Source organism: Streptomyces cavernae, assembly GCF_004023625.1.
GTDB lineage: Bacteria > Actinomycetota > Actinomycetes > Streptomycetales > Streptomycetaceae > Streptomyces > Streptomyces cavernae.
In genome coordinates this window covers 1-55,103 of the sequence record NZ_RPDJ01000028.1, presented here as the reverse complement: position 1 = coordinate 55,103, position 55,103 = coordinate 1, and the positions used below count along the sequence as shown (strand labels likewise).

Sequence of the window (55,103 nt, the reverse complement as noted above, 5' to 3'; positions counted from 1 at the left end):
GGTTGCGGATGGTGTGCATGGGTTTCCTCCAGAGGTTCACGGCGCTCACTCGACGGCACCGTGGGGGCGGGTCAGAACGACAAGATGCGGACGAGGGCCGGTGCCAGTAGGAAGACGGCCATCAGGAAGACGATCGCCAGCGACGGCACGTGCATCTTCTCGGTGGCCACGTTCGCCTTCTCCTTGCGGTCCGAGAGCAGGCCCCGCCGTACGACCTCGGCCTGAGCCTCCAACTGGTCGTAGACGGCCGCCTGTTCCTCGCCCGCGAGGCTCAAGCTGGCGGACAGCCGGGCGATGTCCGGCACGCCGAGCTCGGTGCCGAGTCCCCCGAGCGCATCCCAGGGGCTGACCCCGGCCAGACGGGCGTGCTCGACGGTGTCCCGGATCCGCACCGCGGCGCTTCCGTCCCCCGACTCCACGGCCCGGGCGAGGGCCTCGGCCGCGCCGGCGTCGGAGTTGCGGGCCAGGGCGACGCGTTCCAGGACCGAGGCGATGTAGTAGCGGTACTCAAGGCGTGCGTCGGTGGCCTTGTCACGGACATCGTCCAGGCACTTGAAAACCATGAACAGCGCGACGCCCACCCCGGCGGCCGCCGGGACGACGAACGGCAACGCCAGTCCGCCCAACCGCAGCAGGAACATGATCCACTGAGGGATGAGGAACCCGCCCAGCGCGTACAGGGCGCAGCGGCCCAGCAGGGAGGCGGGCGCCATCTCCAGAAGGTTCAGGTCCCGGGCGGGCAGCCGGGTCACGAACGCATCGGTCTCCATCAGCCGGGCACCGACCCGGTCCGCCCACTGCGCGGACCCCTTCGCTGCCGTCCTGGTGGACGCGGTACGCGGGGCCGGGGCGTGGGTGCGGCGCAGGACCTGATCGAGCGGGGTCCGCTTGGGCAGCAGGCTGCGCACCGCGAGCGTGCCGCCGAGCGCGGTCAGCCCGCCCAGCAGCATGCCGGGGACAGACAGGCTCATACCGCCTCACTTTCCTTTTCCTGCTCCTTCGCGCGTTCCTCGGCGGTGAGCAGGGTGCGCGGCTCCTCCTCCATCACAGCCATCTTGCGCAGCCACAGCAGCGACGCGACGAACAGCACACCCAGCACCAGCAGCCCGAGTTGGCCGATCGGGGTCGCGAACGGTTCGGAATAGGAGCCGTTGACGAGGATCACCGTGACCACGGCGATCGCGAACAGGGACACCCTTCGGGCTTCGGAGCGGGCCTTCGCACGCTCGGCGTCGATGTCCCGCAGATCTGCGGCCTGCCGGGCGACCAGAGTGGCCTGCGCGGACAGCGCGCGCGCCAGGCCGGGGCCGCGGCTGGTGACGTGATCCATGAACAGCTGGGAGATGTCGTCGCCGATGCGGCTGGCGAGGTCGTCGGCAAGCCCCCGGTAGGCCCACCGCGCGGGCATCCCGGAGCTCAGCCGGTCGGCCAGCCGGCCCACCGGACGCTCCAACAGGCCCGGAACCGTGTCCAGTTCCACGATCGTGGACTCCAAAGGCTTGCCGCCGGCCCGCACACTGGCGAGCTGCTGCAGCCACTCCGCGATCGCCTCCAGACGGGCCACCTCCGTACGGCCGGAACCGCCCGGGTACAGCACGAACGGCAGCCCGGCCACCGTCGCGAACGCGAGTAGCCCGTGCACCGGCCAACCGGTGATCGCCCACATCAGCGCTCCCGCACCCGCGGCCCCGGCCAGCAGCAGCCGGTAGTTGTCCCGCCAGCCGGGCGGCAGTTCGTCCACCGCCCGCACCAGCCGGCCCTTCACCCGGCCTGGCCGCACACCGCGTACGGCAGGCCGCCAACCGCGCAAGGCGGCGACGACCCCGGCCAGGCTCAGGGCCACGACCGCGCCGGCGAGCATGCCGAGGGCGGACAGGTACGACTGGGTCACGCGGCACCTCCCGTCCGGCGCATCGGCCGCCACTGCCCATTCGGGTACTCGATCAGCCAGCGCCGGTGGAAGCCCTTGCGTTCCAGCTTGCGTAGCCGTCGCTCGTTCATCGGCGTACGGGTGGGCATGGCGCGCACCTCGTCCCCGTCCTCGCGGGGTGCGAAGAGCTGCGACAACGCCACCCCGCCGCCTTCGCTGCGGCCGGCCGTCTCCCACACGTGCGAGACGAACCGGTGCACCTGGCCGCCCTGGTCGGTCTCGTCGATCGCGTCCACGTACACGATGAGGTCGACGGCGGCCGCGATGAGCCGGTAAGAGGCCTGATCACTAAGCCCGGCCCGGGCCAGCGGCACCATCAGCCGGTCGACCACGGCCTCGGGGTCCTTCGCGTGCAGGGTGCACATCGAGCCCGCACCGCCCGCGATCATCGCCTCCAGCATGGCCACGGCCTCATCGCCGCGGACCTCGCCGACCATGACCCGGGTGGCCTTGTAACGCAGGGACACGGGCACCAGGTCGGCGAGCGTGACCCGACCGGTGGCGTCCCGCTCTCCGTTGCCCTCCCGCGTACGGAAGGCCAGCACGTGCGCGTGCCGGTCCGGGTCGTCGTAATTCAGCCGCAGCTCAGGCTCGCTCTCCAGCGTCGCCAGCCGTTCGTGAGCGGGAACTTCGCGGCCCAGGGCCCGCATCAACGTGGTCTTACCCGTCGCCATGTCGCCCGCGATGATGATGGACAGGCCCGCTTTCACCGCGGTCGACAGGAACGAGGCGACGATCGTGTCGACGGAGCCCCACGCCTCCAGGTCGGCGAGCGTGGCCGCTTCCGCCACGTGGCGGCGAATCGCGATCGTCACGTCGTCGGTCAGGAGCGTGGAGGCCACGCGGGAGCCGTCCGGCAGATCGAACTCGACCTTTCCGGTGGCGTACGACAGCAGCCGCTCGCCGTGCCCGGACGTCGCGGCCATCTGGTTGACCCACTCGACGGCCTGCGCCTTGCTGGAGAACGGGGAGCGGACCCGCTCGCGCGGCTTGCCGTGGGAGTCGATGTACATCCACTCGCCGTCGACCAGGACGTCCTCGACGCCCGGCCGGTCAAGGACGCGCTGCAGCGCACCCGCCAGGAAGATCAGGTTGAAGACCTCGGTGCGGACCCGCTCCAACTGCTCGCCCGACAGCGGCGGGTTCCTCAGCGACCACTCCTGCGCCCACTCCGCGACGCGGAAGCGCACCCGTGCGCGGACAGCCTCTTCCAGGTCCTTCTCACCCAGCGGCGCGCCGGCCTGGCGCCGGTCCTTCTTGACCTGGTCGACGTCGTTGGCGACCTGCTGCCGCAGCTTCGTTATCTCCCCCCAGGGCACGGGCAGCGCCCCGGGCAAGCCCGTCGCCGCGGCGATGTCGGCAGGCCCGGCCCCAGGCGGAACCGAGGCCGGGGGACCAGGTTGCGCTGCTACTGGAGTCGGGGCCGGCTGAGGGCCGGGCGGGGCAGCGGGCGGTGCGGACGGGTGAGTCGCGGCGTGCTCGGACAGCAAGCCCCCCAGCCGGGTGGCCACGTTCTGTCCGTTGGTGCCGTTCTGGCCGCGCCAGTCAGCCATTCCGCACCCCCCGCTGTGCGAGCTGCTGGACGATCCGCTCCACCGCAGGGTTGGCCGCCTGGACCGAACGCATCTGCAGGTGCAGACGCCGCCGGTCGGCGTGTTCACGCAGCGGCCCCATGACGTCCCGCGCCGCGCGCATCAGCCGCGAGCGCGTCACCCCACGCGGCATCCGTCCACCGGTGCGCAGATAGGCGGCAGCCGGCTCGTCCCACGGCAGGGTGGCCATCACCGGCGCCTCCAGTCCCCGGGCGACGTCGGCGGGCCGGTAGCCCTCGCCAAGGAGAAGCAGCCCGAGTGCCCGTGCCCCGGCTCCCTGTGCGGCGAGATCGTCCTGCAGAGCGCGCACCATCGGGTAGGCGAGCGCCTGGGATTCCTCGGTCATACGGACCACCAGCAGCACCAGGTCGGCCTCCCGCAGCACGGGCGCGGGGGAGAGCACCGGGTGCAGGCGGCCGCCCTCGAGCACCATCCGCCCGCCGTCGACCAGGACGTCCCAGCCCAGTTGCTGGTCCGTCAGCTGCAGCACGTTCAGCAGCGTCGGCCAGGTCGACGTCAGGGAGGCGGCCTGCCTCGGATCGATCAGCCCGGGCAGCGCGACCCGGTAGTCGCTGTCGTCCAGCGGCCACAGGTGCTGGGCGACCTGCGGGGTGAAGTCCTGCTCGGCGCTGGCGCGTTCCCAGTCGGCCTGCGGCAACCGGTGCAGCCCGATGTTCCCGTCCAGGCGTTCGTGGTGCTCACCGCGCGGCACGTCGCGCAACAGGCCGTGGCGCAACGTTCCGCCGGCCATGTCGAGCTCCGCGAGCAGCACCGGCCTGCGGCTGGCCAGGGCCAGAGCCGCCGCCGAGGTAGTCGTGCCGTCCGACTTCGCGGACACCAAAGCGATCAGAGCCACGGTCGTCAGCTCCCGTTCTGGCGGGGCTGCCGTACGAGCGCGATCTGCTTGGCTGCGGCCTTCGTCGCCAGCAGGGGACCATCCGCAGGCGCCACCACCAGGTTCACGACCAGCGCGCCGGTGGAGTCCGGGGTGCCGACCGATTTCACCGTCGCGTCGATCGTGTCGGGGGTTGCGCTACCCGCGGACCCGGAGCCCGTAGACCCCGTATCCGTTCCCTGGGCGGGAAGGACGACGGCGGCCACCTTGTCACCCGGCCGCAGCTCGTCGCGCGGCACGAAGCCCCGCTTGAGTTCGACCCCGACCACCTGCTCGGTGTCTCCCAGCCCGCCGCGCGCGCTCAGCTGGGAGCGGGTCAGCAGATCGCCGGGGTGCAGGTCAACTGCCGCACGCTGGCCCACGACCGAGGCACGATCGTCGGCGGGAATCGGGGACAGACCGGGATCGTCGGCGAACGACACGACCTTCACGTCCTGCGCGGTGACCTGCTGGCCGACCGGGACATCCCGCGCGACCGCAAGGACGTCGACGCGGTCCCCGGCGCGCGTCACGACGACCGCCCCGCCGAGCGCGCCGATCAGCGTCACCAGCACCAGCAGAACGGGTACCGACCACGTGCGGCCTGATCGTTTCTTCGTCCCGGTACTGACAGGCAGGTCGGGCTGCCGCTGCGCGTCGCGTCGCGGCGCAAAGGAGGTCTGAGAGCTTGTCATCGGCCTACTGGCCCTTCGATCTCGTGCGACGTTTAGGAGTTGACGGCCTGCGACTCGACGATGGTCACGGCCACCGAGGAGTTGCGGACCTCGGTCAGCTGGCCGTTCGCCCCGCCGCCGTTCCAGTTGATGACCCAGGTCGAGGTAGCGGTGACCTTGTACGTGCCGCCCTGCCCGTCGGTCGACGGCTGGCTGTACACGTGACCGCAGTCCGGCGACTTCCTCAGCCCGTACGACTTCTGGTAGACCGTGCCGGGAGTTGTGCAGGTCACCGAGGAGCCGTCGCCCATCGACCACACGACCTTCGCCACCTTCGCCGTCGCGGTCACCGTGACCCCGCCGGCCGAGGCGGTCGCCGTGTTCGGACCCCAGGTCGTCTGGGACTGGTCCACGGCCATCCACACCGGCATGCCCACCAGGCCCTTGCCACCGGGCTTGGGGTTGATGTCGATGTCGGGGCCCAGCAGCGTCATGGAGTCGACGGCTTGCTGCGCCAGCTCCTGTGGATTTGCCTGCTGCTGTGGTTGCTGGCCGTTGGCAACGGTGACGAACCCGTCGGGGTTGTTCTGGCCGCCGTCCGAACACGAGTAGAAGTACAGGTCGCTCTTCTTCGGGTCGGCGCCCTTCCAGAGCTCCTTCGCACTGGCCGGTGGCTCCGGGTCGATCTTGGTGTACTTGCACTTCAGCTTGCTGTCGCCGCCGCTGTCCTGCGAGCCGGTCTGCTGGTTTTCCCCGCCGGTCTTGCCGGGCACCTTGACATCGACACAGAATCTGACGACCTGGCACTTGCCCGCGCCGACATCGGGGTCGTCGCCGGCCTGGGCGGTGCCCGCGGCGGCCAGAACGAGCGCGGCACCGAGCAGGGCGGAGCGCCGTATCAGCAGGTCTGCTTTTGAGCGGTCAACTCGGTGACCATCCACTTCGTCCCCCACTTCTCGAGCTTTGCGGTGCTGACGTACTTGATGAGCCGCGTTGACGGCAACGGGACCGGCTTCTTCGTGGCCTTGTCGATCAGAATCCAGTTCGTGGTGTCGACGCAGTCCGTGAGGGTGGCCTTGGGAATCTCGCCGTCGGTCACCTTGGGATCCCTGGGATGGATCACCGGCTTTCCGGTCGTCACCTGTCCGGCCTTCCGCATGGTCTCCAGGTCCTGCTCGACGAGCCCCAGGGCCCGCAGAGTGGTGGTCTTCCGCAAGTCGGTGCCTGCGGAGGACGCCTTGGCATAGGCCTCCGTCTGGGCTTGCCAGGACTGGGTGTAGGCGGCGAGGACCGCGGCCTGCTCCGGATCAACCGTGGAACTGGGGGAGGCGGACGGTCTCGCGCTGGGGCTCTTGCTGGGGTCGGAGGGCGACGCCTCCGAGCCGTTGTCGCTGCAACCGGCCAGCGCCACCAGGCTTCCCGCGAGGAGCACGGCGGTTGCGTGCTTCCTGATGCGAACAGCGGTGAGCCCCGCCGGGCGGCGTAGTGCTCGTGTCACGTGGTCTCCCCGTACGACGCGGTGTGGCAGACCGCTGCCCCAGATGCCGCGTGCGGCAGTCCACAGCCGCGGCCTGATCCAAGCTGCGGTTATGCGTTTGCGTAGCCGCAAGATTACGCATATGCCAGTCAACTTCCCAGTACGATATTTGAGTTCACACGTACAACTCGGGACGTATCCGGTCACTTCCGAAAGCGGATGTCGATTTATCGCTCTATCCCTTCGCTCGTTACGTGTGCTAATAACCCCACTCCGGCAGGTACGTTGAAAAGGCCGCCATACCCGGCCACCGACACACGCCACAAGGAGTGAATCCGGCAGTGAGCACGGGAGACCCCGAACGGTTCGGGCCGTTCCTCGTCCTGGAACGCCTCGGCGCCGGCGGCATGGGCACCGTCTACCTCGCCCAGTCGCCCGGTGGCCGCCAGGTCGCGGTCAAAACGGTTCATGCCGACCAGGCCGCCGATCCCGGCGTACGGGAACGCTTCCGCCGCGAGATCGACGCTGCCCGCCGCATCAGCGGCTTCTGGACCGCGCCCGTCGTCGACGCCGACCCGGACGCCGCCACCCCGTGGGTCGCCACCGCGTACCTCGACGCCCCCGACCTCGGCGAGCACGTCCGACGCCACGGACCACTGCCTGCCACGGACCTGCTGGTGCTCGCGGCCGGCCTGGCCGAAGCGCTGGCAGCCGTCCACGACGCAGGCCTCACCCACCGCGACCTCAAACCGGCGAACATCCTGATCACCGAAGACGGGCCCCGCATCATCGACTTCGGGATCGCCCGCGCGGACACCGCCGCCACCCTCACCACCGTCGGCGGCATCCTCGGCACCCCCGCCTACATGTCGCCCGAACAGGCCAACGGCGCGAGGACCGGCCCGGCCAGCGACGTCTTCTCCCTCGGCGCCGTGCTCTACTACGCCGCCACCGGCACCGGCCCGTTCGGACACGGCACCGTACCCGCGCTGCTGCACCGGGTGGTGCACCACGAGCCAGACCTCACCGCGATCCCGGACACCCTGCGGCCCGCCCTCACGGCCTGCCTGCACAAGGAGTCCATACGGCGCCCGACCGCCGCGGCCCTGCTGGCTCTGCTGACCAACCCGCCCGCCCCCATCGACGGCGGACGGCCTCGAGGACCCGAGCCCGCACCCGCACCCGCACCCGCGACCCCCGCGTGGTGGGAGCAACCCAACCCGACCATGCGCTACACCATGCCCCTGCCCCCGGAGCAACCCCCGCACGACAACTCGCCTGCGCCCGACGGCGGCTGGTGGTCGGTCAAGGCCACCGTGCCCGAACAGCCCGGCCCCGCCTTCGCGACAGGCACCCAGGCCGTCATGGAGTACCAGGCTGAGCACCAGGCGCAACGCGGCCGCGCGCCCGGGCCGCGCGTCGACGCAGTGGCAGCCGGCGACGTCGTCGACCACGACCGCTTCGGCATCGGCACCGTGATTGAAGTCGAGGGCGAAGGGCTCCACGCCGTCGCCCGGGTGTCCTTCGGCCCCCAGAAGAACATCAAGCGACTCCAGCTCCGCTACGCCCCCATGCGAAGAATGGGCATCTGACCGGGAGCACGACGCGGACCCGTAAACGACTGCGGTCACTGGTATCCCTCCGCATGCTTGCTCAGGCGTACGTCCGCCGTCGCGGCGGGAGCGCGCTGGGCAAGGAAGTCCTTGACCCGTCCCTGCTGGGCGGCAGCAGTGGCGGTGAGCTCATCGAGCGGTGCCGCCTCGGCCGTCATCCGGGCGGCGCGCTCCAGGGCGCCGACCTTGCGGGGACGGGCGTAGTCGGCGAACACCTCGTCCAGGTGCGGACCGGTGATCCGGACGGGTCCGACGCGGCGGCCCTCGACGGTGAACGAGATGTAGTGGTCGAACCGGTCGAGCACGGCCACCTCGTCCGCGCTCGGCTTGTCCCCCCACTCCGCGGTGATCGGAGCGATCGCGGTCTTGGATCCCGCCGTGGACGCCAGCGTGGACGCGTTCTGCGTCAACGACATCCGTACCGGAGCCGGCAGACGGCCCAGCAACTGGGTCATCCCGTGCACCGTGACCCTGAACTTGCGGAAGTCCTCAAACATCGACGCGATGGTCTCCGGGGCCGCACCGGTCAGGGTGATCAGCTCGTCGAAGTACAGCCGGAACAGCCGCCGTTGCTCCTCGGGCGTGTCCCGGCGCGAGCGCACCGCCCGCAACAGGTCCCGTGCGATGAGCGCGGTCAACAGGCGGTCGGTGGGCCCGTTCCCGGCCGGGCACACCCACACGATCATCCCGTTGTCCATGGCGGCCCGACTGTTGTAGACCCCGACGGGCTGGCCGAGAAAGGCACGGGTGACCGGGTTGGCGGCCAGCCGGGCGAGGGGGTTGAGGACCACGCCGAACGCGTCCGGCGGGAACGTCGGAAACACTGTCCGCCACCATGCCCGCGTCTCCTCGTCCAGCAGGTCTGCCACGGCGGCCAGCGCCGCCCCCCTAAAGCCCGGGTCGGAGATCAGCGACCGTATGTGGAAGAGGGTGGCCTGGTCTTCGCGGCGCCCGGCCTGGCAGGCGGCCTGGTTGACGGCGACCAGCACCGCCAGGCACGACGTGAGGATGGTCAGCGCCCGGGGAGCGGCGGCATCGTCCCAGCCGAGGACGGACGCGAAGGCGTCGGTGACGGCCTCGACGACGTCGTGCGGGGCCTGCCCATGGTGCATGGCGATCGGATTCCACGAGCTCAACATCGGCGAGGGCCCCGCCGCGTTGAGGTCGATCAGCGCGATCCTCTGCATCAGGTGGTCGTGGGCGAGGAACGTCGCGGCACGGGGCCAGGAGTCGCGGTGCGGGTCGATGAACATCAGCCCTCCGCCGGCGTGCGCCACTGCGATCGCCTGTGCCAGAGCTCGTTCCGTCTTCCCGCCACCGGCTTTGCCCACCCCGCACTCGAACAGCGTCTCGGCCGTGTACGTGGCGACCAGACGCTTCCGGCCGTCGGGTCCCCGGTGGATGCCCTGCAGCAGCAGGTCAGGATTGCCGAACTCGAAGGACGGGAGATCACCGGCGAGCAGCGGAAGCCGGCAGTGGACGGTCGGCGGCTTGAGCAATCCGGTCAATTCCTCCAAGCGCACCCAGTTCGCGCGGGGCGGCTGGCACTGCCCCAGCTGCCAGCGGCGCTCCCAGCTGCGCCGGGTGGGCCAGTGATCGGCGCCGAGCCGCCAGGGTCCCAGCCGCCAGCCGCGCATCGCCCACCGCGACCGGCCGCCGAACACATCGAAGCCGGCCTGGAGTTGGGCAAGGCGGGCCTCGGCGCGGCCTTCGATGTTGGACGCGCACATCACGAGCAGCTGCACTCGTACGAGGTGGTCGTCGTCGGCGAGCTTGCCGAGTGCCTCGGCCGGGTCCACCCGGCGCGGCACCGGGGGCATCACCAGGCGCCTCCCGGCTGACGCGTCCTTGCCGGTGATCAGCGATTGCAGGTTCCAGGCGAGCGAGTCTTCGATCCCGGTGGCGTCCTGGCGCACCCAGCGTGACGCACGCTGGGTCTCCCGGCGCTCCTGGCGGCGGGCGTCACTCATGAGCTGCAGACGCCGAGCGCGCAGTGCCCACTTGGGGGCACGCTGGATGTCGAGGCGGATCTCGGCGAGGTCGCCCAGTTCGGCGCGCAGGTCGGACACGGCGTCTACGAGGGGCTGCAGCGGGTCGGGCTCCAGGGGCACCTCCCGCAGCGGAGAGGTGAGCTTGCCGCGCAAAATGAACTCCGCCCGCACCACGTGGTCGCGTGGCTTGTCCACGATCGGACGAGCCCGCTCGACGGTGACGTTCGGCCCGAAGGGACTGATCGACAGCAGCCGTTCGCCACCCGCGGGGCCCTCGACGCGGTAGCGCAGCGGCTTGGTGCCGTCCGCGCGCAGCCTGATCTGCACGGTCTTCGACCGGCGCGGCGCCCACCACGGCATGCTCGTCGAGGCCCGCGACAGCTGCACACCGCGGCGGAAGATCTCCTCGAAGCCCGGGTCGAAGTGCCGGGCGGGTGTGAGCTCCAGGGCCATCCGCTCGGCATAGGCCCGCTCCGCGAGGTGACGCACCACCAACTCGCCCACGCCCCAGGGGATAGCGACGGTGAGGGCGAGCAGGTACCAGTGGTCGTAAAGCCAGTCGACGGCTTCGACGAGCCCGGTGATCAGTCCGAGTACCTGACCGTAGGTCCCCTCAGAGGCCTGACCCGTCAGATACGAGGCTGCGGAGTCCACGTCGGCTTTCCCTTCTTGATGGTGCGGGTGAAGAACAGATCGGTGATGCGGCCGTCCGTGTAGGTGCCGCCGCGGTCGGTGCCCGCCCACACCAGGTGCACGACCGCCTTCGTGGGGTTGCCGTCGCGGCGGGCGATCGCGGCCTGGACACGGAAACGGGCGGAGGCGAAGGCCGGAGCGACCGCCTGCCCGGAGTCGCCGAAGACACGGGGCCACTTGGAGCGGCCGATCCCGGTGGCGTCCGCACGCAGCAGGGCCCGGCCGTCGGTGAGCAACTGGCGCTCGTCGTCGGCGGGAAGGTCGGCGGGCCAGGACTTCTCCAGGACCTGCTGGATGGCAGGGTCGCCAGCCGTCCCTTCGCCGTGCGGCGGCAGCGCGGAGGCGCGCGTGGAGGGCGCTGTGGCGGTGGAGCGCGTTCCGTCCGCCGGCTCACGGGGGGCGGCCGACGCGAGGGGCGGGGGAGCGGTCGGTGCGGTCGCGCTGGGCGGCTTTTCCGAGACCTTCGCGCCCTGGCCGTGCGGCACGGCCAGGAGCACGCCCCCGGCGACGACCAGGATGACGGTGGTGATCAGGAGCAGGCGTGGGGATCGCGGGGTGGCGGTCATAGCAGGCGGGCCCCTCCCGCGTACCCAGACATTGCGTCGACCGCGTCCAGCCGGACCACCGTGTTCGGGCGGGCGGCGTTGATCATCTGGCCGCTGCCGACGTAGATGCCGACGTGATAGATGCTGGAATCGCGGCCGGGGACGTACGCGAAGAAGACCAAGTCCCCCGGCTTGAGCGCGAACGTGCCCAGGGCGGCGGGGATCCGCGTTCCGACACTGGCCTGGTCGGCCGCAAGGCGCGGCAGACGGATCCCGGCCCGGGCGAACGCGTACTGCGTCAGCCCGGAGCAGTCGAAGCCTTTGATGGTCTCGCCGCTGAACCCCTTCGGTGAACAGCAGATCCCGGTCGACTTGCCGTTCGCGTTGCCGCCGCCCCACGAGTAGGGCACCCCCCGTTGCGACAGCGCCGCATCAAGCACGGTGCGGACCTTCACGGACACGCTCTTCAGATCCGGGTCCTTGGCGGCCGCCGTGTACTGGTCGATCCAGCCCAGCACGTTCGAGACGTACTCGCCCGACTGGTTGTACTGCAGGATCGCCGCCTTGAGCTGGCCACGCTGGGCAAGGTCACGCCCCTTGCCGCACAGGTAGATCGCGGCGCCGAGCGCGGCATCGTCCGCGTTGTGCGGGTCCGCCCTCTTGTCACCGTTGGCATCCTCACCGACGCCTTCCCAGGTGGAGGGCAGGAACTGGAAGGGGCCCACCGCCCGCTCACCTTGAGAGGTGCCGTCCCACTTGCCGCCGTCGGTGTCCGGGAACGCGGTCGTGTTGCCGCCGGCGCCGGACCCGTTGAGGAGCACCCCGTAGATCCTCGGGCGGATGTCCCCGTTGTCGGCGACGTTGCGCCCAGTGGCGTGGTTGGACTCCACCTTGGCGATCCCGGCGAGGATCGGCCAGCGCATGCCCCGGCACTTGGGCACGTGCTTGCCGACCTGCTGGACCGCCTTCTTGTAGGCGGTGAGCATGCGCGGCGGGATGTCCGCCGCCGAACCGCCTTCGGCGATCCCGCCGTCGTCGCTGCCGGAGACACCCGTCTTCAGCGCGACGTACGCGCTGATCGCGTTTCCCACCGGCGCGGCGCAGCACACGGCGGCGAACAGCAGCATCAGCACCATGAAGGCCCACCTGGCCTTCCGCCCGCGACGCCTGCTCACGAACCGTCACCACCGTCACCGGAGCCGTCGTCGTGCCCCCGGTTGAAGGCGTCCCGCATCCGGCGGCGCACCTCGGAGGGAGCGTCCGTCAGCCGCCGCCGGGGCGGGCGCGGCGTCGGCGCCGAGCCCGGCGAACCGGAACCGCCCGGCCGTGCCGTCGGGCCGCCGGTGGGCAGGCGACGGCTGCGGAAGGGCCCCGTTCCGCCCCCGTCGTCGCCGTGATTGCGGATCCGCTGGGCAGTGCTGCGTCCCGCGTCGCCCCAGGCACGGCGGTCTTCGCGCACGGTGTTGCGCCACACCTGAACCTGCTGGCGGGCGTCCTGGGTGTAGCGCGAGCCGCCCTGCCGGGCCCGGCGCACATTCGCCGGCAGACCCGCGGTCGCCCCGTAGGCGGTCCGGCCGCCGCGGTTGAGGATGCGGTAGCCGCGGAAGCGCACCAGGCGGTTGTGGGCACGCGTGGACAACAGGGAACGGTCGGTGTTCTGGTCGTGCAGCACCTCACCGGTGTCACGGTCGACGACCTGGCCCTCGTCATCGCGGTAACGGTCCCGCGGGCCACCGCGCCGGAGCCGGCCGCCCTGGCCGTCGCCGTCGCCGCTGCTTGTGGTGTCGCCCTCACCTTCGACGCCGGTGGGCTTTTGCCACTTGGCCAGCTGCTCCTTGTCCGGCCGCTTGCCGATCAGCAGCCAGCCCGCGCCCTTCGCGCCGAGCCGCGCGCCGAGCCCGCCCACAGCCGCGGCCGCGGTCAGCGGAGCGAGGCCTCGACCGGCTTCCGCCGTAGCATCGGCGAACATCCGCCCGGTGTCGACGGGCATGCCCGCCCCGTCGACCAGCGAGGTGAGGGCGCCCATCAGCCGCTGGCGGGTGCCGAGCATGCCGAACCGGCCGCCTCCGCCTCCGGTGAAGGCACGCAGGCCGCCGCCGTATCCGCCCATCGCCGCAGGGGAGTTCATGGCAAGCGCGGCGCCGAGCTCCGAGGTGTCGCCGGGCATGTGGGTGCCGCCGACCTTGGCATAGCGCATCCGCATCGCCATGCGCTGGCCGAAGGACGTGATCCCGGTCAGCAGGCGGCGGTGCCCGGCCGCGCCGGCGATGGCCAGCACGTCGATCAGCAGGATGCGTTCCACCATCAGGTCGGGCCCGTTGGTGATGGTGGCGTCGACGGCGATCCCGAAGAACGGGACGAACGCGCACACGCCGACCAGGGTCAAAATCGCGATGCCCCAGATCGACAGCCACTTCCACACCGACTGGCGGGCCGGACCGGGCAGCATGCCCGCAACGAAGGTGACGCCCCCGGCGGCCGCCGCCCCGGCACACACGCCCTGGGTTCCGAGCAGGACGATCGCGCTGGACAGGAGCATGCCGCAGATGAACAGGGCGGCGATCAGCAGCAGGAATGCGCCGCCGACCCGCCACCAGGTGGGTTGCTCGGCGTAGGCAGCGCACGACTTCCCGACGTCCCCGGCCTTCTTCATGTCCGCCATGAACGCGGCGAACTCCTGGTCCTCTTCGGACACAATCGGGCTGGCGGTGTCCAGCAGATCACCGCCCGGCGTCAGCCCAGGTAGCCCGTCGCCTTCGCAGACCTTCTTGGCCTGGCCGTCGAGGAGGTCGCAGCTGTTGCCCGACTCCTCCTTGTCGCGCTCGCAGTACTTCTTGGCCGGGCCGTGGACCAGCGAGCAGGCGTCCTTCGCCTTCTTGTGCTTCGCGTTCTGCTCCTCGCAGTACTTCCGCGCCGGTTCGGCGACCGAAGAACAGTCGGCGTCCCCGTCCCCGTCGTCGCTGTTGTAGGCCTTGTATCCGCCGGCGACCCATTTCAGATGGACGGCGTACGCCTTGCGGTCGGACTTCTTGGCGGGGTCGAGGATGCGCCCGTACTCGAGCAGCATGTAAGGCTTGACGATCAGCGCGTTGGTGATCGAGTCCTGGAGTGGGCGGGCCACGTCCGCTGCGGAGACGGGGGCTTCCTCTTCAATCTCCAGGCACTTGAGCTCAGCGTTGCCGGCCATCTTCGCGCACGGGTCGGTGCTGGCGATTTTGCCGCCCCAGTCGTAGGAGTTGACGCTCTCCTGGGCGACCTCCGCAGCCACCTGCTGGGTCTGCCCCAGCGGCCCGTTCTCGGCGAGCAGGTAGTCAGGGCGGACGAAAGTGGAGGCAGCGAACGCCGCGATCAGCAACGTCAGGAAGATCTCGCCCAGACCGCGGCCGACCCGGCCGCGCACAATCATGAACCCGGCAAAGACGAAACCCCAGGCCAGCAACAACCCCTTGATACCGAGGGTGTCGACGACCACGTTGTTGTAGGCGTCGGCGACCTTCTGCGCCGGGGCGGTGAGAATCTTCAGCAGCGGAAACCGCAGAGCGACCTCGATGGACCAGCCAGCCAGTCCGACCAGGAGCCGGATGAGCGTGAACAGGCCGGCCAGCGCGAAGGCGAGGGACTGCGTCTTGAAGCTGACGATCGAGCCCCCGTCCGCGCCCAACTCGTAGCCGTTGATCGGCAGACCCTCGGAGGAGTCGATGTTCAGCGGCGCGAGGAGGTCACCGGTCTCACTGCTGCTGCTCGCCGCGTACACGACCTGGCTGTTGACCAGAAGGAACACGCCGGAGAGCAGGACGACGACACCGGCCGAGCGGAGCGTGCCGCGGTCTGGGCGCCACATTCAGCGCCGCCCGTGTCCAGCAACGCCCCGGCGCCGCCACACGACGACGGCGGCCAGGCCCGCCATGGGCGGAATCACCATCCATGCCGCCCTGGCGCCCTCGTGGGGGGCCTCGCCGGCAGAGGCGGACGACGTAGTGGCGGAGTGGTGGCCGCGCTCGCAGTACTCCTTGGCCGGGCCCACGATCAGATCGCACGGATCCCGGCGCGCCGATTCGGCGTGAGGCTGGTCGGCGGCGAAGGCCTGTCCGGTCTGCGGCCACCACGCCTCGGGCACTCCCGCCCCCACGACCAGGGCGAGCAGGACGGCCGGGAGGGCGATCACGATCAGGGTGCCCGCCGCGCGGGCGATGCGCCGGGTGCGGGATGAGCTGAAAGACGACGTGGTCATGAGACGTGTTCCTTCGGTCGGGCCGTGTCGGCTCCGCTGGAGGCGTGCGCGGTGCTCGCGCTCGTACGGCGGCCCGGTGTGGTGGTGATGGAGGTGGTGATCCGCTCGATGCGGGGGATGACGGCCTTGATCCGGCCCGTGTTCTGCCGCGGGCAGGCCAGCAGGAACTCCCCTTCACGGCCGCGCTGCCCGACGGGGGACAGGCCGGTGGTCACCAGCCGCAGCAGCTCCGGATCGTTCGGGTCGAGCCCGACGAACTCCAGGCCGCGGCGGGCGCGTCCACGGTCGGCGGTGCGGGCCAGCGCCCGGTACGCCATCAGCCCGCGGTCGGGGCCGAGTTCCTCGGCGTCGTGGGAGGCTGCGAGCAGGCCGGCGCCGTGCTTACGGCCGTCGTGGAGGATCTCGTGGATCAGTGCGGTGCCCTCGGCCGATGAGGTGAGCCAGTACAGTTCGTCCGCGACCACCGCGGTGAACCGCTCCGGGTCCTCGAACGCGGTCTGCCTGGCCAGCGCCGCGATCAGGTAGAGCACAGCGCGCCCGATCAGGGCCTCCAGCGGCTGCTGGTGCAGGACCTCCGGATTGGCGAACGCCGCCTTGGGCGGCAGCTTCAGACCCGCGGTCGTGATCACGATCATGTCGGAGGTGCTGGAGGCGTCCAGCCGTACCGGGGGCAGGGTGGGGTCGAACACCATCCGGGCCAGGGAGTTGGTGGCGACGACGCGGACGAGACCGGCGAGTGTGGACGCCGCGTCCTGCCGCTTGCCCACCTCGCTTGTGGCCATCTCCTCCAGGACCTCCAGCACGCGGCGCATGGAGGGGGCGTCGCTGGCGGCGGCCTTCTCGACGGCGTGGTGCAGGACCTCGCCGTTGGTGCTCATAGGGCCGATGCCGAGTTGCAGGGTGAGATAGGACAGGGCGTAGTGGCGGCCCTCGGGCCCGTCGAACATGCGCAGCGGGTCGATGGACACCTCGGCCTGGGCGGCGTCGATGATCTGAACACGGCCCTTCGCGGCGGTACGGGCGAAGGTCGCCCACTCGCGCACTGGGGTGCGGTCGATGCAGATCGCGCATCCGCCGCGCGCCCACACCGCCTCCGCGATCAGCTTCTGCAGGACCGACTTGCCGGCCCCCAGGTCACCCACGATGCCCAGGGAGGCGCTGGCGTCGTGCTTCGGCGCGTCCGCCACGTTGATCATGACGGGGCGGGTGGTGCCGCAGTCCAGGTCGAGGCCGAGGAACATGCCGTTGGGGTCGCCGACCTCCCCGAGGGTGAAGGCACCGCCCAATGCCCAGTCCTCCGAGACCTGGTGCTGCGTGAACTCCCGCACCACTCCCGGCCGTGTGGTGCCCGGCAGCCCGAGCAGGAACAGCGCCTCCTGCAGGCCGGCCGGGCGCACGGCCCGGTAGTCGGCGCCGCCGAGCAGCGAGGCCAACGCCCGGGCGCGGGCGTCACAGATCGCCGCGGTCGGCCCCCACACGCTCAGCACGGTCACGGACTGCACCTCGACCTCGACCGAGGTGCGCGACAGGCGGGCGTCCAGCTCACCCAGGTCGCGGGCGGCGTCCGTGAGCGAGGCGGGCATGCCGGTCGGCCGGGCGTCGTACTGGTCGGCCTGGTCGACGAGTTCGTTGCGCTTGCGCCGCACCTGATCGCGGGCCTTCTCCGCGGGCACGAGCGTCAGGTCGACGGTGTAGTCGACGGGAAAATCGAGCGTCTCCAGCTGAGCGAACAGATCGGCGGCATCCACGCTGACCGCGGGCGGGCACTCAGCAAGCGCCAACTGCGCCTGGTAGCCGGTGCCGGCGTCGGACTCGATCTGCAGCCACCGTCGGCGCAGCGGAGAGGCCGTCTTCACCCGCCACCACGCCTTGCGGCCCGACCGGGTGAGCTGGTCGGCGCTCTTGAGCTCGTCGACGTCGTCGAGGTCCGGGTCGATGCCGCCCTCCTGGAGGCGGACCTGCCCGAGATCGGCGTAGCTGGGGGAGTGCAGCACTCCCTCGCGCACCTGCCCGCCGTACAGCTCGCTGCTCTCAGCCTCGGCCAGCAGCGGCTCGTCCATACCGCGGTGCAGAGCGTGCTGGACCATCCACACGATCTCCGCCGGGCGAGCGGGGCGGAACGCGGCGCCGCCGGCGAGAGCGGCCTCCACCCGCGCAGCCTGCTCCTGGTACGCAGTCACTTCCCGCCGCGCAACCGGCGTCGGCCGCATGCCCAGCGTCGGGGCGATCTCGGCCCACATCGCGCCGACCTGAGCAGTCATCTGCAGGCCGGCACCTTCGGTCTGGAGCGGGACCGCCAGCCACAGGGTGCGGCGGTGCATCTCCTGTCCGTTCAGCAGATCCAGCGTGGATTCGACGTTCTCCACCCAGGGGTGCGTCTGGCCCGGCGGAGTATCGGAGGGCTCGATGCCCTCGATCATGCGCAGCGCGACTTCCCCCGGATCGACCCGGGCGCACAGGCCGAAAAGCCGTGGCGCCCCGGTCAGGGACCGCACCAGATGAGTGATCTTGGCGAGCTGTTCTTCCCGTACGGCGGCCGGCACATAGGTGCCCTGCACGGTCTCCTCGTGGCGGCCCTGCTCGTCGGGACCCGGGTGAAGCCGGTAGACGGCCCACACGCTGCCGTGCGTCGACCACACCAGGTGCCCGGCGATGTGACGGATCGGCACCCTCATCGCGCACCCCCCTGTTCGGCGAGCGCGAGCAGCTGCTGCACACCCGACACCGGCCGTACCGGCTGAGCGGCGACGGCCGCCGGGCGAGGGCCCGACCGCGACCGTGGCGCCTCCCGGCGCTGCGTACGCTCGGCGGCTCGCGGCCGCGGAGCCGAAGGGATCGGCGCGGCCGGGGCGTTGCCCTCGATGACGAAGCCACCGGTCAAGGGGCGGGCGGCGTGGTCGCGGGCCGCGCGGCCGCCGATCCGGCCCCCGCGCGGCTGCCAGAACAGCAGCAGCCAGCCCAAGGCGGCCGGGAGCGGTGCGCGCCCCCCGATCTTCGGACGGCGCACCGCCCATATGCCCAGCAGCCAGGCGGCGATCGGGACGGGCCCCAGCCACGACCACAGCGGAATCGTCTTGACCAGAACGAAGCCGCCGCCGACGGCGAGGAGGATCTGCGCGGGCGTGAACGGGCCGAGCGGGATACGCCAGTCGGCCACCTTGCCCAGCACCCACGGGTGGCGGCGGGCCGAGGTGTAGAAGCGGCCCATCCGCACGGAGCCGGTGGCGGCGCTCACAACCAACCTCCGACGCCTGCGGAGTGTTCACGGTCGGCCGGAGGTTCGCCCTGCACGATGCCGGGAACGGCGGGCGCCGACTTCGACGGGTTGTTGACCTCGTCCTCGAACATGTCGGCAAGGCTGTTGCGCGAGTTGTACAGGCCGAGCGCGATCACCATCAGGATCAGCGCGCCGATCCCGGCCTTCAACGAGAACTTTTGGATCATGATGACGACTACGAGCACGAGCAGACCGGCCTGCAGGCCCTTGGTCGCCCAGTTCTCGAACATCGTGATCCACGAGTCGCCAAGGTCGTCGAGCTTTCCGGCGAGCAGCACACTGGTCATGACCGGGCACCCCCCGCCTGCGCGGTGCCGGACTCCAGAGAGGCGACTTCCCAGCGGCCCGAGCGAGCCTTGAGCGTCAGTTCGTACGCCAGCGGCCACCGCCCCGCACTGTCGCGAGCCTCGACCTCGGCCATCACCCGCACCCGGGTCCCGTCCGCCGGGACGGACTCGGCAGCCGCCTCCTGGTCGGCGGCAAGCATCTGCTGGACCGTGACCGTCTGGTACGGGGCGGGGGAGACGGGCGACAGACTCACGCCGGGAGCGAGGTAGCGGTCGACCTCACCGGCTCCGGACAGATACGCGGCCAGGAACTCCCCAGCCGTGGACGACGCATCGCTGTCCGCCGGGACGGTCACCGTGTACGGCGACTGAACCCCCTTGGTACGGGCCGGGCCGGCCACCACCCCGGGGGCACCGGACACCGTGAACGAGGCGCCGCCCGAGTCGGCGGCAAGCGGCACCGCGAAGTAGCGCACCGAGCCGTCGGCGTACTGCGCAGCCACCGTCACCGACCACGCCGTGCCGGTCTGCTGCGTACTGCGCACCGCCACGACCGACTCCGGCTCGGGCTGCGCATCCGTCGTCCCGGGAAGATCGACATCCGGGGCCATCGACTGCGCAAGCCGGGCCTGCGCAGTGCTCTCGGCGCCTGCGCGGCTGCGCAGCCACGCGCCGAGGAACACCGTGGCGTACCCGGACGGGTTGGCCGACACGGTCGTCTTCACGGTGGTCGGCTTCGTCGCGGGCGAGGCACGGACCACGGTCGCGGGCGTGGCCACGGCGACGGCCAGCGCGATGGGGCCGGCTGACACCGCAGCCCACACGCCCAGGCGGCCCAGGCGGACCCGGCGCCGCATCTGCTGCAGCCGAGCCCCCGCAGCGGTCGGAGGAGCAGCGTGCTCCTCCGCTGCCTGCATGGCAGGAGACATTCCAAACTCCCAGGTCAGAGCGAGTTGTTGCTTCTGACCCGAGGCAACCCGTCGACCCCGACCCGACCACCGACCACGAAGGCCCGACCACGATCACGAAGAGGACACAAACCCGTGGTCGGGTCTGTGGTCGCCCCGACCACAGACCCGACCACGACATTTCGCACCCCCGCGGAGTCCCGCTCCGATACGCCGGATCACACGGCGATCGGGGCGGTCGGCGCCCAGTGCGCAACGCGGGGTGAAGCCCGCAGGCACGCAGCCCCCGGACTCCCGCGCCGGGGGACTGCGCAGCGGCAGGCGGATGCGCAGCCGGCTCCCGAGCACCCGGGCGGAGGCTGCGCACTCACACGCGCACGTCGATTGCGCACGATCCGCGACCCGGTGCGCAACGTCTGCGCAACGGCCCGCGCGCGGCTGCGCAGTCGGCAGTGCGCACCGATTGCGCAGCCGGATCAGACCGTCGTGCGACGCGGGCCGCGGGACACAGTTGGCAGCCTGACCGCCGAAGCGGGGGGCCTCAATCCGTGCCGGAATCTCCGAGGACGGCGTCGCGGACCGCGGCAGCCACCACACGGAACGTCCCGGAGAACGCACCGCCGATCGCAGCCAGGCCGGCCTTCTTCACGAAGTCCTTCCGATCCGCGGCCTGCTCCCCGGCCTCCCGCGCGGGCTGCGCCGGATGCCCACCGACCGCCACGCCGGACGGATCGGGGCTGGGGGTGCCCTGCTTGTTACTCACTTGCTCCTCCAAGAGCTGGATCGGAAAGGTGCGCGTACCGGACCGGGACGGCGATGAGGACGATGGAGAACCCGGGGGTTAGCGCCGCAACTCGACGTATCGACGCGCACGTTCAGCAGGTCTGCGTCAGGAAGAACGCGACGCTGGGACGCCAGGCCGCAACCCACCACTCGTCCGTGTCGGCTTCCGTTGGTTCCGGAGATGCCGCTCGGTGTCCCGACGGCCGGGAACGCAAAAGCCCCTGCCGGTGGGGCAGGGGCTCGCGTTGAGGCCAAGAGATCAGACCCGAGACCCCCATTCAAGGGGCGGGCCGCATCACCTCCCGTAGGTAGACGATGTGGCGGTGCACCGGCTCGGGGCCGTGCACCATGGCTCGCCCGTAGCGGACCCGCTCGTACAGCAGGCCACTGCCGCCTCGTAGTGGTGAAGCAGGCGGGAGCCGCCCCGCTGTGCCCGCAAGTCCGCTATCCGAGCGCCGTGCGTATGGGACGTGGCCGAGGGCTGGTCGGGCCCGACCACGCCCCCGACCATGGCAGCCCAGCGCGCATGTTGCCGGATCGTGATCGGTGGTCGGGGGTTGTGGCCGCCGTCCTGGTCGGTGTCGACGGGTGAGCTGCCTGTATGGATCTCACGCACGTCCCCCCGACCGCAGGCACCGGCCGTCTCGCTCACGCGAGCGGTGCGGGCTGCCCCGGCTGCCGCGCACACAGCGCACTTGCGGACGCGCGATGACCGGAGCACGGGTTCGTCGCGGTTCGATGGCCGGGGACCAGTTCACGCAGATCGCCAACGGCCTGTTCCGCGACAACCGCCTCAGTTACAAGGCGAAAGGCATCTTCGGATACATCAGCACCCACCAGGACGGCTGGCAGGTGACCGTCGCCGGCCTCGTCCGCTCCGGGCCCGACGGCCGGGACGCGGTCCGCACTGGGCTGAAGGAACTGGAGACCCACGGCTACCTGATCCGCGAACGCCTGCGCCGTACGAACGGCACCCTCGGCGAGATCGTCTACTCCATCACCGACCACCCCACCTTCGTCGACGCCCTCATGGCGGACGCCGCCACAGCGCTCCATGCGCCGTCGGCACCCGCGGACGGCCGGGGCGACTACGGCAGGGGAATCCGCCGCGGCGTGATGGCCGGGGACCAGTTCACGCAGATCGCCAACGGCCTGTTCCGCGACAAGCGCATGTCCTTCAAGTCGAAGGGGCTGTTCGGACTGATCAGCACCCATCGCGAGGGCTGGCACATGACGGTCGCGGACCTGGCCCGGCGGGGTCGCGAAGGCGTGGACGCGGTGACGACCGGGCTGGAGGAGCTCGAGCGCTACGGCTTCCTGCAACGGGACCGCGACCGGAATCCCGACGGCACCCTCGGCTCGGCCACGTACTTCATCACCGACCTGCCTGCCCTGCAAAACACCAGGTCACAACCAGAGTCGGGAAATCCAGGACTGGATAACCCTACGTTGGCTGACCGCCCCACAAAGAACACCATCAGTAAGAAGACCAACAAGCAGAAGACCAGTTCCATCCCTCCGTGCGCCCGCGGCGAGCGCACGAGCGGCCGCCCGGCTGCGCCTCCGCAGCGGACGGCCACGCCGACGCCGCAGGATCTGGATCCGGGCACCCGGCTGCTGCTGTCGATCGGGTCAGCCCATCCCGAACTGCTTCTGCAGGAGAAGGCCTTGTACGACCAGGGCCGGGTCATGACCGCGATGCTGGATGCCGGCTGGAGCTCCGAGCAGCTGCGCCACGTCATCACCAGCCGTCCGCTGCCGAGCCAGATCCGAACCTCTGTCGACGCGATCGTCGCCGCCCGGCTGCGCTCCGCTCAGCTCTACCCGCCTCCTGTTGCCAGCTTCGACGACGTCGACCCGGGCGAGGCCTCGTGGACGACGCAGCCCTCCACGCCGTCGTCCGCCGCCGCCCGCACGGTCGACCAGGCGCTCACCTACCGGGCGCTCGTCGAATGCGCGGGCTGCGGCAGGCCCGGCACCGCCCCCGGTGAAGACCTCTGCCCGGCCTGCCTCGACTGGCCGCTGTGCCGCACCTGCCCCGGGCCGACTCCCCGTCGCGCTCACCCCGACGGCGACGGCCGCTGCGCCACCTGTACCTCGGCCCTCACCGCCATGACCGAACTTCTGGAAGGGAGCACTTCATGACGGACACGCTTCACACACCCCGGACGGCCCCCCAACAGCCTCTCCGTCCCTTCGCCCGCGATCCGCGACGGTGGGAGGAAGAACGATCCCGCGCGCTGCTGACCGGCCACGTCTGCCGCGACACCACGTGCACCGGCGCGTGCGAGCCCGCGCTCGTGCACGAGCGCACCGGGTGGGGCTGGCTGACCTGGACCGTGCCCGGCGACGGCACCCTGCCTGAGCTCCCTCGGCAGATCGGGGTGCTCACTCCCGGCGCGACGTTGACACAGCGGCTGGCCATGCGCTGGCTGACCCGGCGCCCCGCCCACCGCATCGCCCTGACCGCCACCAGCCCCGCATCCCTACGGTTCTCCACGGTCCTCGTGGGCGTCATCAGCCTCTTCGCCGCCCTGTACACCCTGAACCGTGGCATACCCGCCGACCTTGTGCTGCCGGCGATGCTGCTCGCCCCGCTGCTCACCGAGCACCTTCCCGACCGGCTCGACGACCGGGCCGGCGAACACGTCCGCAGCGTCGAAGGGGACGCTGCCTGCCGGTACCTGCAGCGACTCGTCGCCCTGCACGCCTACCTCGTCCAGGCCGCCGCCGACAGCGACCGCTACGAACTGCGCCGCTCGGCCGAGATCGGCCACAACCTCTTGTGGGACGCCGCCGACCTGCTCCAGGCCGAGGACACCAACTCGGCCTCGGCTCGACTCATCGACCGGGAGCGGCTGATGGTCCAGCTCGCCGACCAAGTCACCGAGACCCGCGAGCGCACCCGCGCCGGATCGGCGTCCGGACAAGCGGACCAGTCCCACGGCGGCGAAGGCCCGTTGGGCCCACTCCCGCCCGGCTTCGAGCGAGCGGCTCGGCCAACCCATGCATCCGCGCCCGGCACTTCACTGCTGAAGGGATCCCAGCCCATGACTCAGAGCCAGACCGACGACTCAGCCCGTGCCACGGACACCTATCTGCTCTTCGCGCACGAGGCGTACTACCCCGACTCCGGTACCCAGGAGATCAACACCACCGTGGTCGCCGCCGACTCCCTGCTCCACCCCCAGGTGCGGCAGCCCGACGGCGCCCGGATTCACGACCGCCTCACCCAGGGACGCCAGCCGGGCGAGATCATTCCGCTGTCCACGCTCACCCATGAACTGGACGGCGGTGCAGGCTGGCCGTGGGTCGGCGACTGGGAGACGGTCACCACCGACCTCGTGCAGCTCGTCCGCACGGGAGAGTGTGACGCCCTCAGCCTCGGCCTGCCCGAGATCGGGCGCGCCCTTGTCTGCGTCGGCCCCAACAGCCACGTGCGGGCCTTCGACGCCGCCGCCGACCAGTTCATCACCTACGGGCCGCAGGAGCGCGCCGCCGTCCTGGCCGAGGTCGACATGTTCCTCACCGGCCTCGTCGCCGAGCAGGAGTTCTGGCCGGGCGATGGCCTGCTTCCCCCGCTCTTCCGCCAGGCGTGAGACCACCACCCTCTTGGCGCGGTGACGGTCGGCGGCCGCGAGGTCCGCTTCCAGAGCCGGCTCATACGTTGGTCGCCGCCGTCCCGCGCCATCGGCACCTTCAAGGAGACGCTGTCCATGCTCCCCACCACCGGGCCCGAGGCCTCGTTTACGGTCGTGCTCGTCGCCGTTCCCGCGTACAGCGCCTCACAGTTGCTGATCCCCCTGTGCTTCGGCACGCGCCTCGAACGAGAGCTGCGCAAGCGCCACGTGCTCGGGCTCGCCGTCGCCTGGCCGATCCTGCTGCTCGGCGGGCTGATGATGAACGCCGCGACCCGCAGGGCGCGGGCCGAACTGGGCATGGGCAGCAGTTCTTCCTCCTGGTACCTGTGGATCTGCGCCACCGTCGCGGTCCTCCTCATAACAGCAGCAGCAGTGGAAGCGGTCCGTGCGGCACGCTCGGAGGCGCAACTCCGGCCCGTGGCCGAGGAACTGCTCCAGGACGCACACCCGCTGCGCATGTGGCTCGGCGCATCCACGGCCGATGATGCGCGAAGTGCTCTCAACTGGCTCGACGAGGCTCAGGAGGCCCTCGCCTCAGGACGCGGTCGGACGGCCGTGCGCTACCTTCACCACGCCGTTGGCCGTGCCGAGGACGCTGCCTGCGGCGGTGCTGGGCACGGCGTAGACGCGACGGTCGTCCCATTCGACAGCCTCCGTCAACGCGTGAACACGGTCGACGAATCGGCGGGCCCGTTCAGCGGCCCGCCGCTCAAGGCGTAGCGGATCGGACCAACAGCACGGCGCCCCAGACCCTGGTCTGGGGCGCCGACTTCGTGTTCTCGTCTTCCCGTTCTGCACAGAGCGGCGGTCGAACCATGCGGGGCAACTCCCATTCAGAACTTGCCCATGTGCTCCACGGTGCGGTGCCCCAGCTGATGGCTGAACTCCGTGCAGAAGCTGACGGAGAGAGGCGGCCAGCCCCAGAAGTCGAAGGCGAGGGCGCCGACCGCGAAGCCGGACTCCCACCGCCACTCGGTGACCGAGACCGCGGCACCGCAGGTGGAGCAAGGGGCACGCCCCTGACCTGTTTCCTTCCAGGCGGCGATGCCGTCCTTGAACGGCTTCCAGACCTCCTCGTCCGCCTCGAACTCCTCGGGATAGTTGATGATCACGGTCTTGGTCTCGCACCGTGGGCAGACGGCGTACTCCGCATCGTCCGCACCCTGACCACCTACGTGGTAGTCACGCCCGACGATGACGGCCACCGGGCCCGGCAGCCAGGTCGGGTCCGATGGGTCGGCAACGGCCCGCGCCCAGTTGGGGCCCGGCACGTACCCCTCGTCCACGGTCAGGCTGTACACCCCGTCACTCGAGACCTCACGCGTGATCAGGCCCTCGGTGACCATCCAAGCGACCATCCGCTCCGCGAGCGCCCCGGCCTCCTCGCCGGTCACCTCGACGTCGACGATCCGCTCGTAGAAGTCACCCACGGTCTCCGCCTCCGATCGAAAGCTGGGGGCGGTCGGCCTCCTGGCGGGCTTGGGTGCGAGCGACGACGTCCAGGAGGGCTTCGTGCCGCAGCGCGGCCTCCCGATCGGTCTCCGTCTGGGCGATCGCACGACGTCCGTCCGCCCGGAGCTCCTCGTCCTGCCGGAGATCCTCCGCCAGTTGGCCGGCCTCGGCTTCGATCGCCTCGACGCGAGCCGTGACCGCAGCCACGGCCTGCTGTACGAGGTCCTCGTCCGGATCGGCGTCTGTCGGGCCGGAGGGTGAACCAAGGTCGCTGATCTTCTGAAGGTCCTGTCCGATCTCCCACAGCGCATAGGGGAGGCGGGCTTCGGCCTCGGCACCGCCGGCTGCGGACCGCTCCGCCGACATCTTCAGCACCGCATCGACGGAGCGCAGGGCACGCTCACCCAGACTCCGGCACACAGCGTCCAACTCGCCGACCACGACTACCTGGTCGCGGTGCCGAGTGGCCAGGCGCTTGTAGGCGCGGCGAGCCAGAGCGGGCCGGATGAGCGGGACCCCGCGGACCAGGCCCCAGCCAAGCAGGGCAACTGCCCCCAGCCCGGTAAGAACCGCCCCGAGACCGCCCAGCAGCGGGCGGGCAATGTACTCATCCCACACGGTGGATGACTGCCGGGCGAGCCAGAAACTGGCACCGCCCAAAGTCGCCGAGAGCACGATCGCGATGCCGGAGAGACTGGTAAAGACGGGCGCCTCATCCTCGGTATACAGGGAGAAGTCGGAGTACAGAGGAAGCCCGGCGGCGAGTGTCTTTCGCGTCCTGGCTGGCAGGTCCGGATCGACGATCACACGATTACCCGCCGCGTCGAGTGCCCTCCGGGGCTCCTCCATGTGCGACATCTCAACCACTCCAAGGTGTCGGGAGCTGTCTGGGACTCGTTGGGACTCGGTGCGGGACGCCAGCAGTCGCCGTGACGGTACCGCGCAAAGAAGTACAGCCCGGTGAAGTCGGCAATCCCACCAGCCAGGCTCACCAGGCTGAACGCGTCAGCCATCCGCCAACCCTCCCGGCCGGCACGGACGACGTCATTACAGATCGGTCCATGGGCGAGGCTCGCCCCCGGTCAACGGTACCCACACCGACCCGGACGGACCGTGCTCCTCGATGTCCTCTAGGACGACGGCCCCCAACTGAACCTCGCGGGCGAGGGCTGCGACGAGCGGGTGCTGAGCGACCATCGCCTGCAGATCGCTGATTCGGTCACCCAGCCTGGCTCGGGAAGCACCGGTGAGCACGAAAAGCAACCGAGGGAACACCGGATACCAGCGGAGCCATGCCGGGCCGGTGGAGACGGGCCTGCGGCGTCCGACGGACTGGGCTTCGTACTGGAACAATCTGGCGTACTCGATCAACTTCACGGCCAGGCGCTCGCTGCTCATGGTGCTGCGATCGACTTCCACGAACGCGCGCAGTTTCCGCCGGTGTTCGCCGTCGACGACGGTGTAGTGCATGACGGCGTCGGCAACGAGCCGCTCGCCCTCTCCGATGGGGTGAGCCACCTCGGGAGTCCAGTCCCACGGGCCGTGCTCGTGCCCGAGCCGGCGGGCGTCTACCGCAAACGGCAGGTGGGACCGTACGACGGTCAGCGTGTGCGGCGTTTTGAGCGACGCTGCGGTTGTCGAGGTGATGGGATACGGCGGGCGCCCCCGAAGGATGGGGAGATCGCGGGTCAGACGCGCCCCCTCCGGGGTGAGGTACCAGGCGTGCGTACGCGACCGGTCCGAGTCCGGCAGCGGGGTGAGGTCGACGAAGCCCGTGGAACGCAGCTTGTTCAGCACGCGGGAGACCAGTTGGCGGGAGCTGTCCGGTCGCAGCATCTGGCGCAACTGGCCGGTCGTGACCATGCGGTGCAGGGCGAGCGCGGTCAGGACCTGCAGGCGCAGCGGTTCAGCTGGGCTGGGGGCCAACTCGGCGGCCGCCGCAGCATCTGATGTGGGACGGGTCATGGAGAAGAGGCAACCCTCAGCCCCCGACCTCACCCCCGACCACGAGACCCCGACCAAGGTCACAACGCAGGAACACTCGCGTGGTCGGGGCAGTGGAGCCCCGACCATGGCCCCGACCACGCGACTGCGCGAGTGCTCAGGAGGACCCGCGATCGTGTGGGTTTTCAGGCAGGAGCAGCCCACGGCAGCGGTCATGGGCGCCTGATCTCGGAGACCCTCGGCGTTTGGTCAGTTGAGGCTGAGGCTGAGGCGGCGCAAGGCGAGGGCTTCGTCGAGGTGGATGTCGGCCACCGTGCCGAGATGGCGGGCAAGCTCGTGGTTGCCGCGCGCATTCTCCTCGACCTGACACGCGCGGGCCGCAGCGGCATCGTTCAGGGCCGTGGGCACAAGCCCCTCGACGGTGGCCGTCGGGCTGGCGGTGGCACACGCCTCGCACGCATCGCGGTCAGTGTTGAGAGTGCCGCAGCCTCCGCAGGTGAAGCGGGTCATGGCGGTTCCCATCGCTCTGGGGTGATCAGGTCCAAGTTCAAGAACAGGTGCTGGAAGATAAGCGATGGCCGGTCCGCAGCAGCAGATGCTGCTGCGGGGCGTGGTGGCGAACCACGCCATGCCGGCCATCGTGCGACGCCCGGCCCGCAAGGGACCAACTCCCAAAACCGGGGGCCGCGTTCATGGGGCGGTGCGCGGAGGTCCGCTCACCGCCGGGTACTACTTCTTGGACCGCTGGGCGGCCTGCTGGAGGATGCGCCGGCGCGTCCACCGCCGACGCCCGTTCTGGCGCCCGGCATTCTCGGCAACCCCGTCCGTATCCTTCAGTAGCGGAAGGTTGCCCTGGGACAGGCTGCTGGAGAAGGAGCCGACGCTCTTGTACCCCAGCAGCGCGGCCGCCTGGCTCGCCCCCAGCAGTTCGTCGGGATCGCCGTCGGCGGGAACCTCGGGCAGGGGCGGCGCCTCCTTGGCTCCGGCTCGTCTTCCGCGGCCGGGCCGGGTGGCCATCCACGCCTGCAGGGTCTGCACCTTCCACAGCTGCCGGCGGTAAGGGTTCTCGGCCGTCCCCTTCTCTTCGACGTCGTCCGGTTCGGGGAAGTAACCGGGGTGGTCGCGGAGGAAGGTGTTGACCTGGTTGGTGTTCTTGTAGCCGAGGTACCTCGAGGCGTCCGAGGCGTTCAGCAGCTCCTCCGGGTCGCGGGAGGGCGGTGTGTGTCCAGCGAGCCGCGCCGGCGCCCGGTGGGCGAACCACTCGGTGACCTCCGCGTGGTCCCACAGGCGGGCGCGGCCGCGCTTGTCGACAGGCTCGGGGAACGCTTTGCCGACCGTGTTCTCCGTGCGCTCGGTGTAGAACTGGCTGATCCGTGCGGACGTCAGACCATGTTCAGCCGCGATCTCGGCAGCGTCGGCCAGGCGAGGCTCACGGCGCGAGGTCATGGCAGAACCGTCCGTTCTGTCAGCAGTGCGCCGGCCAGCCCGGCTCACAAAGCAAATAATGGCAGAAGTTTCGGAGGGAGGTCCAGCCCGCGGCTCAAGGTTTTTCGCCGGCGGTCGCGCTGACGGCTCCCGGCCTACTCCTCGGGGATCAAGCAGACCCCGCGGCGCGCGGCGGCCTCAGCCATTTCCATGAACGCCATGGCGGCCGGAGTCAGCTCCCACTCGACCAGGGCCAGCAGCAGGATCACCTCGTCGCGATCCGTTGAGGCCTCACAGGGCATGCCGGCCTTCTCCGCGGCGAACATCAGGTCCGCGGTGGCCAGTCCGCCGAGGCGCTCTGCTACCTCCCGGTGCAGAGCCTGCAGGCCCTGCTGGTACAGCTCGTTCGCCTCGCCCAGGAGCAGCACCAGGTCCTCGCCGTGGCTGGCCGGTGCCGCCGCAGCGAGGTCGAGGATGCGCTGGGTCGTCGTCATCGTCATTGAGTATCCCTCCCAGATGGGGGTGATCGCCGGTGTGGTGGTCAGCTGCAGCCATCGCACCCGGCAGCGCTGTGCAGGAGCTCGCCCGGCCCGGTACGGGCCTTGGAGTCCCATGTGGGCGGCTTGCGCAAGGCGGCGTGGACGTCGCGCTCCATCCGCTCGAAGTCCTCGGTCTCCTCAACCTCGACGCCAGGGTCCGGGGCGTCGCGCCGGCGGGACAGCGCGATGAGCTCGGCCATGGTGATGTTCGGGTTGAACGGCACCTGGCGGACGCGTTCGACCAGCGCGCACAGCTCGGCGAGCCGCGGGCGGCGCCCGGCGGTCAGCAGCAGATCGCGGTGGTTGGCCAGGGTGCAGGCCGAGCACGAACAGCGACTGGAACCACGCCGGTCCTTGGCGCCGGGGTACGAGTCGTAGCACCAGTGGTAGGGCAGCCCCGCACTGATCGTGCGGTCCCAGACCTCCTCGGTGCTCACCTGGTGGGCGGGCAGCCACTCGTCGACGACCCGGGCCGAGTTGTCGGTCGTACGGCGCCACGCCTCCCGGTTGCGGCGGTCCGGGCTCTCCTCGGCCCGCATCCCGAGCACGTTGGCGAACATCAGAGGGCCGTCCGTTTCCCTCCTGAGCGCGCGGACCTGCGGGGTGAACGCCTGGTACACCATCTTCGTCTTCCACGGGCCGGTGCAGGTGCGGGCCCTACCGAGCCAGGGCCAGTCGCCTCGTTCCGCGATGAAGGTCAGCAGATCGAACGGCACCCGTTCACCGTCGACTTCACGGCTGCGGCGGATCTCGACATGCCGCTCGGGCGGCACGCCGAGGGCCTGGCTGTGCTGTGCGGCGAGTTCGCTGGCACTCGGCCAGCGGACGCCGTCCACGGTGACGGCGGGCCACTCCATCGGTCCCAGACTCGCGTGGGCGGTCCAGACGCGGTCGGCGACACCGGCCTGGCGGGCAGCGTCCATCGCGGTCAGGCCGGCCACAAGTCCGTCTTTTCCGCCGGACAGGTTGATGACAATGCGGTGCCGGGTCGCGGCGAAGGCGACCGGGTCGGCGTACAGGGGGTTGGAGTGCGACATGGTTCCTCTTTCCTGGTGGGCGGGTTAGCGGGCATCCCTGACGGGGCCGGTCTGGTGAGGCTGGGAGGTGGTGAAGTAGGTGCACTGGGCCTCGGGCGGGCGGGCTTTGCAGTGCCAGCAGGGCCGTGCCTCGGGGTAGGCACGTATGTGGTGGTGGCACTGGTGTCCGGCGTACGAGCCGCTGGTGCGCAGGTGGGTGAGGAGGATGAGGTCGAAACGCGTGAGGGGGGCCCAGCCGGTGACGCCTCGTTGGGGGTGCGGGTACTCGGTGTCTCCGCCGGCGATGACGACGCTGCTGATCGACACGAGCAACTTGCTCTGGGCGGTGTCGACGGCGTGGATGCTGTATCGGGTTCGGTTCCCGGGCCGCGTCGACCAGGGGGCGGTGTTCTTGGGGCCGTGTGCGTGGCCGATCACGGGAAGGCCTTCGAGCTGGTGCACTGAGAGGGTCGGCGGCGGATTCCAGAGGGCGGGCATGGGTCTCCTCCTGAGGGAGCACGGGACAATGGGCGGCGACCGCGGCGGGCGGTACGGACTGCGCGGCTGAACAGCCCTCAGACCGCGATCGCTTCGGGGTCGGGCTGCTTGGGATAGGGCCGTTGGGCGGGGAGGCCGAGCTTGATCTGCTCGCGCTCGCGCCGGTTTCTGCCGAGCCGCCATACGTAGCGGTGCGCTCCGCGGTGCCGTACGTTGCGGGCGCCGACCGCGACCAGGGCCTCCCGAAGCCAGACGGCCGGGTTGCACCCGGCCTGCGGCACCGGAGCCCCGAGCGCGATGAGCTGGGATTCGGCGTACTGGTGACCCTGCTCCTGGCGGCGGATCTTCTGCGCCGTGCGCTCGTGGAAGACGGTGCCGTCCGGCAGGAGCTTCACCGTCCGGGCGGTGGCCCGGCTGGCGTACACGGCGTTCGTCGCGGCGTAGATCGTGCCGACGTGCCCGGGCATGACCAGCTCTCCCGAGGATGTCCGGCGCGGGACAGGGTCCGCGAACGAGACGACTCCGTGTACACCACTGGCGAGCAGGCGTTTTAGGCAGTTCGCGAGGAACCACGACTCCGAATTTGCCGGGCACTCATCCAGCAGGACGAACCGCGAGCACACCAGCGACTCGGTGTACGGCCGGAGCTCGGGCAGTGGCTTGGTGAGGACGGCGGTGCTCACCGGCACCCCGAACACGGCCACACCACAGAGCCGCCGCTCGCCGTCGACGACGTCGTACAGGCCGAACTGCGCCGTCACCGCCGGGTACGAGCCGGAGTAATGGTGTGCGAGCACGAACCCCTTGGCGGGCTCCTCGTCGGGGATGACGTCCACGGTGTAGCGGCGAGCGTCGAAGCCTCCGTCCCGGACATGAGCCCAGGAGTGCCTCCGTTCGCGCCACCGCTGGCACCAGGGTGACGCGGTCGGTACCTCCGGCAGGTCCTCGAACGGCAGGGTCTCCTGGACCGGGGACCTCACGGTGCCTCCCCGTCCCCGGGCTCCTGCGGGGCGTCGGCGAAGAGCGTGAGCTGGTCCTCGGCGTCCGGAGCAGGCCCGGATGTGGGCACGGCCCGTCGGGCGGCGGTGGGTTTCCCGGGGCCGCCGGTGTCGGCGGTCTTTTCGACGTCCGCCGAGTGAGGGCAGGGGCAGAGCCACCGGCAGGGCCGCTGGCCCGGTCCGTACCGGATCACGGCGACGACGAACCCTTGGGCGTCGGTGACAGTGTCGGCGTGCTCGTCGACGCGGGGGCCGTCGGCGCTGACGCACCGGTCGTGGTGCCCGGAGGCGCAGCCGGGGCAGATGCCGCGCTCGCAGGAGCACCAGCGGTGGAAGCCGTGGGGGTAGGCGTCGTCGATCTTGCGTAGTCCCTTGGTCCAGGCGTGTGCGCGGACCCAGGCGCCTTCCTCTTCGCTCATCGGGGAGGGGACAGTGGAGGGAATGGGGCTGAGGATGCCCATGATCGCGGCGCCGATATGGCGCAGGCGGGTCGTCATGTTTCGTCTCCGAACAGCGTTGGGGTGGTGTGGAGTTCGTTCATCCAGGCCAGGAGGCGGGGGAGGTTGGTGTCGGGCCCGAAGGCGAGGTAGGTGCCGTCGCAGCTGGTGCAGCCGAAGGCCTGCGCGATGCGCAGCCGCCGGCGGGAGTTGACGCGGCCCATGTGGACGGCCAGGCCGCGCTCCCGGGCCTCAAGTGCCAGGCGGTGGGCGGCCGGTGAGGTCTTCCACTCGGTGCTGCCGGCGAGGAACAGGACGTCGATCGAGTCCCAGGGGATGAGGCCGTGTTCGCTGCCGTCCTGGGCGGCGAACGCGGCCGGGATGCCCAGGGCGCGTATGGGCTCCAGCCAGGGCATCGACTCGGCGAGGGTGGCCGCGGCGTCCATCGGGACGTCGGGGGCGACGGCCCATAGACAGCGGTCAGGGCCGTAGCGGTCGACGGTCGCCTTCAGCCACGCGAACCAGGCCTGCTCGCCGGGCCATCCCTTGCCGAACTTGCCGTTGTCGCAGGCATACAGGGCGCCGGGCGGGATCACGTTGCCCTGGGCGGGGGTCGTCATGCAGGCCAGGAGTCCGGCCTGCATGGCGGCCCGTACGTCAGCTCCGGAAGGCGTGGCCAGGTACAACACGGCGGAGAAGCGGAGGAGGAGCAGGGGCTGAGGGCATGGCTGCGCGCACGGGAAGTCCTTCCGAGGGGGCGGTGAGGGCGGTTCAGGCGAGGGGGAGTTGGGCGGCGGAGCCCGAGACGAGGGCGTCCCAGGACTCCTCGAAGTTCTTGTCCTGCTTGTTGATCACGCGGGCGGGGGCGGTGGCGAAGAGTTCCTCCGCCATCGGCCAGCCATCGGCGCGGGGGCGGACCCACGCCCGGGCACGCCCGAAGACCGGGTCGTGCTCGACATCGACGCCGTGCCGCTCGGAGATGGAGATGAGACGCCTGGCGAGCTGGTGTGGGCGGCCGAGGTCGACGCGCTCGGTGGAGCGCTTCACCGGGCGCCGCCTGCCGTCCTCGGACAGCAGGAACAGGCGGCGCACGTGGTACAGCGCCCACGGCATGTCGAGCTCGCGCTCGAACGCCTCCAGGCACGCCCGGTCCCGGGGCTGGGTCGGGTCGAAGAGCTCCAGGAGGCTCTTGCGCCCGTAGAGCTTGGCGTTCGGGTTGAGGCTCATCGCCGTGTACTCCAGGCGCAGCACCTTGCCAGCGATGTCCGGGTGGGAGCGCATGCGCTCCATGTGGGCGGGCAGCGCGCCCATGGAGGCGGAGAAGCAGCAGAAGGTGCAGTACGACTTCGGCCAGAGCACGCCGAACCGCTTCAGCAGGTAGGCCTCGCACTGCTGCCGGTGCCAGCCCCAGTCGATCAGCGGGAACTCGCCGGTGCGTCCGGGCATCTTCGAGGTGATCTGGTCGCTGAAGCGGCGGCCTTCCTCGTCGGCGTTGAAGCCCATGATCTGCCGGAATGGGCGGCCGCCGAAGACCTGCTTGAGCCACCAGTCCCCGACATCGCCCTTCGCCCACAGGGAGCATTTGCGGGTGCCGGCCACCTGGGGCACCGTGCCGACGGATTCCTGGTCGTCCCACAGCGTCCACGGCCCGCGTGCGAAGAGCTGCTCGGGCTGGCGGGAGTCGTCCAGGATCGTGAACCCGTCGGACTGGAGGTGCCCGTTGCGCGCCAGCTGGACGAAGCGCACGCCGTTCTCGCGCAGGAGCGGGATCATGAACTCGTCGGCCAGGAGCCGGGTTTCGGGCCACTCGCTGCCGGTGGCCATGTAGAGGACGGCGGTGCGATCGAGGTTGATCCCGTGGGCGTCCGGGGCGGTGAGCATCTTGGTGATGTAGGCCGTGCTGTCGGCGCCGGCACCCCAGTTGATGACGGTGTCCAGGTTGTCGTCGGCGGTGAGGCCGGGCAGTGACGGCGTGTAGGTCGTAGGGGACATGGCGGCTCTCACTCCTCGAGGGGCCGGTCGGTCAGCCGCTGGGCGGAGACGATGAGCAGGAGGTCGTCGGCGGGCCACGGATCGCAGGACTCCCAGGGATCGCCCTGGGACAGCACCACCACCTCGCTGGGCTCCGTGATGAGGCAGCACACGCCGCAGCCGCACGACGGGTCGAAAGGCTCGGGGTGGGCGATGTAGGGGGTGGTGAAGTAGTCGGCTCCCTGCTCCCCGACCGCGGCCAGGAGCAGGTCGCCGTCCGCGACGTCGCCGGCGCGGGCCACGCGCGCGTGGGGCAGAGCGAGTGCGAGACGGGGGTCCGGGCTGTTCACGGCGAGCTGCCCGTCGAGCAGGCGGGCGTTGCCGCTGGAGCGGACATCGCCGGTGGCGGGCGCGGCGAGCAGGGGCCGGTGGAGGTCGACGGCCGTCTCGGCCGCGTACATCGCCACGACGTGGTCCAGGGCCTCGACAAGGATCACCGCCCGGGCGAGTGCGGCCAGCACGACGGCGCTGGCCTTGAGCGTCGCGCCGCTGGCTGCGGTGCCGGGCCGGTAGAGACTGACCGCCGCGCCGCCGCCGTCGAGGACGGAGCGCAGCAGCGAGGCGTGCGCGTGGGGGTGGGGGTGGGCGCCGTCCAGGCCGCGCGGCAGGACGGCGAGGGACGCCCGGCCCGCCTCGGCGGCCGCCTGGTGGGCGGTGGAGTCGACGCCGTAGGCGAGCGTGGCGGTGACCGTGTGATCGGCCTCGGCGAGGGCGGTGGCGAAGTCGTGCGCGCGGGTGATGGCGAGCTCGGTGGGGACCCGGTTGCCGGTCACGACGACGGCCGTGCCGGTCAGCCGCGGCAGTTGCTCGCGGCCGCGGACCCACAGGCCCAGCGGGCACGCAGGCCCCAGGTCGGCGAGGGCGGTGGGCCATTCCTTGTCCGAAGGGATGACGAACGAGCAGGTCAGCTCTGCTTGGGCGAGTTCCTCGCGCGGCCGGTAGGAGGAAAGGAGCCTGCTGCCGTCGTCGCGGACGCGCCGGTCCCACACCTCGGCCGGGGTGTACTCGGCGAGTTCGGCGGCGAGTTGGCCGGGGGCGAAGTGGGCGGCGAGCGCGGCGCGTGCGGCTCGTTCGGACAGGGCGCGTGCGGGCATGGATGGCCGGCCTTTCGGGCAGGGCGCGGCACCGGCAGGCGAACCGGTACCGCGCCGGGGGGCGGGCGAAGGGGGAAGTGACCAGCGGCCGACGGGAAGGGGAGTGCCGTCGGCGGCTGGGGTGGAGGGGCCGGGCTAGGACCAGTTGGCGGCCCGCTTGTGCTCCCACCAGGCGGGCGGGCCGCCCGGCCCGGTGGCCGGTTGGGACGTGGCAGCAGGCTGCGGCGCCGGGGGAGCGGTGACCGGGCGGGCGGCGATCGGACTGGGCAGGCTGGTCTCGGTGTAGGCGATGCGCCTGCGCAGGCTGATGCCGAGGTCGTCGACGCTCAGGTAGATGGAGTCGTCCTTGACCCCGGTGATGCGCCCCTTGACCAGGACGTTGACCCCGTCGACGAGCGATTCGGCGGCGTTGCTGGCCAGGTCCCGCCAGGCGGTGCAGATGTAGGGAATCGGGTCCAGGTCACGCCACTTCTGCGCGGCGGCATCCCACTGCGTGGGGGTCTCGGTGAGGCGGAACCGGCAGACAGCAATGCCGTCTTGGGTGAAGCGGACTTCCACGCCACCGGCGACGGTTCCGGTCACGTGCGTGACGGACGGGGCCATGCGAACACCTCCTACATCAAATAATAGTGTTTCTCAGGGGAGGGTCAACCCCCCTGTCGGCACTTCCCGCCGCCGGGAAGTGCGGTACGGCGGGTGAGACGCCGGAAGCGGGCCTTCCACCCGGTCGGCTGCGCCGGGGCCGGCGGCGGGGTGAGGTTGTCGAACACCGTGGCGTCCTCGATCTCCACCTGCAACGGGACCGTGCCGTCGGCCCGGATCAACTGCTCGTCGGTGGTGTCCAGATGAACGGAGACCCGTACGGCTCCGCGGTCGGCGTCGAGGTAGGCGAACACGAGGATGCCCGCGATCTCAATGCAGGGCAGGCCTTCGTCGTCGGGGCCCTCCATCGGGTGGAAGACCGCCGAGCTGTTCGCCGCCGCGCAGGCCTCGGCGTCCGAGAGGCTGAGGTTGAGCGGCGTGCGCACGTGACGGGAGATGTCGGCGGGGTACAGCGTGTAACCCGCGTCGCCGCGGTTGTTCTCCGGCCCGTAGTAGAGGTCCACGGCCGTCTGGTCGTCGGCGGGAGGCCGGTACGGGAAACCGTCGGTGCCCGCCACGTCGTCCCAGGAACTGCGTACCTCCTGCGCGAGCGAGGCCAGGGCGGAAGCCTCGTCGGACCAGAGGGTCACGTCATCGCTGTGCCGGTCCCACTGACGCAGCACCCATGCCCGGCCGGAGGACTGCGTGGTGAGGTCGTCGGTGACGGCGAAGCTGAAGCGGCTCAGCCACCCTTCGACGATGTCGACGGTGTCCGCACCCGGCCATTCGCCGGTGCGCTCCTGGAGGCCGTCCATCAGGTCGGCCAGGTCGATGATGGCCTCGCCTGCGAGCGTGGCCGGGTCCGGTTTGATCAGCATGGCGGTTTCCTTCCGTGCGGAACGGGGCGGTCAGGCCCCGTTCATGAGGCCGTTCCAGAGGTCCATCAGGTGTTGCTGTTCGGGGGTGAGAGTCGCGGTGCGCAGCACGCGTTTGCGCAGGACAGGCACGTCGAGGCTGATGCCGGAGGGCACATCGGGCCGCTCGGGCAGCGAGACCAGCTGGTAGTTCCGGGTGTGGATCATCCAGGCCTCGTACCGGTCGGCAGGGCTGCCGCTGCGGGCGGCGTGACCCTCGTCCGTCGTGCGCGACAGGCAGAGGCAGGAGGGATCGGTGCAGGGCCGTCCGGCGGGGTGGCTGGCCAGGACAGGGCTGCGGCGGTAGTGCGTGGCGGTGCCGTTGAGCATCGGGCAGTGGTCGGCGGTGTACGGCAGGCACTCGGGGTGCAGCGCCGGTTCCGGGGAGCAGCCCTTGAGGACGTCGGCCGGGCGCACCAGCAGGAAGCACCGTTCGTCCAGCGGGTGTTCGCAGATCTGGCACAGGCGCTGCCGGAAGGCATTGATGGTCTTGTCGGCGTCGAGGACACCGAAGGCCGCGTGGCCGTCGTGGATCAGGGTCACGTACGGCACCACCAGCCCGCCCGCCAGCGGCCGGTGGGCACAGCGTTGGGGTATCGCGTGCATGGGGTGAGTTCCTTCGGATCGCGGGAGCGTGCCACGGGGGCTCGTGCTGCCGGATGTCAGCTGCTGGCCGGTGGGGGAGGGTCGGCGGGGCCGCCGGCCAGGAGCGCTTCCCAGTGGGCGTAGCGGCAGCCGGTGGCGTCGTGCAGGCGCAGGTGCAGCCAGTTGAGGTTGTCTCCGGCCCGGAGGACGGCCTCGGCGCCGATGGCGGCGGCCCGGGGGTAGATGGTGCCGTCGTCGGGGTCGACCAGGACGACGATCAGGCCCCGGCGGTGCGGCACGTGGCGGAGCGTGAAGTCGGTGTAGCTGCGGTCGTCCAGGAGCACGAGCGGAGCGCGCTGGTACTCCTCGGCGCTGAAAAGGGGTGATGGCAGGTGCAGGCGGGGGACCGGGTTCGTCCGCAGGCCGACCGGATCGTTGTCGGGGCTGTCGCTGATGACCAGCACCGGGGCCTGCGGTCCTTCCCGGGGGGCTTGTGGTGGGGCGGACATGGCGGTGAGACGTCGCTTTCGTGAGGACCGTGGCCAGGAAGAGGCCTTGGGAAGGGGGGAGTTGGCGGCCTGCGGGCGGGGCGGCCGACGGGGTCCGCCCCGCCCGCAGGCGTTCGCTCAGCCGAGCGGGTAGAGCACCAGCGCGGGGAGAGCGGTGTCGGGGATGCCGTCCGCGTACAGCTCGCGCAGGGACGGGTCTGCCTTGAGCTCCTCCGGCAGCGGGAAGACGTCGCCGACGAGATCGCTGTGGGTCGGCGCGTACCGGGCGAAGCTGTAGGTGGAGAACGGCGAGTAGAGATTGCCCTCGGTGTCCCGGGACAGCACGACGAGCGTGTCTCCGGGCAAGTCCTTCCAGTCCTTGCGGACCAGGTGGCGCAGCACGGCGAGAGTCAGGGGGCGGTCGGGGGCCTCGCCGTCCGGGTCGGGGGACGGGGCCTGCTGCTGGTCGGTCATGACGGGCCTTTCACGTGCGGGCCGGGCTGGGAGGGGCCCGGCCGGTTGATCGGCGGAGGGCGGGCGCCGCCCCGTTGGCGGGGCGGCGCCGTCAGGCCCGGTCAGTCGTCCTCGATCTCGTCCAGGCAGGCGACGGGGATACCGCTGCCCGGGATCCGGAAGCGCGTCATGTCCTCGGGGATGCGGTACTTGGGCCTGCCCGGCTGGCCGTTGCGCGGGTCGCGGCGCAGGATGCGGGTGGACTCCTCGTCCAGCAGGAAGCCCGCCCGGCTGCCGGTGCGGTTGCGCTCCTGCACGGTGCCGGTGAGACCGCGCAGCAGGGCCGGGCGCAGCGAGTCGTTGATGCGGGCCCGGCGTCCGGCCACGAGGCCCGCGAACGCTTCCTTGTCGATCGCGCGGAGCCGCCGCGCGGAGGCCTCCTGGACCTTCGAGACCTTGATTGCGTCCGGCAGTTGGCCGATGAAGTCGAGGACTTCGTCCATGGTGGTCATGCTGGTTCGCCTCTCTGTGACGCGGGGTGGGGAACCCGGCCGGGCACGGGCGTGCCCGGCCGGGGCTTGCGGGGAGGTTCGGTCAGGCGGCGGTGTCGGGCCGGTGCCGGGCGACCGCCTCGTCCTCGACCTCGGACAGCCGGTAGCTGCCGTTGTCGTCCTGGCCGAGCGCTTCGAGGAGCAGCAGGTAGCGGGCCTGCCGCACGGTGAGGTTCGACCACGTCTTGGGCTCGCGGATGTCGTACTCGCAGGCAGCGGCAACGTGCGCGAACAACGCGTTGACGACGCGTGCCTTGGGCAGCTGCACCGCCGTCTCCGCCAGGTCCGCGTGCTCGGGCTCCTTGATGCCCAGGAAGCGGGCGACGGTCTCGGACTCGTGCTTGTCGGTCCAGGAGCTGTAGAAGTACGGGAGGGTGAGCACGACCTCCTGCGCGAAGACGCGGGCCGCGTCCGGCAGGGTCTTCTGGCGCACCAGGCGGGCGACGAAGTCCTGACGGGGACCGGCGGCGGCCTTCCAGGCCCGGTTGCAGGCGATGACCTTGCGGCGCTCCTCCGCCCTGGCCTCGTCCTCCTCCGTCCTGGGCTTCTTCGGCTGCGGGCGGACCTTGTGACCGTGCGCGGCCGGGTCGGAGCAGTGCCACACGGGCTGGTGCTCGTCGTCGAGCCGGGCGCTGTGGCCGGGGCAGTTCCTGTGGTTGTCCTCGGTGAGCGGATTGCCCAGCCCGGTGGTCAGCTCGGCCAGCGGCTTGGACAGGTCCTTCTCCCCCCACCCCGGCCGCCGCAGCAACGGGATGCCCGCCGTCTTGAGGTCTTCCTCGGCCTTGGTCCGGGCGTCGGCGTCGTCCTGCTCGGCCTTGAGCAGTGCCATCTCCTGGTCCCAGTGGCCGCGCCCGCCGTTGCCCTCCTCGTGGTCGCGCTTCAGTGCTTGCAGCAGACGGCGCTCCGCGCCGGGCACGTGCTCGACCTCGGCGAGCTGGGCGGTCTGCTCCAGGTCCATGCCTCCGGCCGTTGCCCGGCGAAGGGTGGCGTCGTCGAGCTTCTGCGCCGCCTTGGCCTGCTTGGCGGCGTTGCGGCTGACGCCGAGGGCCTTGGTGGCCTGGCGTCGCTCGACGTCGCTCATGTCGATCAGGGACAGCTCCTGCGACTTCAGGATGTCGCGCTCGCTCATCCCCTCGCGGTGCTTGTTCTCGACCAGGGACAGAAACCGGGTCCAGCCGTCGCGGCCGACCAGGTCTTCCCGCACGTGCGCCTTGATCCTGCGTACCGGGCGGCCGTCCTGTTCGGCGGTGGCGTTGGCGACCTGCTGCGCCTGCGCGCGCCGCCAGCCCTTGAAAGCGCCGTACGTGCCGTCGGGCCGGGGCCGGACACTGATGGTCTCCTCGACACCGATCTCCTTGACGGAGGCGATCAGCTCCTCGTCCGGTTCGGTGTCGGTTTCGCGGGCGTTCTGCTCGTCACGCACCACCTGCGCCGGGTCGAGCAGGACGATCTGCGGCGCGTCTTCCTCCTCGTGCGTGACGGGTTCGGTGGGCTGGGTCGAGACGGCGGTGGCCATGGGGCTCTCCTTCTCCTTGCCTGTTCGGCGAATTGGGGCGGTTGGGGTGTCGCCCCCTCGCTTCATGTAAAATAATAGTGTGTTTCTGGGTGAGGGCTAGATACCCTCTCACCTGCACAAACGCGATGCTTGGGGGTGCCTGCGGTGCTCCGTACGGTGGTCTCGGCCGACGAGTCCCGGCTTCAGCTCAGGTCGTGCACGACGTGCCAGCACGGACCGGACCAGACCGTGAGCCCCAGGTTCCTCACCTGCTCAAGCAAGGCGTCGTCCCACCCGGCGCAGACCGGGAGAGAGGGCACTGCCCGGTACGTGTTGGGTCCGAGCTGCTCGTAGCCTGCTCCGAGAACGACGTGCTCGTCGTCGCCGACCGTGAACAACTGCACGCGCACGTCGGCAAGGTTTCTGCTGGCAGGGCGGTGTGCCTGGGCTGCCAGCGACTCATCCAGCGCTTCCCGCTCCCGGGGCGGCGCGACCACGACGCCGTAGACGGCGTACACGGAGTGGGACACGGACATGGTTCAACCTCCCTGGCTCAGGGGCCGGTTCGGCGTGCGGCGACGCGGGTGCGGCCGGCCGGAGCGGACGGGCGCGGTGGCGGCGGTCGGGAAGGCGGGGCCTCACGTGGCGCGCGGGTGCCGGCTGCGTGTGTGTGCGGCCCGGATCTCCGCGTCGAAGTCCGGGTACTGCCGGGACGCCGACGGCAGCAGTGCGTTGCGGACGTCCATGGCCCGGGTGAGGACCTCCAGTTGGGTGGGAGACAGCACCCAGGGGCCCCGCTCGTCGGCGTCCAGGACGGACAGCAGGTCCTCGGCGGTGCCGATGTCCTCGGCCTGCCGGAACACCGGGTGCGTCCGGTTGACCCGCAGCGCGAGACTCAGGCTGGCTCCCAGGTGCGGGGCGTAGCAGCGCCGGTCGGGGGCGATCACCTGGTGGCCGTTGGGCACGGTGAGGATCTGGAGTACTCCCGCGAGCACGACGAGCCGTTCGTCGCTCTGGACGGGGAACGTCGACTCCGTCGCCGGGCTGCCGCAGGAGCGGCAGCGGTAGGTGCCCGGGTTCTCGGGCTGGTAGCGGCCGCCATGGCAGACGTGGCAGAGGATCGGAACGGGCACGGTGCACCTCCGCGCGGGCGCCCCTGCGCAGGGACGCCCGCAGGCATGGGCGGTCAGGGCTTCACGCGGGTGACTCGGGAGGTCGGCAGGTGGACGCGCAGAACGTCCGCGTGCGCGGGCGGGTCGAGTGCCGCGAGCCGGTGGAGCGCTTCGGACAGCCTCGGGTCCGCGAAGTCCTCCTCGGCCCTCGCCGCTTCGTCGACCGGCACCATGCGTGCCGTGGTCTCGGTGTGCCGGAGGTCCGGCATCTCCTCGGTGGGCGCGAGAGCCGCGATGAACGGGCTCCAGCCCACGGACATCCCGCTGCCCGCCCGCTGCTCCGTCGTCGTGAAGTACGCGGTCACGGCCTGCGGTCCGTCGCCCGGCTGCTCGTCGGCGAATGCCCGGACCCGGTCGGCGACGACCTGCTGCCATCCCCGCTCCGCCGCCTGGTCGGCGACGGTGGCCAGCGTCTCCAGGGTCTTGGGCGGAAGACCGCGGAGCGCGGCGCGCATCAGGGGCGTGGTCGGCTCGGCCAGCAGCGCGGCCAGTTCCTCGTGTTTCATCGCCGGTGTCCTTTCCGTGGCGTGGCGGTGAGGGGGCCCGTACGGCGGGGTGGTGGCCCCGCCGTACGGGGTGTTCCGCAGGACCAACAACATCAATAATAGTGTCTTTTGGGGTGAGGTGAACCCACCCCTGACCTGCGGTTTTACGGCCAGTCGTGCTCTCGGCGGGGCGGCAGCGGGAAGGTCCGCCGGGGGTCCATGCGCACGCAGCGCTCGCAGTAGGCCGTGACGCGGTTGGCGGTGCACTCGCCCCACTGGCACTCGAAGCGCTCGCGCGGCCCGCAGATCAGGCACCGCCACAGAGTGATCCCGTGCAGCTCGCACGGCTCGTACCGCTTGCGCGCGGGCAGCAACTCCAGGGCCGGGCGGGGGCGTTCGAGGCGGGCGACATCGGCGGCTGGGAACGACTCGTCGCCGTCGCGTATCCAGCGCGGCGACAGCTGGGCGTACCGCTCGGGCGTGGTGTAGTACGGCTGACCGGCGGGGCTGAACACCATGGCCAGATGGCCGCCGGAGATCAGGGTCTCCAGCCGGTCATGGCTGAACTCGCCGCGCAGGGACAGCATTTCGTCCTGGCGCAGGCTCCAGGCGTACCCGTAGCGGCGCAGGACCCGGCGCTCGGTGGCGGCCGGGCCCCTCTGGGCGGCGTCGAGCTCCTCGACGGCTTCGATCGCGGCCGTCGGGCTGGCGGTCGGCTTGCGCACCGCGTCCTCGGCGGCCGCACGGGTGGCGTGGCTGCTGAGCGCGTACCCGTGGAGCTGGTCCACGGCCTGGTGGCGTCCGTCGTGCTCGGCGGCGGCGTACCGGACGGGCTGCTGCGGCTGGGTGCGGCGGCGGGGCATGGCGGAACTCCATCTGCGCAAGGGGCGGGAAGTGGCGGCGGAGGCCGGCCGGGCGGCGGTCACCTCCTGGGCAGCGGCCTGTAGGCGGAGAAGACGTAGTGGCCCAGCTCGCGCAGCATGCCGGCGGTGCCGTCCACGGCCGCGGGGTCGTGGTCGGCCTGGCGGGTGTACGCCTCGATCTCGTCGTTCCAGGCGAACCCCTGGGCGGCCAGCGACTGTTCGGTGAGGGGTGTGAGGTCGTCGGAGGACTGCGGGGCGGCAACGAGTCCGTGGGCGGGGTCGGGTACGACGAGGAACACCGGGCTCCTTCCGTGTGGGCCGCCCTGGTCGGGGCGGCCCACGGCCGGGGCGGGCGGCTGGTCAGCGGGTGACGGTGACGGTGTAGTCGGCGTCCAGGACGGCGAGGGCGGCGCGGATGGACGCGCGGGTCTCCGCGCTCGGGACCGAGTAGGGGAAGTCCAGGGCGAGCACCGCGTCGTCCAGGTCGTCGTCGGTCATCGGCAGCGTGTATCCGCTGCGGTAGAGGGCGACGGCGGTCGCGGTGGCGACACGGACGCGGTTGTAGGCGATGGCCTCCCCGGCCGTGACGTCGGTGCCGAGCGCTTCGCGCGCGGTGGGCGGCAGTTCCGCGATCCCTGCGGAGAACCGGCGGGCGGGAATGCGGATACGTGCCGGTCGCAGGGCGCGGCGCAGCGTTCGAAGCATGGCAACTCCTGGGGCTGGGAGTGGGGAAGGGGGCCGTCACCTGGTGAATGAAGTGGGGGAGGTGACGGCACCCCCTCGGCTCACTACTAATAATAGTGTAAGTTGGGAGAGTGTGAACCCACCCCTGACCTGCGCAAACGGGGAGGCGCGCGCGTCCGCGAGCGGTAGGTCAGAGCTGCGGCGCGTACGCGGCCAGGGACTTCGGTGCCGCCCTGGTGTAGATGCCCTCCAGGCCGGACGGGGCGATCAGGCCCCAGGTGAAGGTGGCGGTGTCGACGTGGAACTGCCCGCGCCGGGGGTGCGGTGGGATGAAGGCGCGTAGGACGCCGACGCCGTAGACCTCCAGCGTGCCGTCAAGCAACGCGTCGCGCTGCTCCCCGGTCACGTCCGGTCCGTACTTGTCGAACTGCTCGTCGGCGACGACGGCGAGGACGGGGCTGAGGTCGTCCTCGATGGGGCCGAACATGCTGTGCCAGTGGGCGAGGTCGGCCATGGCCTCCGCGCGGCTGGCGCGGGTGCTGCGGTAGTTCACACCGTCGCGGTGGTCGGCGAACTCGTCCGTGTCGTATAGCCATGCCTCGAACTGGTGCTCCGTGTACATGCCGACGCCGTTGTGGCGGCGGCGCAGGAACCCGAAGGGCTCGCCGTCGACGAGTACGGGGTGGCGCTCCGTGCAGAACTCGCAGGTGACGCCGACGTGGCGCAGGAAGCGTTGCAGGCGGGGGAAGCGGGCGAAGCGGGTGGCGCAGTTGCAGCAGGTGTACACCTCCCAGCGGGAGGGGCTCGCGACCGTGTCGTGGCGGCACTGCGGGCACTGGTAGGCCTTGTTGCTGTTCCAGTCGATGACCGGCATCGGGGTCACTTGCACGGCAGGCTCCTGAGAACTGGAAACGGGGGAAGGGGGCGGGCCGTCGCCCTGGCGGGCGGGATACCGGCGCGGCGACGGCCCGGGCTCACTTCCTATAATAGTGTGAGTCGAGTTGGCGTGAACCCCCATCTGACCTGCTCGTTTACGGTGTACCTGGGGCCTTTCAGTGCCGGTGGGCCGACGGCGTGGCTTCGTGCCCGAGGTCCGGCGGCACGCAGTAGTCGACGTCGGATTCCGGGGAGACGAGGCCTCCGGAATCGGCGTCCGTGCAGTAGGCGTCGAAGATCTCGCCTGCCGTGAGGGGTTCGAAGTCTCCCTTGCGCAGGCGCCAGCCGTAGACCTGGTCCGGGGCGCCCGGGGTGGTGGTCCGCATGACGAGTCCGCCGGGGCTCCGGGTCGCCAGACCGAGGGCAAGGACCGTGGTGAATTCGAGGGCCTCGGCCTCGTCGAGCTGGCTCGCGCCGTCCGGGTCCGTATCCGCGTGAAGGACGGTGACCAGGGTTTCGGGTGCCGCCGAGACGCTGCAGACCAGGTGCCGGTGGCCCGGTCGGGCCGTGTCGAGGATGCGGGCCAGCAGGCCCGAGGACCGGGCGAAGGCCGTTCGGCCGATGTCCTCGCCGCAGCAGGTGCAGGCGCCGAGACGGGCCAGAAGTGCGGAGGCGTACTCCCAAGTGGCCTGGCGGACGGCTTCGTCGACCAGGGACGGGATCAGGTCGGCCAGCGGCTGGCCGTCGTACGGGAGGGCCGGGCCCACGGTGGCGAGTTCGGCGGTGAAGCGGGCGCGGCTGGTCGGGCTGTCGGGGTCGAGACCGGCGTCGGCGCAGAAGTCGGCGTACTCCTCGGGGTCGAAGAGAGCGACCGTGGTGTGTGCGCCCTGGGACGCGCGGCTGCTGAGAAGGTCTTCGACCGCTGCCAGGTAGGTCGCGAAGTCGGCGAAGGCGAAGGTGCGGTAGTGCCGCATGGCACGGAAGTCGTGTTCGTCGGCGAGCAGACCGACGGTGCCGGCGACTTCGCGCCGCAGAACGCGCCGCGTGGTCTGGCGGTCGGCGTGCGCCCTGTCTCCCGCGCACGGTCGAGCAGCGTGGGGCTCGTCCCGGCTGCACTGGGAGGGCTGAGGTGTGTGGGTCACGTGCACGCCTTTCTCGTGGGCGGGCTGAAGGGATTCGTCCTGGGTGTCGGCAGGGGCGGGGCTCCAGTGCATCCCGTCGGCCGCGAGCGAGACGCCTGCGGGCACGGTCCCCTGAAAGTGGCGGTCGTTCGGCTCGTCGTCCTCGGCGTGAGCGTCGATCCATTCCTCGGCGGCCTGCTCGGCACCGAGGGCACGGAGCAGGTCGGCGAGTGCGTCGGCTTCGGTGCATCCGAGGCTGGCGGCGACGTCGGACGTGATGACGGTGTTGCACCAGGCGTCGGTGAACGCCTCGGCGACATCGGACGGGATGCTGACGGTGTCGGCCATCGTGGCCTCCAGGGGCGGTCAGGTAGATGCGTGCCTGCGAGGGGATTTGAACCCCTGACCACCCACAAGTGGAGCCGCTCTACCGCTGAGCTACGCAGGCTTGGGGCCGCCGGTGCGGCGGCCGGGTGATGGTGGGTCAGCGTCCGGCGATCTCGCGCAGCCGCTTCAACGCGGTGGGCGCGTCGACATACCAGAACGTCTCGCTGGGCCTCAGGCCGAGGGCTTGGGCGGCAACGTCCCAGATCAGGCGGCGCTCGTCGCCTCGCTCCGCATAGACGCTGGCGAGCTCGTCGTACTCGTTGCCGTCGTCGTCCAGGGCCGTGACCTCCGCCTGCTGGTCGTCGGGCAGAGCCACGAGCGTCCAGCCGGTGAGGCGCGCCGTCCATCCGGCCGCGCACAGTCGGGAACCGCACGCCGGAGCCTCCTCGGGGGCCAGTCGGAGGGCCTCGGGCAGATACGCCCAGTGGTCCATGCTGAAGACGCTGGGCTGCGCCTCGATGGCGTCCAGGACGGCAGACGCCACCTTGGCGGGCGTCTCGGGCTTCGGGGTGACCTCGGTGTCGGTCATCACAACTCCAGTCATGTGGAACGGCGTTGGAGTAGTGCTGGTGGGACTCGAACCCACGACCTCACGACTTATAAGATCGGCGCTCTACCAACTGAGCTACAGCACCTCGGTGTGCGGTTGTGAGGGCCGCGCCCTCGGCCCGGTCGGGCGGGGCGCGGCCTCGTTCTGGGGGCCGGGCTGGGAGGGGTCTGCGGAGGCGGGGCGGGAACCGGGGGACAACCGCTCTCGACTTCTAATAATAGTGTCTTTCGGTTGAGGGGGAACCCGCCCCTGACCTGCGCTTCTTACTCCCGTGCCGCCTGGGCGAACGCGGCCAGCATGGAAATCACGGAGCTGGGGCGCCCGGACACTTCGGCCTGCACCCCCTCACCGGAGGCGCCGACGAGCACGGTGACGCTGTCGACCTGGACGGGGCCGCGCTCGCCGGGCGGCCTGGTGTCGTGCTGCCAGATGACCCGGGTGCGCCGGTAATGCTCCTCGATCCGGGCCCCGGGCAGTGCGCCGGCCACGGCTTCGGCGACGGCGCGGCGGCCGCTCTCCTCCGCCTCCTGCCGTGCGGCGATTTCGGCGGCCTGCTGCGAGGCCTCCGCGTGCAGCGGATACAGCCGCCGGGTGATCTCGCGTGCCACATGCCGGGGGCTGCGGGCTGTGACCCCGATCGACGGCGCGATCATCTTGGTCTCGTCCGGCAGTGCGGCGTGGATCTTCAGCCGGTCGGGGCGGCGGTCGTCGGGCTGGCACAAGCGCAGGGCGCGGCCGTCTCCGTCAATGACGAGCCGTCCCAAACCGCGCCCGTAGTCGGTGAGTTCGGCCGTACGGCAGTGCGTACCCAGCTCCCGCGCCACTTCCTCCGCGAACGCGTCGAACTGCTCCTGTGTGGTCAACTCGCGTGTCATGGCGCTCTGTTCACTCCTTCGGATTACTGGGGGGTGTGCTCGGCGCGGGGCTCCTCGCGCCCTGGTCGCGGATCTCGGCATCCCGGCGGGCGTCCTCGGCGGTGTATCCGGTGTCGCACCATGGGCGGCACAGCTGGCCTGGGGGTGCACCGCACGTCTCGCACCGGTCGTCGAAGTCCTCCGGGCGCCACGGGCGCAACTGGCCGCTCACGCGGGGAGCTCTCGGATGTGGTCGGCCAGGGCTCGGGCGGACATGACGGGGCTCTGGTAGGGCGGGGTGGCACGGACGGCCCGCCACAGATTCGAGGGCTGCCATGGGTCGAAGTCGATTCCGGGGACGGGCCGGATGGACCACTGGCGGCCGCGGGGGCCGGTGACGGTGTACATCGGACGCCGTGGGGTGGCCCGGCGTCCGTGCTCCGCCCAGGAAAGGCCGGCGGCCGTGAGTGCGCTGCCCAGCTCGTTGCGGCGCGACCGGGTGATGTGCTCGAACTCGGCCGGTATCAGGTGGAAGTCGGCCATGTCGTGGCCCCGCCACTCCTCCTCGTGACCGTCTTCACGGGTGACGACATACACGCAGGCCTGCTGCCGGAGGGGGCGGCCGCCCCACGTCCATACGCGCTGGGAGCTGGTGACTTCCCACACGCCTTCCGGGCTGCGCAGCTGCTCACCCACCCGGAGCGGACGGGGCGGCTGGGTGTGGAAGCTGCGGGGGCCGGGCGTCAGGCCGTTGTCCTTGAGGTCGGTGCACCGCGAGCACATCCACGCGGTCTCGCCGTGAAGCCGGTGGATGGCCCAGCAGTTGGTGTAGCAGGTCGAGCACACGAACCGGCAGTCCGCAGAGGCGAGGACCGTTGCCGCGTACGTCAAGCGGGGCAAGCGGCTCATGACCATGCCGAAGTGGCGTCCGACGGACACGGTTTCTCCTTCCAGGGGGGGGTGAGCAGCGCGGGCGGCCTGCCGGACGGGTCAGGGGGCTGCGGTCCACAGGGGGAGGCCGGTGGTGGTGCGGGCGCTGATGCCGGGGCGTACGGGGACGTCGCGGTAGTCGGACACCTTCACGTAGCCGCCCCGTTGGGTGTCGAGGCGGACCGGCGCGCCCTCCCATTCCCACTGCGCGATGAGTTCCGCGGGGAGGTTCTCGACGTCGTCGGCCTCCACCTGCACGGCCCACGCGGTCAGCTCCTCGCCGTACTCCTGCCGCCACTCCGTCAGGACGGTGAAGAGGTGGGCGAAGTCGTCGACCAGGGCCAGGGCGCGGGCCTGGTCGGGGGCGGGGTCCTCGGCGTAGGTCGGTGCGTCGGGGCGGGGTCGCTCACCGAGGCTCATCAGCCAGCGCATGATCAGAACATCTCCCTCGTCGGGTGGGCGGGGCGGTGGGTGAGGGGCGGTGGGTCAGGGGCGCCCGGATTCCTCGGGCTTGCTGTAGCGGTAGAGGAAGCGCGCGGCCCATGTGCGGCTGGTGAAGCCGGGGATGCCGCCGCCGCTGCCGGGGCGGTTGCCGGGATACTCGGCGACCCACGCGCAGACGCCGTTCGGGTCGCGCCAGACGACCCCGTAGCAGGTGCTGCGGTCCTGGGGGTCCAGCACCCGGCGACCGATCGAGCCGGTGTTCGCGGCGAATGTGAACTCCTTGGTCACTGCGGCTCCTTCGGTCGGTTCTGGGTGCGAGAGGGGGCGGGGCAGGACCAGTGGCGCCCCCTCTCGCAACTTCAATAATAGTGTTTCTCGGGGTGGTGTGAACCCGCCCCTGACCTGCGCTTTCCTCCGTCTCTCAGGGGGCGGCGACCAGGGCCGGGCGGCGGCCGCGCGGGCGCCTGCGCTGCTGGGCACGCAGGGAGTCGGCCTCACCCTGGGCTCGGCGGGCGCGCTCGCGCTCTTCAGCGGCCGCGTCGACGCAGTAGGGGGCCCACCACTGCTGGACGTCGACGGTGCGGGCCAGCGAGTTGGGCAACACCGAGTACGGGAGGTCGGCCAGCATCAGCAGCAGCACCGGGTGCGGGGAAGCCAGGAACCAGCGTGCGACGGTCCACCAGGCGGCCACGGCGGCACGGCGCGCGGGTTGGGCGGCGCGGGCTTCGCGCTCCAGGCGGACGGCTTCCGACTGGTGGTAGGAGGCGGACCAGGTGAGGAAGCGCAGCAGCCCGGGGGTGTCGCGCTGCCGTGAGGCCTCCAGGATCGCGGGCAGGTCGGTGCGCTGCTCGACGTGCTCGGCGCACCCGCGCAGTACGGCGGTGAGTACCGCTTCCGTCTTCTCCGACGGCGGGTGATCGGCGGCGGACAGTATCGGGTGCACCGAGACCTCGGGGCGGTCGGTGTTGTCGCGGTAGAGGGTCAGGCTGCCCCGGTAGCCGGTGCGGCCGCGTGCGAGCTGTGGGAGGTCCTCGTCGGGGGCGGTGGTCTTGAAGGCGTTCACGGGGCCGAGACAGGCGCGTACGGCGGTGAACTGGTCCCAGCGGTGGGGGTCGGTGGTACCGGTGACGTGCACGCTGCCGCGCATCGCCCCGCCCAGCTCGAACACGACGGCGTCGTCCTCGCGGGGGCCGGCGGTGGCGCGCACGGGGCCGGCGGGCGTGTCGATGGTCAGGCTCGGGCTGGTCATGGGCTGCGACTCCTCGGGACTTGGCTGGATGGGCTGGGGCGTGCCGCCCCGCGCTCGCCGAAGGGGGAGGGTGCGGGCGCGGGGCGGCAGTCGGCCAGTGGCGCGCTGGCCGGGGCGGCCGTCCACGCCCCCGTACCGGGGGAGGGGCGTGGACGGCGTCTGCGGGGGTTACTCCTTCGGCGGCTTGTGTCGGCGGAGGTTGCCCCGGTCGGTCACGCTGGGACGGCGGCCACACGGACAGTTCGCGTAGCGGCGGCCGTGCATCTTGAAGAACTTCCCGCCGAGTGCGTGGCCGTTGACCTGCTCGATGGTGCCGGGGACCGGCTTGGTGTTGGTGCAGTAGCCGTCCGGCGTGACGGCGGGCTTCTCGCTCATGAGCGCTCCTCAGCGGCCTAGTGGGGGCGGGGCAGTACGGGGGCGTGACAGATCACGTAGGGCGCGGCGTCGTCTGCGGGGAGGGCCGTGACGGTCTTCTGGAGTTCGGCCGGGCCGATGGGGTGCAGCCATCCGGCCCGGACGTCCCACCCGCACGCGCGTATGCCCGCGTCGGTGGTCGTGGCGACCAGGACGGCGTCACGCACGGTGCTGTCCTCCAGGGCGAACGTCAGCAGTACGAAGAACTGCACGTACTCCTCAGCGGAGTGATCCACGCGCACCGAACCCGGCTCGACGGACACGTACAGGTCGGCGCTCACCTCCGTGCCGTCCGTCCGCTCGGCGTTGATGCTGAGCTCGTGGCTCCCCTCGCCGAGGGCCGGGAACAACGCGGTCAGTGCGTGCAGGGCGCGGCCCATAGCGGACGCCGTGGCGGCGTTGTCGGGGCGGGGTAGCTCGGGCTCAGGCATGCGGGGCCTCCGTGTCGGAGTCGGGGAGCTGGAGGAGAACGGGGGCGGGGTAGACCTGGCGCTCTACGGCGGCGACGTCGGGGCACGGAATGACGGCGGCCTGGAGGTCGTCTGTGTCCATGGGGTGCAGCCACCCGTCACGTACGGACCAGCCGCACGCGCGGGGGTTGGGCTCGGCGGCCGTGGTGGCGATCAGGACGGCGCTGCGCATCGTGCTGCCCTCCAGCGCGAACACCAGCAGCATGCGCAGGGCGCAGAACTCGTCTTCGTCCAGGACGGCCAGGCGCAGCGGCTCCATGCCGATCGAGAGATCGGTTCGGCCCGTGACGAACGCATTGTCGGTCCGCTCGGCCACAAGGTTCAGCGTGTGCTCACCGTCTCCGAGTGCCTGGAACACGGCGGAAAGGGCGGTCAGGGTGCGGCTCATGGCGGCCGCGATGGCGTCGTCTCCGGGGTGGGTGATCTCCGGGCGTGCAGACATGAGGACTCCTCACGGGGCGGGGCGGTGGGCGGTGGGCGACGGTGGCCGGCCGCACTGCGCCCCTGGGCACAACGGGCTTCTTGTGGGCGCGCGGGCGGCTCCGCCGACGCGTCGCGCTGCCGCTACGCGGCAGGGGCGGGGCGGGCGCGCTCCGCGCTCCCTGCGGGGCTGGGTCGCGCGCTCCGCGCTCTCGGGTCGGTCGGGCCCGTGCGGGCCGGGCTGGGGGAGTTGCCCGGCCCGCACGGGGGTCTGTCAGCCGTGCGCGGCGGCGGCCGTGAGGGCGGGAACCGCGAGCGCTTCCAGGGCGGCGGCCTGGTCGGCGTCGGTGAGGGTCTGCGCGGTCGACGTGACAGCCTGCATCACGCCCCCGGCCGTCATCTGACCGCCCCGGATGAAGTGGGAAAGGATGCGGTCCTTCGTCTCGTTGCCGATGCTGAGCGACTTGGTGACGTGCTCGATGGTCTTCGTCGGCTCGTCCAGCGTCTTACCGGCGGCGGCCTCCATCTCGTACACCTTCGCCTCGACGTACTCCTGTGACAGGAAGGTGCGTACGGCGTCGGTGGTCTTGGAGGTGATGAGCTCCAGCGTCTTGCGCTGGGTCTGGCCGGACCAGGACACAACGCCCTCGTCCTGCTTGCCTCCGAGGTGCACGGCGCGCATGACGTCCTTGGTCTGGGTCAGGCCGTTGCGGCAGACCTGGATGACCGCGCGCGGGGTGATGGTGTACGCCCCCGCGCCAACCTCGCTGTTGGTGATGACAAACCCGGCCGAGATCATCGGGAGTTCGTCACCGCTGCGGCCGTCGAACGGGGAACGGTAGCCGCGCAGCAGGTTGCGGGCCTGGATCGCGACGGCTTCGGACTCGACGCGCACGTACATGCGCCGGTCGGTGAGGTCGCACCCCGTGATCCGGGTGGGGTGGCCGGACTGCTCCACCCCGTCCAGGGCGGCGAGCAGCATGTCAAGGTTGTCCATCAGCTTGTAGCTGTCGGACAGCAGCGCGCGGGCCACGCCCTCGCCGGGCATGCCGGGGCCGTTCTCGCCCCGGAACGCGCGGAGCATGAAACGGCGCTCCGGACCCTCACGGAGCCACGCGTTTACGTTCTCGTCCAGCAGCGGGACGTTTTCCGCGCGCATGCGGCGCAGGTAGGCCAGAGGAATGCGGAGCTTGTCAGAGATCCCCTCGTCGGCAACGGCGGTGGGCCGGTAGATGCCGTCAACGGCCGTCACGCCGCGCGCGCTGAGTTGGGCCTCGACGCCTTCGACGTGCACGTTTCCCTCACGCATCCGCAGCGCGGACGCGGGGGCGATGACGTCCAGCTTCTGGCGCTGTCCGTCCTCCAGGATGCGGACCAGGTCGGACAGGTCGGCGTTACGGGCACCGGTGGGGGCTACGTTCGTAGCGCGCTCGGCGAACTGCTGAGTCATGCGGTGTTCCCCTTCGCTGTTGGTCTCTGCGGGTCGGGGGGCGGAGCCACCGCCCCCCGAACAACTTCAATAATAGTGTGTTTCAGGGGTGGGTAAACCCACCCCTGACCTGCACACTTAGACCAACGTGCGGTAATCCGGAAGCGGCGTCAGGCTCCGTCGCCGTACGTTCGTGACAGCAGGCACCGGAATGCCGCCGATCACCTCGCACAGGTCGTAGCGGACGCTGTGACCCCCGCCGACCGGACCGGCCTCCGCCTTGATCGCCTGCACCCAGTAGACGCCGTGACGCCGTGTCAGGCTGCCGTGATACCTGACCTTCTGCCACAGCACCGGACCGGAGTCCTGCGGGTCAAGGCTCCTCGCTACGGCGATCACAAGCTGATTCGCCACCCGCTCGGACAGCAACTGCACGAACGCGCGGTCAACCGTCGTCCGGTCGACCGGCACGTCTGCCATGGCCGGGCCGGTGTGGCCGGTGCGCACACCCATGGCCCAACCCAACTCGAAGAACGGCCGGACCATCTCAAGCTGCTCGTGTGACACCCGCATGGCGTCCGGGTCCCGCTCGCTGCGTGCCAACTCGGCCAGCGCGTAACGGGCCTGCTCCTTCTCTGCGTCCGTGATCGGCGCTCCGGCTTCCTGCGTCCGCTCGGGAATCCGCGTGTACTCCATGGCCTTTCTCTCCTCTCGGTGATGCCGGTTGGAAGGGGGCGCCCCAATCGGGGCGCCCCCCCCGTGCGGATTACTTCAGGAACCCGTTGGACCGGAGGAAATCGGCCGTGATGTACGCGATTCCGTGGGGCTTGTAGATCTGCGGGAATCGCCGCAACTCAACTTCCATGCGCCCCGCCTTGTCCGGGTCGATGAATTCCTGAACCAGGCGGTACGGCTCCTCACCCGTCGGCATTTCCAGCACGACCGGACCGGCGGCCTTGGTCTCGAACCGAATTCCGGTGTAATTCCGGTCGGAGTTGTGCACGATCTTCACTCCTGCTCGCGCGCACAGCAGGGGCAGAAGGTTCGCGATCGTGCGGGCCCGAATCGCCAGCTCGGTCATGGGCGCGTCTGCGCCGCGCACCCCGCGCACGATCCCGTCAGTGATCGTCAGTTCCACGTCTTTCCCCTTCGTTGGTCCCTTGCGGTTCCCGGGGGTCGCCTCCCCCAGGACTTCAAATAATAGTGTCTCTTCCGTTCGGATGGAACCCCTGTTGCGCTGCGGGTTGCGCTGGATGTTGCGCCACGGTGTTGCGGTAGAGGTTGCGCTAGAGGTTGCGCGGCCTCCTGGGGCGTCCTCGCGTCACCCCTGGTCACCCCAACAATCAAGGCTGGTACGCCTGCTGACATCCCCTCTGCGGCCGCTGCTCCCTGCCCAAGTAGAAGAAGAGAAGGGGTGGGGGCGGGGCGTGGTCGGCGCGGCGGCATCGGGGATCGGGCGCGGCTCTCTCCTGTTGCGCGTCGGCTCCGCCTCCGCGCGTGGGGGCCGTGGGGGGTCGCCGGTCCTGGTGACTCGGGCTGAGCTGGGAATGACCGACAGACGGAATTCAGACGGCGACTGATAGAGTCTCAATTCACCGCGCACGGCGCAGAACTCAACGGGGCGATTGGGACCGAGAAACTTAAATATGGTGCGGGCGGCGTGTCTCGCGTTCAGGCCCTGGGGGCCGTTCGGCTCCGGTGCCTCCGTTCGCTGTATTCCGGCTTTCTGAATTCGGG

The 55,103-nt window shown here is 70.8% G+C and carries 62 protein-coding genes and 2 tRNA genes (1 of these 64 running past the window's edge); 4 read left to right on the top strand and 60 right to left on the bottom strand.

Annotated features, from left to right (window positions below; genetic code table 11):
• From EF387_RS32860 to EF387_RS32825, 8 genes are all read right to left on the bottom strand, one after another.
• Positions 1-19: the 5' portion of a hypothetical protein gene (locus EF387_RS32860; protein WP_128380308.1), read on the bottom strand. 188 nt of this gene lie to the left of the window's left edge; 19 of the gene's 207 nt are visible here — the first part of the coding sequence; the start codon lies at positions 17-19; the stop codon falls past the left edge of the window.
• Positions 20-71: 52 nt separating this feature from the next.
• Entirely contained in the window at positions 72-971 is a 900-nt protein-coding gene (locus EF387_RS32855; RefSeq protein WP_128380307.1) for a type II secretion system F family protein, read from the bottom strand.
• On the bottom strand, positions 968-1,891 hold the full coding sequence (locus tag EF387_RS32850; protein WP_128380306.1) for a type II secretion system F family protein: 924 nt from the start codon (positions 1,889-1,891) through the stop codon (positions 968-970). The genes EF387_RS32855 and EF387_RS32850 overlap by 4 nt, the downstream gene beginning before the upstream one ends.
• Complete coding sequence (locus EF387_RS32845; protein ID WP_162467246.1) at positions 1,888-3,249, bottom strand: TadA family conjugal transfer-associated ATPase; 1,362 nt, start codon at positions 3,247-3,249, stop codon at positions 1,888-1,890. Before EF387_RS32845 ends, EF387_RS32850 begins: the two co-directional genes overlap by 4 nt.
• A 226-nt stretch (positions 3,250-3,475) precedes the next feature.
• Complete coding sequence (locus tag EF387_RS32840; RefSeq protein ID WP_128380304.1) at positions 3,476-4,378, bottom strand: hypothetical protein; 903 nt, start codon at positions 4,376-4,378, stop codon at positions 3,476-3,478.
• Between the two features lie 5 nt (positions 4,379-4,383).
• Entirely contained in the window at positions 4,384-5,091 is a 708-nt protein-coding gene (locus EF387_RS32835) for an SAF domain-containing protein (RefSeq protein WP_128380303.1), read from the bottom strand.
• A gap of 32 nt (positions 5,092-5,123) precedes the next feature.
• A complete protein-coding gene (locus EF387_RS32830; protein WP_238431833.1) occupies positions 5,124-6,023 on the bottom strand; it encodes an ATP/GTP-binding protein in 900 nt (299 codons plus the stop codon).
• Positions 5,969-6,568: a hypothetical protein gene (locus EF387_RS32825; RefSeq protein ID WP_128380302.1), complete on the bottom strand. Its 600-nt coding sequence runs from the start codon at positions 6,566-6,568 to the stop codon at positions 5,969-5,971. The genes EF387_RS32830 and EF387_RS32825 overlap by 55 nt, the downstream gene beginning before the upstream one ends.
• A gap of 320 nt (positions 6,569-6,888) precedes the next feature.
• On the opposite strand from EF387_RS32825, the gene EF387_RS32820 reads away from it, so the two are divergent.
• Positions 6,889-8,139 carry a serine/threonine-protein kinase gene (locus EF387_RS32820; protein WP_128380301.1) on the top strand — a complete coding sequence of 417 codons (1,251 nt, stop codon included), beginning with the start codon at positions 6,889-6,891 and terminating at the stop codon, positions 8,137-8,139.
• Positions 8,140-8,174: 35 nt separating this feature from the next.
• On the opposite strand, the gene EF387_RS32815 is transcribed toward EF387_RS32820, so the two are convergent.
• From EF387_RS32815 to EF387_RS32770, 10 genes are all read right to left on the bottom strand, one after another.
• Positions 8,175-10,805, bottom strand: coding sequence for a type IV secretory system conjugative DNA transfer family protein (locus tag EF387_RS32815; RefSeq protein ID WP_128380300.1), 2,631 nt, complete (start codon positions 10,803-10,805; stop codon positions 8,175-8,177).
• Positions 10,781-11,410 (bottom strand): hypothetical protein, encoded by a 630-nt coding sequence (locus tag EF387_RS32810; RefSeq protein WP_128380299.1) that lies wholly within the window; start codon positions 11,408-11,410, stop codon positions 10,781-10,783. Before EF387_RS32810 ends, EF387_RS32815 begins: the two co-directional genes overlap by 25 nt.
• A complete protein-coding gene (locus EF387_RS32805; RefSeq protein WP_238431832.1) occupies positions 11,407-12,564 on the bottom strand; it encodes a C40 family peptidase in 1,158 nt (385 codons plus the stop codon). The genes EF387_RS32810 and EF387_RS32805 overlap by 4 nt, the downstream gene beginning before the upstream one ends.
• On the bottom strand, positions 12,561-15,230 hold the full coding sequence (locus EF387_RS32800; protein ID WP_238431831.1) for a hypothetical protein: 2,670 nt from the start codon (positions 15,228-15,230) through the stop codon (positions 12,561-12,563). The genes EF387_RS32805 and EF387_RS32800 overlap by 4 nt, the downstream gene beginning before the upstream one ends.
• A complete protein-coding gene (locus EF387_RS32795; RefSeq protein ID WP_128380298.1) occupies positions 15,231-15,620 on the bottom strand; it encodes a hypothetical protein in 390 nt (129 codons plus the stop codon).
• A complete protein-coding gene (locus EF387_RS32790) occupies positions 15,617-18,295 on the bottom strand; it encodes an ATP-binding protein (RefSeq protein ID WP_128380297.1) in 2,679 nt (892 codons plus the stop codon). The genes EF387_RS32795 and EF387_RS32790 overlap by 4 nt, the downstream gene beginning before the upstream one ends.
• Positions 18,292-18,855, bottom strand: a complete 564-nt coding sequence (locus EF387_RS32785; RefSeq protein WP_128380296.1) for a hypothetical protein — start codon at positions 18,853-18,855, stop codon at positions 18,292-18,294. Before EF387_RS32785 ends, EF387_RS32790 begins: the two co-directional genes overlap by 4 nt.
• The gene (locus EF387_RS32780) at positions 18,852-19,184 is read right to left on the bottom strand and encodes a hypothetical protein (RefSeq protein ID WP_128380295.1); all 333 of its coding nucleotides are present in this window, start codon (positions 19,182-19,184) and stop codon (positions 18,852-18,854) included. Before EF387_RS32780 ends, EF387_RS32785 begins: the two co-directional genes overlap by 4 nt.
• Positions 19,181-20,113: a conjugal transfer protein gene (locus EF387_RS32775; RefSeq protein ID WP_128380294.1), complete on the bottom strand. Its 933-nt coding sequence runs from the start codon at positions 20,111-20,113 to the stop codon at positions 19,181-19,183. The genes EF387_RS32780 and EF387_RS32775 overlap by 4 nt, the downstream gene beginning before the upstream one ends.
• Positions 20,114-20,633: 520 nt before the next feature.
• Positions 20,634-20,855, bottom strand: a complete 222-nt coding sequence (locus EF387_RS32770) for a hypothetical protein (RefSeq protein ID WP_128380293.1) — start codon at positions 20,853-20,855, stop codon at positions 20,634-20,636.
• A 728-nt stretch (positions 20,856-21,583) separates the two neighbouring features.
• Between EF387_RS32770 and EF387_RS32765 the strand changes: the two genes are divergently transcribed.
• The 3 genes from EF387_RS32765 to EF387_RS32755 are packed head-to-tail and all read left to right on the top strand — an operon-like array spanning position 21,584 to position 25,236.
• Positions 21,584-23,020 carry a hypothetical protein gene (locus EF387_RS32765; RefSeq protein ID WP_128380292.1) on the top strand — a complete coding sequence of 479 codons (1,437 nt, stop codon included), beginning with the start codon at positions 21,584-21,586 and terminating at the stop codon, positions 23,018-23,020.
• Positions 23,017-24,474, top strand: a complete 1,458-nt coding sequence (locus tag EF387_RS48700; protein ID WP_238431830.1) for a hypothetical protein — start codon at positions 23,017-23,019, stop codon at positions 24,472-24,474. The genes EF387_RS32765 and EF387_RS48700 overlap by 4 nt, the downstream gene beginning before the upstream one ends.
• A gap of 21 nt (positions 24,475-24,495) precedes the next feature.
• A complete protein-coding gene (locus tag EF387_RS32755) occupies positions 24,496-25,236 on the top strand; it encodes a hypothetical protein (RefSeq protein WP_128380291.1) in 741 nt (246 codons plus the stop codon).
• 113 nt (positions 25,237-25,349) lie between these two features.
• Here EF387_RS32755 and EF387_RS32750 read toward each other — a convergent pair whose 3' ends face one another.
• The 42 genes from EF387_RS32750 to EF387_RS32540 all read right to left on the bottom strand — a co-directional run bounded on the left by EF387_RS32750 (position 25,350) and on the right by EF387_RS32540 (position 54,504).
• Positions 25,350-25,946 (bottom strand): hypothetical protein, encoded by a 597-nt coding sequence (locus EF387_RS32750; protein WP_128380290.1) that lies wholly within the window; start codon positions 25,944-25,946, stop codon positions 25,350-25,352.
• On the bottom strand, positions 25,939-26,817 hold the full coding sequence (locus tag EF387_RS32745) for a hypothetical protein (protein ID WP_128380289.1): 879 nt from the start codon (positions 26,815-26,817) through the stop codon (positions 25,939-25,941). The genes EF387_RS32750 and EF387_RS32745 overlap by 8 nt, the downstream gene beginning before the upstream one ends.
• 198 nt (positions 26,818-27,015) lie before the next feature.
• Complete coding sequence (locus EF387_RS32740; protein ID WP_128380288.1) at positions 27,016-27,933, bottom strand: replication-relaxation family protein; 918 nt, start codon at positions 27,931-27,933, stop codon at positions 27,016-27,018.
• A 228-nt stretch (positions 27,934-28,161) separates the two neighbouring features.
• Entirely contained in the window at positions 28,162-28,422 is a 261-nt protein-coding gene (locus tag EF387_RS32735; protein ID WP_128380287.1) for a hypothetical protein, read from the bottom strand.
• A 219-nt stretch (positions 28,423-28,641) separates the two neighbouring features.
• On the bottom strand, positions 28,642-29,358 hold the full coding sequence (locus EF387_RS32730; protein ID WP_128380286.1) for a hypothetical protein: 717 nt from the start codon (positions 29,356-29,358) through the stop codon (positions 28,642-28,644).
• A 134-nt stretch (positions 29,359-29,492) separates the two neighbouring features.
• A complete protein-coding gene (locus tag EF387_RS32725; protein ID WP_128380285.1) occupies positions 29,493-29,837 on the bottom strand; it encodes a hypothetical protein in 345 nt (114 codons plus the stop codon).
• Positions 29,838-29,878: 41 nt separating this feature from the next.
• Positions 29,879-30,913 (bottom strand): adenine nucleotide alpha hydrolase family protein, encoded by a 1,035-nt coding sequence (locus EF387_RS32720; RefSeq protein WP_128380284.1) that lies wholly within the window; start codon positions 30,911-30,913, stop codon positions 29,879-29,881.
• A 24-nt stretch (positions 30,914-30,937) separates the two neighbouring features.
• Positions 30,938-31,390: a hypothetical protein gene (locus tag EF387_RS32715; RefSeq protein ID WP_128380283.1), complete on the bottom strand. Its 453-nt coding sequence runs from the start codon at positions 31,388-31,390 to the stop codon at positions 30,938-30,940.
• Positions 31,391-31,467: 77 nt separating this feature from the next.
• The gene (locus EF387_RS32710) at positions 31,468-32,370 is read right to left on the bottom strand and encodes a Mom family adenine methylcarbamoylation protein (protein ID WP_202918441.1); all 903 of its coding nucleotides are present in this window, start codon (positions 32,368-32,370) and stop codon (positions 31,468-31,470) included.
• Complete coding sequence (locus EF387_RS32705; protein ID WP_128380282.1) at positions 32,367-32,885, bottom strand: DUF6248 family natural product biosynthesis protein; 519 nt, start codon at positions 32,883-32,885, stop codon at positions 32,367-32,369. The genes EF387_RS32710 and EF387_RS32705 overlap by 4 nt, the downstream gene beginning before the upstream one ends.
• Positions 32,882-33,445, bottom strand: coding sequence for a hypothetical protein (locus EF387_RS32700; protein WP_128380281.1), 564 nt, complete (start codon positions 33,443-33,445; stop codon positions 32,882-32,884). Before EF387_RS32700 ends, EF387_RS32705 begins: the two co-directional genes overlap by 4 nt.
• 151 nt (positions 33,446-33,596) lie before the next feature.
• Positions 33,597-34,817, bottom strand: coding sequence for a hypothetical protein (locus EF387_RS32695; protein WP_202918439.1), 1,221 nt, complete (start codon positions 34,815-34,817; stop codon positions 33,597-33,599).
• Between the two features lie 8 nt (positions 34,818-34,825).
• Positions 34,826-35,950: a DNA-processing protein DprA gene (locus tag EF387_RS32690; protein ID WP_128380280.1), complete on the bottom strand. Its 1,125-nt coding sequence runs from the start codon at positions 35,948-35,950 to the stop codon at positions 34,826-34,828.
• 135 nt (positions 35,951-36,085) lie between these two features.
• On the bottom strand, positions 36,086-36,553 hold the full coding sequence (locus EF387_RS32685) for a single-stranded DNA-binding protein (RefSeq protein WP_128380279.1): 468 nt from the start codon (positions 36,551-36,553) through the stop codon (positions 36,086-36,088).
• A gap of 44 nt (positions 36,554-36,597) precedes the next feature.
• Positions 36,598-37,410, bottom strand: coding sequence for a hypothetical protein (locus tag EF387_RS32680; RefSeq protein ID WP_128380278.1), 813 nt, complete (start codon positions 37,408-37,410; stop codon positions 36,598-36,600).
• A 30-nt stretch (positions 37,411-37,440) separates the two neighbouring features.
• A complete protein-coding gene (locus EF387_RS32675; RefSeq protein ID WP_202918438.1) occupies positions 37,441-38,052 on the bottom strand; it encodes a cell envelope biogenesis protein OmpA in 612 nt (203 codons plus the stop codon).
• Between the two features lie 56 nt (positions 38,053-38,108).
• Positions 38,109-38,495 carry a CpaE-like family protein gene (locus EF387_RS32670; RefSeq protein ID WP_128380277.1) on the bottom strand — a complete coding sequence of 129 codons (387 nt, stop codon included), beginning with the start codon at positions 38,493-38,495 and terminating at the stop codon, positions 38,109-38,111.
• A 162-nt stretch (positions 38,496-38,657) separates the two neighbouring features.
• Positions 38,658-38,993: a hypothetical protein gene (locus EF387_RS32665; protein ID WP_128380276.1), complete on the bottom strand. Its 336-nt coding sequence runs from the start codon at positions 38,991-38,993 to the stop codon at positions 38,658-38,660.
• Positions 38,994-39,094: 101 nt separating this feature from the next.
• Entirely contained in the window at positions 39,095-39,484 is a 390-nt protein-coding gene (locus tag EF387_RS32660) for a hypothetical protein (protein WP_128380275.1), read from the bottom strand.
• A gap of 82 nt (positions 39,485-39,566) precedes the next feature.
• The gene (locus tag EF387_RS32655) at positions 39,567-41,039 is read right to left on the bottom strand and encodes a ParB/RepB/Spo0J family partition protein (protein ID WP_128380274.1); all 1,473 of its coding nucleotides are present in this window, start codon (positions 41,037-41,039) and stop codon (positions 39,567-39,569) included.
• Between the two features lie 182 nt (positions 41,040-41,221).
• Entirely contained in the window at positions 41,222-41,554 is a 333-nt protein-coding gene (locus EF387_RS32650; RefSeq protein ID WP_128380273.1) for a hypothetical protein, read from the bottom strand.
• 102 nt (positions 41,555-41,656) lie between these two features.
• Positions 41,657-42,151 carry a hypothetical protein gene (locus EF387_RS32645; RefSeq protein ID WP_128380272.1) on the bottom strand — a complete coding sequence of 165 codons (495 nt, stop codon included), beginning with the start codon at positions 42,149-42,151 and terminating at the stop codon, positions 41,657-41,659.
• Between the two features lie 53 nt (positions 42,152-42,204).
• On the bottom strand, positions 42,205-42,696 hold the full coding sequence (locus EF387_RS32640; protein WP_128380271.1) for a hypothetical protein: 492 nt from the start codon (positions 42,694-42,696) through the stop codon (positions 42,205-42,207).
• A 143-nt stretch (positions 42,697-42,839) separates the two neighbouring features.
• Positions 42,840-43,538, bottom strand: a complete 699-nt coding sequence (locus EF387_RS32635; protein ID WP_128380270.1) for a hypothetical protein — start codon at positions 43,536-43,538, stop codon at positions 42,840-42,842.
• Positions 43,539-43,597: 59 nt separating this feature from the next.
• The gene (locus EF387_RS32630; protein WP_128380269.1) at positions 43,598-43,837 is read right to left on the bottom strand and encodes a hypothetical protein; all 240 of its coding nucleotides are present in this window, start codon (positions 43,835-43,837) and stop codon (positions 43,598-43,600) included.
• Between the two features lie 61 nt (positions 43,838-43,898).
• Entirely contained in the window at positions 43,899-44,243 is a 345-nt protein-coding gene (locus EF387_RS32625) for a hypothetical protein (RefSeq protein ID WP_128380268.1), read from the bottom strand.
• A 169-nt stretch (positions 44,244-44,412) separates the two neighbouring features.
• Positions 44,413-45,111 carry a hypothetical protein gene (locus tag EF387_RS32620; protein WP_128380267.1) on the bottom strand — a complete coding sequence of 233 codons (699 nt, stop codon included), beginning with the start codon at positions 45,109-45,111 and terminating at the stop codon, positions 44,413-44,415.
• 163 nt (positions 45,112-45,274) lie between these two features.
• Positions 45,275-46,132: a hypothetical protein gene (locus EF387_RS32615; RefSeq protein ID WP_128380449.1), complete on the bottom strand. Its 858-nt coding sequence runs from the start codon at positions 46,130-46,132 to the stop codon at positions 45,275-45,277.
• Between the two features lie 466 nt (positions 46,133-46,598).
• Positions 46,599-46,667: transfer RNA gene (locus EF387_RS32610), tRNA-OTHER, on the bottom strand.
• 36 nt (positions 46,668-46,703) lie between these two features.
• A complete protein-coding gene (locus tag EF387_RS32605; RefSeq protein WP_128380266.1) occupies positions 46,704-47,135 on the bottom strand; it encodes a hypothetical protein in 432 nt (143 codons plus the stop codon).
• Positions 47,136-47,167: 32 nt separating this feature from the next.
• Positions 47,168-47,241 (bottom strand) — tRNA-Ile (locus EF387_RS32600).
• 178 nt (positions 47,242-47,419) lie between these two features.
• Positions 47,420-48,031 carry a hypothetical protein gene (locus EF387_RS32595; RefSeq protein WP_128380265.1) on the bottom strand — a complete coding sequence of 204 codons (612 nt, stop codon included), beginning with the start codon at positions 48,029-48,031 and terminating at the stop codon, positions 47,420-47,422.
• A gap of 207 nt (positions 48,032-48,238) precedes the next feature.
• Complete coding sequence (locus tag EF387_RS32585) at positions 48,239-48,949, bottom strand: hypothetical protein (protein ID WP_128380263.1); 711 nt, start codon at positions 48,947-48,949, stop codon at positions 48,239-48,241.
• 51 nt (positions 48,950-49,000) lie between these two features.
• A complete protein-coding gene (locus EF387_RS32580; protein ID WP_128380262.1) occupies positions 49,001-49,372 on the bottom strand; it encodes a hypothetical protein in 372 nt (123 codons plus the stop codon).
• Positions 49,373-49,426: 54 nt separating this feature from the next.
• Complete coding sequence (locus tag EF387_RS32575; RefSeq protein WP_128380261.1) at positions 49,427-49,672, bottom strand: hypothetical protein; 246 nt, start codon at positions 49,670-49,672, stop codon at positions 49,427-49,429.
• Between the two features lie 133 nt (positions 49,673-49,805).
• Positions 49,806-50,633, bottom strand: coding sequence for a hypothetical protein (locus EF387_RS32570; protein ID WP_128380260.1), 828 nt, complete (start codon positions 50,631-50,633; stop codon positions 49,806-49,808).
• A gap of 168 nt (positions 50,634-50,801) precedes the next feature.
• Positions 50,802-51,008: a hypothetical protein gene (locus EF387_RS32565; RefSeq protein WP_128380259.1), complete on the bottom strand. Its 207-nt coding sequence runs from the start codon at positions 51,006-51,008 to the stop codon at positions 50,802-50,804.
• A gap of 17 nt (positions 51,009-51,025) precedes the next feature.
• Positions 51,026-51,478, bottom strand: coding sequence for a hypothetical protein (locus EF387_RS32560; RefSeq protein WP_128380258.1), 453 nt, complete (start codon positions 51,476-51,478; stop codon positions 51,026-51,028).
• Entirely contained in the window at positions 51,471-51,959 is a 489-nt protein-coding gene (locus EF387_RS32555) for a hypothetical protein (RefSeq protein WP_128380257.1), read from the bottom strand. Before EF387_RS32555 ends, EF387_RS32560 begins: the two co-directional genes overlap by 8 nt.
• Before the next feature lie 252 nt (positions 51,960-52,211).
• Complete coding sequence (locus tag EF387_RS32550) at positions 52,212-53,387, bottom strand: DUF932 domain-containing protein (protein WP_128380256.1); 1,176 nt, start codon at positions 53,385-53,387, stop codon at positions 52,212-52,214.
• A gap of 117 nt (positions 53,388-53,504) precedes the next feature.
• Positions 53,505-54,062 (bottom strand): hypothetical protein, encoded by a 558-nt coding sequence (locus EF387_RS32545; RefSeq protein WP_128380255.1) that lies wholly within the window; start codon positions 54,060-54,062, stop codon positions 53,505-53,507.
• A gap of 70 nt (positions 54,063-54,132) precedes the next feature.
• On the bottom strand, positions 54,133-54,504 hold the full coding sequence (locus EF387_RS32540) for a hypothetical protein (RefSeq protein WP_128380254.1): 372 nt from the start codon (positions 54,502-54,504) through the stop codon (positions 54,133-54,135).
• Between the last annotated feature and the right edge of the window lie 599 nt (positions 54,505-55,103).

What these genes read in the sequence shown, in the direction of transcription:
- EF387_RS32715 (WP_128380283.1), bottom strand. Translation starts at nt 31,390, where the DNA reads ATGCCCGCCCTCTGGAATCCGCCGCCGACCCTCTCAGTGCACCAGCTC.
- EF387_RS32780 (WP_128380295.1), bottom strand. Translation starts at nt 19,184, where the DNA reads ATGACCAGTGTGCTGCTCGCCGGAAAGCTCGACGACCTTGGCGACTCG.
- EF387_RS32835 (WP_128380303.1), bottom strand. Translation starts at nt 5,091, where the DNA reads ATGACAAGCTCTCAGACCTCCTTTGCGCCGCGACGCGACGCGCAGCGG.
- EF387_RS32765 (WP_128380292.1), top strand. Translation starts at nt 21,584, where the DNA reads ATGACCGGAGCACGGGTTCGTCGCGGTTCGATGGCCGGGGACCAGTTC.
- EF387_RS32640 (WP_128380271.1), bottom strand. Translation starts at nt 42,696, where the DNA reads ATGAAACACGAGGAACTGGCCGCGCTGCTGGCCGAGCCGACCACGCCC.
- EF387_RS32545 (WP_128380255.1), bottom strand. Translation starts at nt 54,062, where the DNA reads ATGGAGTACACGCGGATTCCCGAGCGGACGCAGGAAGCCGGAGCGCCG.
- EF387_RS32675 (WP_202918438.1), bottom strand. Translation starts at nt 38,052, where the DNA reads ATGCACGCGATACCCCAACGCTGTGCCCACCGGCCGCTGGCGGGCGGG.
- EF387_RS32605 (WP_128380266.1), bottom strand. Translation starts at nt 47,135, where the DNA reads ATGACCGACACCGAGGTCACCCCGAAGCCCGAGACGCCCGCCAAGGTG.
- EF387_RS32720 (WP_128380284.1), bottom strand. Translation starts at nt 30,913, where the DNA reads ATGTCGCACTCCAACCCCCTGTACGCCGACCCGGTCGCCTTCGCCGCG.
- EF387_RS32695 (WP_202918439.1), bottom strand. Translation starts at nt 34,817, where the DNA reads ATGTCCCCTACGACCTACACGCCGTCACTGCCCGGCCTCACCGCCGAC.
- EF387_RS32550 (WP_128380256.1), bottom strand. Translation starts at nt 53,387, where the DNA reads ATGACTCAGCAGTTCGCCGAGCGCGCTACGAACGTAGCCCCCACCGGT.
- EF387_RS32560 (WP_128380258.1), bottom strand. Translation starts at nt 51,478, where the DNA reads ATGCCTGAGCCCGAGCTACCCCGCCCCGACAACGCCGCCACGGCGTCC.
- EF387_RS32665 (WP_128380276.1), bottom strand. Translation starts at nt 38,993, where the DNA reads ATGACCGACCAGCAGCAGGCCCCGTCCCCCGACCCGGACGGCGAGGCC.
- EF387_RS32690 (WP_128380280.1), bottom strand. Translation starts at nt 35,950, where the DNA reads ATGCCCGCACGCGCCCTGTCCGAACGAGCCGCACGCGCCGCGCTCGCC.
- EF387_RS32565 (WP_128380259.1), bottom strand. Translation starts at nt 51,008, where the DNA reads ATGAGCGAGAAGCCCGCCGTCACGCCGGACGGCTACTGCACCAACACC.
- EF387_RS32625 (WP_128380268.1), bottom strand. Translation starts at nt 44,243, where the DNA reads ATGCTTCGAACGCTGCGCCGCGCCCTGCGACCGGCACGTATCCGCATT.
- EF387_RS32555 (WP_128380257.1), bottom strand. Translation starts at nt 51,959, where the DNA reads ATGTCTGCACGCCCGGAGATCACCCACCCCGGAGACGACGCCATCGCG.
- EF387_RS32730 (WP_128380286.1), bottom strand. Translation starts at nt 29,358, where the DNA reads ATGACCTCGCGCCGTGAGCCTCGCCTGGCCGACGCTGCCGAGATCGCG.
- EF387_RS32700 (WP_128380281.1), bottom strand. Translation starts at nt 33,445, where the DNA reads ATGACGACCCCCGCCCAGGGCAACGTGATCCCGCCCGGCGCCCTGTAT.
- EF387_RS32570 (WP_128380260.1), bottom strand. Translation starts at nt 50,633, where the DNA reads ATGACCAGCCCGAGCCTGACCATCGACACGCCCGCCGGCCCCGTGCGC.
- EF387_RS32650 (WP_128380273.1), bottom strand. Translation starts at nt 41,554, where the DNA reads ATGTCCGTGTCCCACTCCGTGTACGCCGTCTACGGCGTCGTGGTCGCG.
- EF387_RS32705 (WP_128380282.1), bottom strand. Translation starts at nt 32,885, where the DNA reads ATGACGACCCGCCTGCGCCATATCGGCGCCGCGATCATGGGCATCCTC.
- EF387_RS32775 (WP_128380294.1), bottom strand. Translation starts at nt 20,113, where the DNA reads ATGTCTCCTGCCATGCAGGCAGCGGAGGAGCACGCTGCTCCTCCGACC.
- EF387_RS32580 (WP_128380262.1), bottom strand. Translation starts at nt 49,372, where the DNA reads ATGCGCTGGCTGATGAGCCTCGGTGAGCGACCCCGCCCCGACGCACCG.
- EF387_RS32790 (WP_128380297.1), bottom strand. Translation starts at nt 18,295, where the DNA reads ATGAGGGTGCCGATCCGTCACATCGCCGGGCACCTGGTGTGGTCGACG.
- EF387_RS32655 (WP_128380274.1), bottom strand. Translation starts at nt 41,039, where the DNA reads ATGGCCACCGCCGTCTCGACCCAGCCCACCGAACCCGTCACGCACGAG.
- EF387_RS32740 (WP_128380288.1), bottom strand. Translation starts at nt 27,933, where the DNA reads ATGACCCGTCCCACATCAGATGCTGCGGCGGCCGCCGAGTTGGCCCCC.
- EF387_RS32800 (WP_238431831.1), bottom strand. Translation starts at nt 15,230, where the DNA reads ATGTGGCGCCCAGACCGCGGCACGCTCCGCTCGGCCGGTGTCGTCGTC.
- EF387_RS32855 (WP_128380307.1), bottom strand. Translation starts at nt 971, where the DNA reads ATGAGCCTGTCTGTCCCCGGCATGCTGCTGGGCGGGCTGACCGCGCTC.
- EF387_RS48700 (WP_238431830.1), top strand. Translation starts at nt 23,017, where the DNA reads ATGACGGACACGCTTCACACACCCCGGACGGCCCCCCAACAGCCTCTC.
- EF387_RS32795 (WP_128380298.1), bottom strand. Translation starts at nt 15,620, where the DNA reads ATGACCACGTCGTCTTTCAGCTCATCCCGCACCCGGCGCATCGCCCGC.
- EF387_RS32595 (WP_128380265.1), bottom strand. Translation starts at nt 48,031, where the DNA reads ATGACACGCGAGTTGACCACACAGGAGCAGTTCGACGCGTTCGCGGAG.
- EF387_RS32735 (WP_128380287.1), bottom strand. Translation starts at nt 28,422, where the DNA reads ATGACCCGCTTCACCTGCGGAGGCTGCGGCACTCTCAACACTGACCGC.
- EF387_RS32685 (WP_128380279.1), bottom strand. Translation starts at nt 36,553, where the DNA reads ATGGCCCCGTCCGTCACGCACGTGACCGGAACCGTCGCCGGTGGCGTG.
- EF387_RS32660 (WP_128380275.1), bottom strand. Translation starts at nt 39,484, where the DNA reads ATGACCACCATGGACGAAGTCCTCGACTTCATCGGCCAACTGCCGGAC.
- EF387_RS32745 (WP_128380289.1), bottom strand. Translation starts at nt 26,817, where the DNA reads ATGGAGGAGCCCCGGAGGGCACTCGACGCGGCGGGTAATCGTGTGATC.
- EF387_RS32725 (WP_128380285.1), bottom strand. Translation starts at nt 29,837, where the DNA reads ATGACGATGACGACGACCCAGCGCATCCTCGACCTCGCTGCGGCGGCA.
- EF387_RS32810 (WP_128380299.1), bottom strand. Translation starts at nt 11,410, where the DNA reads ATGACCGCCACCCCGCGATCCCCACGCCTGCTCCTGATCACCACCGTC.
- EF387_RS32680 (WP_128380278.1), bottom strand. Translation starts at nt 37,410, where the DNA reads ATGCTGATCAAACCGGACCCGGCCACGCTCGCAGGCGAGGCCATCATC.
- EF387_RS32635 (WP_128380270.1), bottom strand. Translation starts at nt 43,538, where the DNA reads ATGCCCCGCCGCCGCACCCAGCCGCAGCAGCCCGTCCGGTACGCCGCC.